Source organism: Streptosporangium sp. NPDC006007 (assembly GCF_040614315.1).
In the GTDB taxonomy this organism is placed as follows: Bacteria; Actinomycetota; Actinomycetes; order Streptosporangiales; family Streptosporangiaceae; genus Streptosporangium.
This window is the reverse complement of sequence record NZ_JBEXUG010000031.1, coordinates 1-56,815: the sequence shown is the minus strand read 5'-3', so window position 1 is coordinate 56,815 and position 56,815 is coordinate 1. Positions and strand designations below refer to the sequence as shown.

The 56,815-nt window shown below is 69.4% G+C and carries 52 protein-coding genes, 2 tRNA genes and 1 riboswitch (1 of these 55 cut by a window edge); of the genes, 29 read left to right on the top strand and 25 right to left on the bottom strand.

The features are described from left to right. The 3 genes from ABZ194_RS22355 to ABZ194_RS22345 form a co-directional block, all read left to right on the top strand. A protein-coding gene (locus tag ABZ194_RS22355) for a GGDEF domain-containing protein (protein WP_355598926.1) crosses the window boundary here: on the top strand, positions 1–450 show its 3' end. Its footprint begins 849 nt before the window's first position; 450 of the gene's 1,299 nt are visible here — the last part of the coding sequence; its start codon lies off the left edge, out of view; the stop codon is at positions 448–450. 26 nt (positions 451–476) lie between these two features. Next, positions 477–2,141 carry an energy-dependent translational throttle protein EttA gene (ettA, locus tag ABZ194_RS22350; protein WP_355598925.1) on the top strand — a complete coding sequence of 555 codons (1,665 nt, stop codon included), beginning with the start codon at positions 477–479 and terminating at the stop codon, positions 2,139–2,141. Positions 2,142–2,227: 86 nt separating this feature from the next. Next, positions 2,228–2,671 (top strand): thioesterase family protein, encoded by a 444-nt coding sequence (locus ABZ194_RS22345; protein WP_355598924.1) that lies wholly within the window; start codon positions 2,228–2,230, stop codon positions 2,669–2,671. Positions 2,672–2,927: 256 nt separating this feature from the next. Here the strand turns inward: ABZ194_RS22345 and ABZ194_RS22340 are convergent, their stop codons facing one another. The 3 genes from ABZ194_RS22340 to ABZ194_RS22330 all read right to left on the bottom strand — a co-directional run bounded on the left by ABZ194_RS22340 (position 2,928) and on the right by ABZ194_RS22330 (position 5,109). Continuing rightward, entirely contained in the window at positions 2,928–3,326 is a 399-nt protein-coding gene (locus ABZ194_RS22340) for a globin (RefSeq protein WP_355598923.1), read from the bottom strand. Positions 3,327–3,346: 20 nt separating this feature from the next. Then, positions 3,347–4,249, bottom strand: coding sequence for a mechanosensitive ion channel family protein (locus ABZ194_RS22335; RefSeq protein ID WP_355598922.1), 903 nt, complete (start codon positions 4,247–4,249; stop codon positions 3,347–3,349). A gap of 575 nt (positions 4,250–4,824) precedes the next feature. After that, positions 4,825–5,109: a hypothetical protein gene (locus tag ABZ194_RS22330; protein ID WP_355598921.1), complete on the bottom strand. Its 285-nt coding sequence runs from the start codon at positions 5,107–5,109 to the stop codon at positions 4,825–4,827. Between the two features lie 517 nt (positions 5,110–5,626). Between ABZ194_RS22330 and ABZ194_RS22325 the strand changes: the two genes are divergently transcribed. Both ABZ194_RS22325 and ABZ194_RS22320 read left to right on the top strand, forming a co-directional pair. Next, positions 5,627–7,009, top strand: a complete 1,383-nt coding sequence (locus tag ABZ194_RS22325; protein ID WP_355598920.1) for an XRE family transcriptional regulator — start codon at positions 5,627–5,629, stop codon at positions 7,007–7,009. Further along, a complete protein-coding gene (locus tag ABZ194_RS22320; protein WP_355598919.1) occupies positions 7,006–7,485 on the top strand; it encodes a GNAT family N-acetyltransferase in 480 nt (159 codons plus the stop codon). Before ABZ194_RS22325 ends, ABZ194_RS22320 begins: the two co-directional genes overlap by 4 nt. Before the next feature lie 417 nt (positions 7,486–7,902). On the opposite strand, the gene ABZ194_RS22315 is transcribed toward ABZ194_RS22320, so the two are convergent. After that, positions 7,903–8,493 carry a DUF47 family protein gene (locus tag ABZ194_RS22315; protein ID WP_355598918.1) on the bottom strand — a complete coding sequence of 197 codons (591 nt, stop codon included), beginning with the start codon at positions 8,491–8,493 and terminating at the stop codon, positions 7,903–7,905. A gap of 38 nt (positions 8,494–8,531) precedes the next feature. Next, the gene (locus tag ABZ194_RS22310) at positions 8,532–9,359 is read right to left on the bottom strand and encodes an inorganic phosphate transporter (protein ID WP_355598917.1); all 828 of its coding nucleotides are present in this window, start codon (positions 9,357–9,359) and stop codon (positions 8,532–8,534) included. A 509-nt stretch (positions 9,360–9,868) separates the two neighbouring features. Here ABZ194_RS22310 and purU point away from each other — a divergent pair. Further along, positions 9,869–10,723, top strand: coding sequence for a formyltetrahydrofolate deformylase (gene purU, locus ABZ194_RS22305; RefSeq protein ID WP_355598916.1), 855 nt, complete (start codon positions 9,869–9,871; stop codon positions 10,721–10,723). A gap of 155 nt (positions 10,724–10,878) precedes the next feature. Here purU and ABZ194_RS22300 read toward each other — a convergent pair whose 3' ends face one another. After that, entirely contained in the window at positions 10,879–12,951 is a 2,073-nt protein-coding gene (locus tag ABZ194_RS22300) for a prolyl oligopeptidase family serine peptidase (protein ID WP_355598915.1), read from the bottom strand. 319 nt (positions 12,952–13,270) lie between these two features. Between ABZ194_RS22300 and ABZ194_RS22295 the strand changes: the two genes are divergently transcribed. Continuing rightward, positions 13,271–13,780, top strand: a complete 510-nt coding sequence (locus ABZ194_RS22295) for an HNH endonuclease (RefSeq protein WP_355598940.1) — start codon at positions 13,271–13,273, stop codon at positions 13,778–13,780. 174 nt (positions 13,781–13,954) lie between these two features. Further along, positions 13,955–14,173: a zinc ribbon domain-containing protein gene (locus ABZ194_RS22290; RefSeq protein WP_355598939.1), complete on the top strand. Its 219-nt coding sequence runs from the start codon at positions 13,955–13,957 to the stop codon at positions 14,171–14,173. A 72-nt stretch (positions 14,174–14,245) separates the two neighbouring features. Here ABZ194_RS22290 and ABZ194_RS22285 read toward each other — a convergent pair whose 3' ends face one another. The 3 genes from ABZ194_RS22285 to ABZ194_RS22275 all read right to left on the bottom strand — a co-directional run bounded on the left by ABZ194_RS22285 (position 14,246) and on the right by ABZ194_RS22275 (position 17,444). Then, positions 14,246–14,731: a WYL domain-containing protein gene (locus ABZ194_RS22285; RefSeq protein WP_355598914.1), complete on the bottom strand. Its 486-nt coding sequence runs from the start codon at positions 14,729–14,731 to the stop codon at positions 14,246–14,248. Between the two features lie 123 nt (positions 14,732–14,854). After that, positions 14,855–16,693: a dihydroxy-acid dehydratase gene (gene ilvD, locus ABZ194_RS22280; RefSeq protein WP_355598913.1), complete on the bottom strand. Its 1,839-nt coding sequence runs from the start codon at positions 16,691–16,693 to the stop codon at positions 14,855–14,857. Between the two features lie 133 nt (positions 16,694–16,826). After that, positions 16,827–17,444, bottom strand: coding sequence for a nuclease-related domain-containing protein (locus ABZ194_RS22275; protein ID WP_355598912.1), 618 nt, complete (start codon positions 17,442–17,444; stop codon positions 16,827–16,829). A 359-nt stretch (positions 17,445–17,803) separates the two neighbouring features. On the opposite strand from ABZ194_RS22275, the gene ABZ194_RS22270 reads away from it, so the two are divergent. The 5 genes from ABZ194_RS22270 to ABZ194_RS22250 all read left to right on the top strand — a co-directional run bounded on the left by ABZ194_RS22270 (position 17,804) and on the right by ABZ194_RS22250 (position 21,355). Next, positions 17,804–19,225, top strand: a complete 1,422-nt coding sequence (locus ABZ194_RS22270) for an amidase (protein ID WP_355598911.1) — start codon at positions 17,804–17,806, stop codon at positions 19,223–19,225. Positions 19,226–19,264: 39 nt separating this feature from the next. Continuing rightward, positions 19,265–19,558 (top strand): hypothetical protein, encoded by a 294-nt coding sequence (locus ABZ194_RS22265; RefSeq protein WP_355598910.1) that lies wholly within the window; start codon positions 19,265–19,267, stop codon positions 19,556–19,558. Then, entirely contained in the window at positions 19,552–19,926 is a 375-nt protein-coding gene (locus ABZ194_RS22260; RefSeq protein ID WP_355598909.1) for a TPM domain-containing protein, read from the top strand. The genes ABZ194_RS22265 and ABZ194_RS22260 overlap by 7 nt, the downstream gene beginning before the upstream one ends. Before the next feature lie 20 nt (positions 19,927–19,946). Beyond that, the gene (locus ABZ194_RS22255; RefSeq protein ID WP_355598908.1) at positions 19,947–20,582 is read left to right on the top strand and encodes a hypothetical protein; all 636 of its coding nucleotides are present in this window, start codon (positions 19,947–19,949) and stop codon (positions 20,580–20,582) included. A 65-nt stretch (positions 20,583–20,647) separates the two neighbouring features. Continuing rightward, a complete protein-coding gene (locus ABZ194_RS22250; protein ID WP_355598907.1) occupies positions 20,648–21,355 on the top strand; it encodes a hypothetical protein in 708 nt (235 codons plus the stop codon). A 144-nt stretch (positions 21,356–21,499) separates the two neighbouring features. Here the strand turns inward: ABZ194_RS22250 and pepN are convergent, their stop codons facing one another. After that, complete coding sequence (gene pepN / locus ABZ194_RS22245) at positions 21,500–24,067, bottom strand: aminopeptidase N (protein ID WP_355598906.1); 2,568 nt, start codon at positions 24,065–24,067, stop codon at positions 21,500–21,502. 224 nt (positions 24,068–24,291) lie between these two features. On the opposite strand from pepN, the gene ABZ194_RS22240 reads away from it, so the two are divergent. The 3 genes from ABZ194_RS22240 to ABZ194_RS22230 all read left to right on the top strand — a co-directional run bounded on the left by ABZ194_RS22240 (position 24,292) and on the right by ABZ194_RS22230 (position 27,298). After that, positions 24,292–24,912, top strand: a complete 621-nt coding sequence (locus ABZ194_RS22240) for a disulfide bond formation protein DsbA (RefSeq protein WP_355598905.1) — start codon at positions 24,292–24,294, stop codon at positions 24,910–24,912. Between the two features lie 339 nt (positions 24,913–25,251). Further along, the gene (locus tag ABZ194_RS22235; protein WP_355598904.1) at positions 25,252–26,661 is read left to right on the top strand and encodes an aldehyde dehydrogenase family protein; all 1,410 of its coding nucleotides are present in this window, start codon (positions 25,252–25,254) and stop codon (positions 26,659–26,661) included. A gap of 178 nt (positions 26,662–26,839) precedes the next feature. Continuing rightward, on the top strand, positions 26,840–27,298 hold the full coding sequence (locus tag ABZ194_RS22230) for a hypothetical protein (RefSeq protein ID WP_355598903.1): 459 nt from the start codon (positions 26,840–26,842) through the stop codon (positions 27,296–27,298). Between the two features lie 70 nt (positions 27,299–27,368). Here the strand turns inward: ABZ194_RS22230 and def are convergent, their stop codons facing one another. Next, positions 27,369–27,857 (bottom strand): peptide deformylase, encoded by a 489-nt coding sequence (gene def / locus ABZ194_RS22225; protein ID WP_355598902.1) that lies wholly within the window; start codon positions 27,855–27,857, stop codon positions 27,369–27,371. A gap of 97 nt (positions 27,858–27,954) precedes the next feature. On the opposite strand from def, the gene ABZ194_RS22220 reads away from it, so the two are divergent. Continuing rightward, positions 27,955–28,422: a ribose-5-phosphate isomerase gene (locus ABZ194_RS22220; RefSeq protein WP_355598901.1), complete on the top strand. Its 468-nt coding sequence runs from the start codon at positions 27,955–27,957 to the stop codon at positions 28,420–28,422. 37 nt (positions 28,423–28,459) lie between these two features. Here ABZ194_RS22220 and ABZ194_RS22215 read toward each other — a convergent pair whose 3' ends face one another. Both ABZ194_RS22215 and ABZ194_RS22210 read right to left on the bottom strand, forming a co-directional pair. After that, positions 28,460–28,636, bottom strand: coding sequence for a hypothetical protein (locus ABZ194_RS22215; protein WP_355598900.1), 177 nt, complete (start codon positions 28,634–28,636; stop codon positions 28,460–28,462). A gap of 63 nt (positions 28,637–28,699) precedes the next feature. Beyond that, the gene (locus ABZ194_RS22210) at positions 28,700–29,929 is read right to left on the bottom strand and encodes a GNAT family N-acetyltransferase (protein WP_355598899.1); all 1,230 of its coding nucleotides are present in this window, start codon (positions 29,927–29,929) and stop codon (positions 28,700–28,702) included. A gap of 117 nt (positions 29,930–30,046) precedes the next feature. Here ABZ194_RS22210 and ABZ194_RS22205 point away from each other — a divergent pair, with 117 nt between their 5' ends. Beyond that, positions 30,047–31,162, top strand: a complete 1,116-nt coding sequence (locus ABZ194_RS22205) for a PP2C family protein-serine/threonine phosphatase (protein ID WP_355598898.1) — start codon at positions 30,047–30,049, stop codon at positions 31,160–31,162. Between the two features lie 113 nt (positions 31,163–31,275). Here ABZ194_RS22205 and ABZ194_RS22200 read toward each other — a convergent pair whose 3' ends face one another. Continuing rightward, complete coding sequence (locus ABZ194_RS22200) at positions 31,276–31,881, bottom strand: response regulator transcription factor (protein WP_355598897.1); 606 nt, start codon at positions 31,879–31,881, stop codon at positions 31,276–31,278. Between the two features lie 192 nt (positions 31,882–32,073). Here ABZ194_RS22200 and ABZ194_RS22195 point away from each other — a divergent pair, with 192 nt between their 5' ends. Both ABZ194_RS22195 and ABZ194_RS22190 read left to right on the top strand, forming a co-directional pair. Continuing rightward, positions 32,074–33,381, top strand: a complete 1,308-nt coding sequence (locus ABZ194_RS22195) for a site-2 protease family protein (RefSeq protein ID WP_355598896.1) — start codon at positions 32,074–32,076, stop codon at positions 33,379–33,381. 57 nt (positions 33,382–33,438) lie between these two features. Beyond that, a complete protein-coding gene (locus ABZ194_RS22190; RefSeq protein WP_355598895.1) occupies positions 33,439–33,963 on the top strand; it encodes a MarR family winged helix-turn-helix transcriptional regulator in 525 nt (174 codons plus the stop codon). Here ABZ194_RS22190 and ABZ194_RS22185 read toward each other — a convergent pair. The 6 genes from ABZ194_RS22185 to ABZ194_RS22160 form a co-directional block, all read right to left on the bottom strand. After that, positions 33,950–34,456, bottom strand: a complete 507-nt coding sequence (locus ABZ194_RS22185; protein WP_355598894.1) for a DinB family protein — start codon at positions 34,454–34,456, stop codon at positions 33,950–33,952. The two genes, ABZ194_RS22190 and ABZ194_RS22185, sit on opposite strands and share 14 nt — an antisense overlap. A 93-nt stretch (positions 34,457–34,549) precedes the next feature. Continuing rightward, positions 34,550–35,521 (bottom strand): hypothetical protein, encoded by a 972-nt coding sequence (locus ABZ194_RS22180; protein WP_355598893.1) that lies wholly within the window; start codon positions 35,519–35,521, stop codon positions 34,550–34,552. 2 nt (positions 35,522–35,523) lie between these two features. Next, a riboswitch (cyclic di-AMP (ydaO/yuaA leader) is annotated at positions 35,524–35,659 on the bottom strand. A gap of 71 nt (positions 35,660–35,730) precedes the next feature. Continuing rightward, complete coding sequence (gene galT / locus ABZ194_RS22175) at positions 35,731–36,810, bottom strand: galactose-1-phosphate uridylyltransferase (protein WP_355598892.1); 1,080 nt, start codon at positions 36,808–36,810, stop codon at positions 35,731–35,733. After that, positions 36,807–37,607, bottom strand: coding sequence for a DeoR/GlpR family DNA-binding transcription regulator (locus ABZ194_RS22170; protein ID WP_355598891.1), 801 nt, complete (start codon positions 37,605–37,607; stop codon positions 36,807–36,809). Before ABZ194_RS22170 ends, galT begins: the two co-directional genes overlap by 4 nt. An 83-nt stretch (positions 37,608–37,690) precedes the next feature. After that, the gene (locus ABZ194_RS22165) at positions 37,691–38,287 is read right to left on the bottom strand and encodes a metal-dependent phosphohydrolase (RefSeq protein ID WP_355598890.1); all 597 of its coding nucleotides are present in this window, start codon (positions 38,285–38,287) and stop codon (positions 37,691–37,693) included. Between the two features lie 492 nt (positions 38,288–38,779). Next, positions 38,780–39,349: a TIGR03086 family metal-binding protein gene (locus ABZ194_RS22160; protein ID WP_355598889.1), complete on the bottom strand. Its 570-nt coding sequence runs from the start codon at positions 39,347–39,349 to the stop codon at positions 38,780–38,782. A gap of 199 nt (positions 39,350–39,548) precedes the next feature. Here ABZ194_RS22160 and ABZ194_RS22155 point away from each other — a divergent pair, with 199 nt between their 5' ends. Continuing rightward, positions 39,549–40,802 (top strand): NAD(P)/FAD-dependent oxidoreductase, encoded by a 1,254-nt coding sequence (locus tag ABZ194_RS22155; RefSeq protein WP_355598888.1) that lies wholly within the window; start codon positions 39,549–39,551, stop codon positions 40,800–40,802. Between the two features lie 44 nt (positions 40,803–40,846). On the opposite strand, the gene ABZ194_RS22150 is transcribed toward ABZ194_RS22155, so the two are convergent. The 4 genes from ABZ194_RS22150 to ABZ194_RS22135 form a co-directional block, all read right to left on the bottom strand. Further along, complete coding sequence (locus ABZ194_RS22150; RefSeq protein ID WP_355598887.1) at positions 40,847–42,568, bottom strand: SpoIIE family protein phosphatase; 1,722 nt, start codon at positions 42,566–42,568, stop codon at positions 40,847–40,849. Continuing rightward, on the bottom strand, positions 42,565–44,184 hold the full coding sequence (locus ABZ194_RS22145) for an NAD(P)/FAD-dependent oxidoreductase (RefSeq protein WP_355598886.1): 1,620 nt from the start codon (positions 44,182–44,184) through the stop codon (positions 42,565–42,567). Before ABZ194_RS22145 ends, ABZ194_RS22150 begins: the two co-directional genes overlap by 4 nt. Before the next feature lie 149 nt (positions 44,185–44,333). Then, entirely contained in the window at positions 44,334–45,692 is a 1,359-nt protein-coding gene (locus ABZ194_RS22140; RefSeq protein WP_355598885.1) for a TrpB-like pyridoxal phosphate-dependent enzyme, read from the bottom strand. A gap of 318 nt (positions 45,693–46,010) precedes the next feature. Continuing rightward, a tRNA-Gly gene (locus ABZ194_RS22135) sits at positions 46,011–46,081 on the bottom strand. Between the two features lie 88 nt (positions 46,082–46,169). On the opposite strand from ABZ194_RS22135, the gene ABZ194_RS22130 reads away from it, so the two are divergent. Both ABZ194_RS22130 and ABZ194_RS22125 read left to right on the top strand, forming a co-directional pair. Next, positions 46,170–46,243, top strand: a tRNA-Pro gene (locus ABZ194_RS22130). A gap of 588 nt (positions 46,244–46,831) precedes the next feature. Beyond that, a complete protein-coding gene (locus ABZ194_RS22125; protein WP_355598884.1) occupies positions 46,832–46,969 on the top strand; it encodes a hypothetical protein in 138 nt (45 codons plus the stop codon). A 17-nt stretch (positions 46,970–46,986) separates the two neighbouring features. Here the strand turns inward: ABZ194_RS22125 and ABZ194_RS22120 are convergent, their stop codons facing one another. Continuing rightward, positions 46,987–47,496 (bottom strand): ATP-binding protein, encoded by a 510-nt coding sequence (locus tag ABZ194_RS22120; RefSeq protein ID WP_355598883.1) that lies wholly within the window; start codon positions 47,494–47,496, stop codon positions 46,987–46,989. Between the two features lie 243 nt (positions 47,497–47,739). Between ABZ194_RS22120 and ABZ194_RS22115 the strand changes: the two genes are divergently transcribed. From ABZ194_RS22115 to ABZ194_RS22090, 6 genes are all read left to right on the top strand, one after another. Next, a complete protein-coding gene (locus ABZ194_RS22115) occupies positions 47,740–48,606 on the top strand; it encodes a helix-turn-helix transcriptional regulator (protein WP_355598882.1) in 867 nt (288 codons plus the stop codon). A 208-nt stretch (positions 48,607–48,814) separates the two neighbouring features. Further along, positions 48,815–50,218, top strand: coding sequence for a trigger factor (gene tig, locus ABZ194_RS22110; protein WP_355598881.1), 1,404 nt, complete (start codon positions 48,815–48,817; stop codon positions 50,216–50,218). A gap of 478 nt (positions 50,219–50,696) precedes the next feature. Continuing rightward, positions 50,697–51,290, top strand: a complete 594-nt coding sequence (locus ABZ194_RS22105; RefSeq protein WP_355598938.1) for an ATP-dependent Clp protease proteolytic subunit — start codon at positions 50,697–50,699, stop codon at positions 51,288–51,290. Between the two features lie 11 nt (positions 51,291–51,301). After that, complete coding sequence (locus ABZ194_RS22100; protein WP_355598880.1) at positions 51,302–51,946, top strand: ATP-dependent Clp protease proteolytic subunit; 645 nt, start codon at positions 51,302–51,304, stop codon at positions 51,944–51,946. A gap of 193 nt (positions 51,947–52,139) precedes the next feature. Further along, positions 52,140–53,420 carry an ATP-dependent Clp protease ATP-binding subunit ClpX gene (gene clpX, locus ABZ194_RS22095; RefSeq protein ID WP_355598879.1) on the top strand — a complete coding sequence of 427 codons (1,281 nt, stop codon included), beginning with the start codon at positions 52,140–52,142 and terminating at the stop codon, positions 53,418–53,420. A 227-nt stretch (positions 53,421–53,647) separates the two neighbouring features. Beyond that, the gene (locus tag ABZ194_RS22090; RefSeq protein ID WP_355598937.1) at positions 53,648–56,218 is read left to right on the top strand and encodes a valine--tRNA ligase; all 2,571 of its coding nucleotides are present in this window, start codon (positions 53,648–53,650) and stop codon (positions 56,216–56,218) included. Positions 56,219–56,815 lie beyond the last annotated feature (597 nt).

The window sequence follows — 56,815 nt, the reverse complement described above, 5'->3', positions numbered from 1 at the left end:
GAGACCCTCGCCCTGCTGATCGTCGACATCGACCACTTCAAACGGGTCAACGACACCTACGGTCACCTGGTCGGCGACCAGGTCCTGGTCGGGGTGGCAAACACCATCCGAGGCCAGCTGCGCGACTACGACGTGGTCGGCCGCTTCGGCGGTGAGGAGTTCGTCGTCCTGCTGCCCCGGGCCGACGTGACCGAGGCGCGCAGGGTCGCCGAGCGGCTGCGCTCACGTATCGGGCGGATGGCCGTCCCGGCGGACGACAACATGATCACTGTGACGATCTCCGTGGGTGTCGCGATCATGAGCATGCACGGTGACGACCTGATCGAGTTGCTCGCTGCTGCGGACCTGGCCCTCTACCGGGCCAAGGAGCTCGGCCGCGACCGGATCTGCCTGCCCGCCACCGCCGTTCCCCCCGCCAGACGGCCCGGCCCCGAGGCCGCCCCTAGCTAAGCCCAGCAGGGCCTAAGCTAGAAGGCATGCCGGAGTACATCTACACAATGCAGCGCGTGCGCAAAGCGCATGGTGACAAGGTCGTCCTTGACGATGTGACGCTGTCGTTCCTGCCGGGCGCGAAAATCGGCGTTCTGGGTCCCAACGGCACCGGAAAGTCGACGCTGCTGAGGATGATGGCGGGTCTGGAGCAGCCGTCCAACGGCGATGCCCGGCTCATGCCCGGCTTCACCGTCGGCATGCTCCAGCAGGAGCCCCCCCTCAACGAGTCCAAGACCGTGCTGGGCAACGTCGAAGAGGGCGTCGCCGAGACCAAGGGCATGCTCGACCGATTCAACGAGATCGCCGAGCTGATGGCCACCGACTACAGCGACGAGCTGCTCAACGAGATGGGCAAGCTGCAGGACGCGCTTGACCACCGCAACGGGTGGGATCTCGACAGCCAGCTGGAGCAGGCGATGGACGCCCTCCGCTGTCCTCCGCCGGACGCCGACGTCACGCTCCTCTCCGGTGGTGAGCGGCGCCGGGTCGCGCTCTGCAAGCTGCTGCTCGAACAGCCCGACCTTCTCCTGCTCGACGAGCCCACCAACCACCTCGACGCCGAGAGCGTGCAGTGGCTGGAGTCACACCTGGAGAAATACCCCGGGACCGTTCTGGCCGTCACCCACGACCGTTACTTCCTGGACAACGTGGCCAACTGGATCCTGGAGCTGGACCGCGGCCGCTGCCACCCCTACGAGGGCAACTACTCCACCTACCTGGAGGCCAAGGCGGCCCGGCTCAAGCTTGAGGGCCAGAAGGACGCCAAGCGTAAGAAGCGCCTGGAGGAGGAGCTGGAGTGGGTCCGCTCCAACGCCAGGGCCCGCCAGACCAAGAGCCGTGCCCGTCTCCAGCGCTATGAGGAGATGGCCGCCGAGGCCGACAAGCACCGCAAGCTGGACTTCGAGGAGATCCAGATCCCGCCGGGCCCGCGTCTGGGCACCACGGTCATCCGGGCCGAGAAGCTCACCAAGGGCTTCGAGGACCGTCTCCTCATGGACGACCTCTCGTTCGACCTGCCGCGTAACGGCATCGTCGGCGTCATCGGCCCGAACGGCGTCGGCAAGACCACGCTGTTCCGGATGATCACCGGGAGCGAGGCCCCGGACGACGGGCGGATCGTCGTCGGCGACACCGTCAAGATCTCCTACGCGGACCAGAGCCGGGGCGGCATCGACCCGGCCAAGAACGTCTGGGAGGTCGTCTCCGACGGGCTCGACTACATCAAGGTCGGCCAGGTCGAGATGCCGTCGCGAGCCTACATCGCCGCCTTCGGCTTCAAGGGCCCGGACCAGCAGAAGAAGGCCGGCGTCCTGTCCGGAGGCGAGCGCAACCGGCTCAACCTGGCGCTGACCCTGAAGCAGGGCGGCAACGTGCTGCTGCTCGACGAGCCCACCAACGACCTCGACACCGAGACGCTCTCCAGCCTGGAGAACGCCCTGCTGGACTTCCCGGGCTGCGCGGTCATCACCTCGCACGACCGGTGGTTCCTCGACCGCATCGCCACTCACATCCTCGCCTGGGAGGAAGACTCGAACTGGTTCTGGTTCGAGGGCAACTTCGCCGACTACGAGAAGAACAAGGTCGAGCGGCTGGGGGCCGACGCGGCCCGCCCGCACCGGGTCACCTACCGCAAGCTCACCCGCGACTGAGCCGAGTCGTCAGCCGACCGAGTCGTCAACGGCCTCCGGCAGCCCCGCCGTACCGGCGGGCGCCGGAGGCTCGCTACCTTTCTCGTGTGTTTGGACAGAGCGTGGCCGACGCCGTGAGCAGTATCCGCAGGCACGTGTTCCCCCGGGCCGTCAGGTTCGCCGACGTCGACTCGCTGGGCCACGTCAACAACGTCAGATTCTTCGACTACCTTGAGGACGCGCGCCTGGAGATCTTCCACATCGATCCCTATCGGGAGGGGGAGACCCCCTTTCAGGGGCTCGTGGTGGCCAGGCACGAGATCGACTACCGGCGTCCCCTCACCTTCCGCGCCGATCCGGTCCGGGTGGAGTCGTGGGTGACCGAGGTCCGCCCGGTCCGGTTCACCCTCAACCACGAGATCCGTGACGACGAGGAGATCTTCGTCCAGGCTCGTTCGGTGATCGTCGCCTACGACGTGGAGAAGGCGGCCCCGCGTCGGCTGGACCGGCACGAACTCGGCTACCTGGGCCGCTACCAGGCAGACGGGTGACCGGATGGCCGGGGTGAGGGGGCTTGGCCTTCTCCGGAGCCCGGAGAGGGGCCGGCGGTCTCGGAGGGGATCTCCGATCCGCTGCCGGTGAACCTCCGCCGGTCGGCCCCACCTGACGGCAGGAGCTGCCGGATGCCGGCCAGATCGCCGACGCCGTCTCCCGAGGCGTCGGCGGGGCCGCGAACGTGGATTCCGTGGACGACGGGACGCGCGGCCAGGGTTTCCACGCGCTTCGATCGCCCTGGCCCGGCGGGTTTTACGCGCCGGGGGCGTTGACCATGCTGTGCGCCGCGTAGACGAGGTAGTCCCACAGACGCTTCTGGTGCTCCTCGGGGAGCTCCAGCGCGACCACGGCGTCGTGCATGTGCCTCAGCCACGCGTCGCGCTCGACCGGGCCGATCACGAACGGGCTGTGCCGCATCCGCAGCCGAGGGTGCCCTCGCTGCCGGCTGTAGGTGTTCGGGCCGCCCCAGTACTGGATCAGGAAGAGGGCCAGCCGGTCTTCGGCCCCGTCGAGGTCGTCCTCGGGGTAGAGCGGCCAGAGCAGCGGGTCTTCCACGACGCCCTGGTAGAAGCGGTGGACGAGACGCCGGAAGGTCTCCTCGCCGCCGACGGCGTCATGGAAGGACTGGGGTTCCTCGGGGATAGCGGACACGCCCCCAAGCCTAAGTGACGTCAGGCGGCGATCGGGATGGCGGCCCGATCCAGGGCGGACTTGACGCGGACGCGCAGCTCACGGCCGACCTCGGCCTGCCGGGAGGGGATCGTCTTGGCGCTCACCCGGAAGACGACGGCCGTGTCGGAGATCTGTTCGATGCCCCAGACCTGCGGCTCCTCGACGATGACGGAGTCACGGAAGGCGGCGTCCTTCCACAGCTCGTCCGCGACCTCCTTGAGCAGGTCGCGGACCGCCGGGATGTCGGCGGTGTAGGCGACCGGCACGTCCACCGTGGCGCGGGACCAGCCCTGGGACTCGTTGCCGACCCGGGTGATGGTGCCGTTGCGGACGTACCAGACCCGGCCGTCGGCGTCGCGCAGCCTGGTGATGCGCAGGGTGACGGCCTCGACGGTGCCGACCGTGGCGGCGGCGCCGACCGTCGCGCCGACGTCGATCACGTCGCCCACGCCGTACTGGTCCTCCAGGAGCATGAACATGCCCGCGATGAAGTCCTTGACGAGCTCCTGGGAGCCGAAACCGATCGCCACGCCCAGGATGCCGACGCTGGTCAGCAGGGGGGCGATCGGGACGGAGAGTCGTTCGAGGATGGTCAGGGCCGCCGTGCCCAGAATGATGATCGAGGCGATGTGCTTGAGTACGGAGCCCATGGTCTCGGCCCGTTGCCTGCGCCGTTCGGCCACGATGGCGTCGAGACCGTCGAGGGGCGTCGCCTCCTTGCCGCGCAGCCGCCCGGCCAGGGAGGGGCGGTCGGAGGAGGCACGCTGCACAACCCGGCCGATCAGCCGGTGGGACATGTTGCGGAGAACCAGCGCGACGACCGTGATCAGCACGACCGCGATCAGCCCGGCGATCAGCCCGGCGACGATGGGGGCCCAGGTTGCGGGCAGAACGGTCTGCACGAGCTCGCAGATTACCCCACCATTGGGCCCGCACGACCCGTTCGCCATGGCGTTGAGATCCAGCCAGTCGGGGATGACCGAAGGCAGAGGGGAGGGGAGAGGTGTGGGAGTAGGTGCGGGAACGGGCGGTAACACGGAGTGGATCCTCCCGGATCGGTTCGGCGAGTAAAGGGGTAAGCCAGGCGACCTACCTATATTGCCGACCGAACCGGCCGCCGTCACATCACGCCGGGGAAGACGGGAGCGTCCGGATCCGGGGCCGCGGGGGGCGGGTCCGGAAGCTCCGGTGACGGGCGGCTCGGACGGGGCACGCACCCGGAAGCGTGTCCCGTGCCGTTTCCAGGGGGATCCCTCCGATCACCGTCCGGAAAATCCCGGACGGTAGTCTGTTTGTCGTCTCTGTGCCGCGTTGCCGGGGGCTCCGGTGGTCTGGACATGCCGTCCCGCCTCCGGAGCCGGCGGGGTGCCCAGCGTCCAGGAGGACGCTCCGCACCGGTCACCCCGCCGGCCTTGTGACCGCGGTAGGCGCGGTGGCCCGGATGGCTGCGACCCCGTCCGGGCCACCGTTCACCCTGTTACTCCCCCACCGCGGCGAGCACGCGGGCGACCTTGGTCGCCGCCCCTGCGGGGTCGCTTACCGTGTGCATACGCTCTCCCCAAGACCACCAGTAGTACCAGTCGCGGTGGCTGGGAGCGGTCTGCGCCCGGCAGGTGACGTTCTCCGCCAGGCTGGTCGCGTTCGGGTTGATCACACGGACGAAGGCGCGGCCCGACTGGGTCCGCACCACCCGGGCGTGCAAACCTCGGGCGTCGAGCTCCGACACCAACCGCTCCAGGTGCCCGAAGTTGTCTTCCCCCAACTCGTCCCTCCTCCTGGTCTTGGCCGATCTCGTGCCGAACCGTGTTCGCTCGGTTACGCGAATCGGTGCTGGTTGGCCAAACATGACTCACCGGGCGCGATGGGTCAACGGCGGCTCATCGTGATTGGGGTATGCCTTGTCCCAAGTAGGTTGAAAGAAGCAGTCCGTTGGAGGACGATCCTTAGCCGATGGCTTAATTCGTGCGTTCCGAATAAGCCAACTGTGGTCCATTATTCTCCCTAGGCGCGGTGCGATCCTGAATCGCACCGGGCCAACGGGGAGAGGACCGGTCGGGATCGGTGTGCCAACCAGCCCAGCTGGCCACAAGAGAGGGGCCGGTATGTCCGGCAGGCAGCACAAGGAGACAGAGTTAGCGCGGCAAATCCGGGCGAGGGGCCTGGCTGCCGGGCGTAGTCCGGCCCAGATCGCCGAGGAGATCCACGACACGTGTGGTCCGCAGTTCGGGACCACGCGCATCAAGGGTCATCGTCTCGCGCACGGTGTCGCCCTCGCCGACGTGATCGAACAGATTCGGGCGCTGTTCGAGCGCGATGGCAAGCCGGCTCCGGGGATCGGGGAGACGCTGCTGTCCGCCTACGAGAGTGGGCTGAAGCGGCCGGGACCCGAGTATCTCCACTACCTGTGCTCCGCCTACCGGGTGGAACCGGCCTCCCTCGGCTACGACGGCCCCTGTATCTGTGGTCACGGCCACCGGATGCCCGGTGCGGTCCGAGGTGATCTCCAGGATGGAAGACCCGACACTTCCCCTGATCCGCGCGAGCTGCCGACCAAGTCGATCGGCGGTGACCCTTCCGCGGGCGGGAGCGAGGAGGACGAGAACGTGTTACGGAGGACGCTTTTACAGCTTCTGGCCGGCAGCGGCGTCGCGCTGGACGGACAGGTGCTCGGATCCGTGGAGAACATCCGCAGGAGGATGGACGAGACCCTGGTCTCGGCAACCGTCTCACCCGCGATGCTCGACCAGTGGGAGGAGAGTACCGTCGGCTTCGGCCGGCAGTACATGAGCACACCGCCGTTACGGCTGCTCTGTGACGTGCTGCTGGAGTTCAGCGCCGTGCGCAAGGCCATGGAGCGGCGCCAGCCGGTGGATCTGCAGGAACGGCTCTGCCGGATGGCGGCCCAGCTCGCCGGTCTCAGCGGCATGATCATGATTAATCTCGGTGACCACAGGATGGCCAGGTCCTTCTTCAGGACCGGCCGGATGGCCGCCGACGACACCGGGGACCGCGCGCTGAGAGCCTGGGTCATCGCCAGGGAGGCGCTGGTCCCGCTCTACTACGGTGATCCGCGCGAGGCGCTCAACCTCGCCAGGAAGAGCCGCGACCTGGCCGGTCAGACGCCGTGCGCGGCCCAGGCCATGGCCCCCGTCGTGGAGGCCCGGGCGCTCGCGATGATGTCGGGCGCGGGGAAGAAGGACGTGGTCGACCAGGCCAAGCGGGCACTGTCCCGGGCCAGGGCCGCGTTCTCCCAGATGACCGCCGCCGACCAGGACGACCCGACCTTCGGCTACACCGAGCGGCAACTCTACTTCCACCAGGGCGACGCGCTGGTGAAGCTGGGGCAAACCATGGAGGCCGACCTCATCTTGGAGCAGGCGCTCACCAAGTACGGCCCGGCGGACTGGCTCGACCCGACGTTCATCAAGTTCGACCGTGCCAAGTGCAAACTCCTGGAAGGCGACGTGGACGAGGCTCTGGCGATCGCCAAGGCCACCCTCGCCGGCCTGGGGGAGGGGTGTCGCCCGGACATCCTCATCCAGCGGGCCCACGAGGTGGCCAAGGCCGTGGAGGCCAAGGCTCCCGACCATCCCGAACTCAAGGTCTATCTGGAGGCACTGCGCGCCGCGCCGTCGGCTGACCCGACGCTGGGGGATGTATGAGGCTTCGGCGCTACCGCCGGTCCGACCTGGAGTCGGTCTCGGCGCTGCACCGGATCTGCCTCGGCCAGGTCGGTCTCGCGCCGGGAGACGGCGTCTACTACGAGGACGACTTCCCGAGGATCCACGAGGTCTATCTCGCCGCCCGGGGGGAGTTCCTGGTCGGCGAGGTTCCCGGAGGGCAGGTCGTCGCGATGGGCGGTCTCCGCCGGGTCGACGACCAGACCGCTGAGATGTGCCGTATGCGGGTTCACCCGGATTTCCAGAGGCGTGGCTTCGGTGACCGGATGGCCGCCGAGCTGGAGAAACGGGCGATCGAGCTGGGGTATGCCCGGCTCTGCGGGGACACCACCCTCAACCAGCCGGCCGCGATCGAGCTCTACCGCAAGTACGGCTGGCGCGAGATCCGCAGGGAAGAACGTGGCGGATGCATCGTGATTTATGGGGAAAAAGATCTGACTTCGGCATGTCTACTCTGACAAATTAGAACAAATCCAGATCTATTGGTCATCGCCATCCGGTGAAGTGCCGGAGCGCGTGTTTCTCGTGCCTGGATTCGCTCTCCCGTGCGGGCGCGCCGAAGAAGATCATTATTATCGGGCCGGCGCCAGCGGGCTCGGCGCCCGACGGGTGCCGGCAGGGTGACTTATCCCCAAGGTTGGCCTGGGTGGTGAATTCTCCCCCGCGGAGGATGAATCGCTACCCGCGCCGCCTCGCGGCGTGGATTCCTTCCTCCCGGGTAGCGATATTTCCCCCTAGGGGGATATTTCACGCCCTGGGGGAGATCATCCGGCGGATGGGCGGCCCGCCGCCGGAGGCTGACCGTTCGATGCGCCTCCGGCGGCGGTTATGCGGGGTAATGGTCTGGAGCGTGACAAGGGGGGACGGCTGGGACGTTAGCGTTTCATCGCGCCGTCGGCTATGGCGTCGGCGGCCTCGCCGATCGCCATGCCGACGATCTCCAGGCGGCGGACCAGCTCGCGTTCCTTCATGTTCTCCGTGCTGATCTCCCCGGAGAAGATGCGGGCGATCTCGTACTGGTACATGCGCCGGAGGGTCCCACCGGCCTTCTTGGCCTCCAGCGCGTCCACGGTGACCGCGGAGGGGCGGGAGACCAGGTCGCGGACCGCGGTCTCCAGGGATTCGATGCCGACGATCGCCTGGTCGAGCATGGGGGCGAAGCGCCGCTGGTCGTCGACCCGGTAGAGGTGCGACTCGCGCACGAAGTCGCGGAGGGAGTCCAGCACGTCGTCGATCGAGCGGGAGAGGCGGAACAGGTCCTCGCGGTCGATCGGCGTCACCAGGGAGCTGGACAGCTCCTCGATCAGGCGGGCCCGCTCGGTGTCGCCGCGATGCTCGATGGCGCGCATCCGCACGTGGGCGTCGGTGCGGCCGGTGTCTCCGCTGATCATGGCCATGGCCAGCCAGGCCCCCTCCTTGGTGGCCTCCAGTTGCCCGATCAGCGCCTCACCGAGCGCACTGTCCATGCGCCCGGTTATCAGGTCTCGAACCCGTCGTAATCGTTTCACGCAATCACTCCTCGTACGATGAGCGCCGCCGCCGCGGCGAGCAGTCCGCTCACCGGCAGCGTCAGCGTCCAGGCTAGAACGATCTTTGTTGCGGCATGCCAGCGCACCTTGGCGGTGCTCTCGGCGACGCCGGCCCCGATCAGGGCACCGGCGATTGTCTGTGTCATGCTCACCGGCACGCCGATCGCGGCGCAGCCGATCACCGCGGTGCCGCTGGACAACTCGGCGGTCACGCCGTGCAGCGGCCGGGAGGCGATGATCTCCCGGCTGAGGGCGCGGCCGGCCCGGGGCAGTCCGTACATGGCACCGACGCCGAACAGGGCCGCCACGATCAGGCAGACGGGGAGCGGGGCGTCCTCGAAGCCGAGCGCGATCATGAAGATGGCCAGCATCTTCTGACCGTCGTTCGCCGCGTAGGCCAGGCACTGCACGGCGAACCCGGCGCGGTGCCACTGCCGCAGCCTACGGCCCCGCGCCAGCAGCATGAGCAGGCGGCTCATCAGGATCGCCAGCAGTCCTCCCACGAACGGCGCCGCCACTCCGACCGCCAGCACGAACAGTACGGCGCGGCCTGAGACGGGCAGTCCCCAGCCGAGACCGGCGCCGGTGAGGGCGCCGACGATGGCCAGGGTCAGGCTGGTGGGCCGTCCCCGGTTGCTGAGGAAGGTGACGACGGTGAGTGCGGAAAGGACGGCGACGGTCATGACGATCCGGCCGCCGGGGACGTCCAGGTTCGTTAGTCGGGTGGTGAAGGTCGCGGCGACTTGATGGGTCACCAGGGGAACCAGCGCGACCGCGGTCATCAGGGCGGTCAGGCCGATCATCGGTCGGATACTGGGGATTTTCAGTCCGGTCGCCAGTAGGGCACCGCCGTCGTTGATCCCGGTGACGACCGAGAACAACCCGGCGAGCGATGTTAGGGCAATCAGGCTCACACCCCCTATCTCAGATGAACAAACGGTGAACAACAATGCCGGTTCGGTCACGGAATCATGGGTAAATTGGCTGCGGGTCCCCGTCCGGGCGCTTTGGGATGCGTCAGAGGGGCACTGATACGGACATGCTTACCCAAAGATCCGGTGAATGATGGGTGACAACCCCGTCTCGCCGGCATCGGCACGATCCACGGCTCACTCCCCGGCTCCGGAGGCGACCACGGCGGCCGCACGGCGCGAACGCGTGGGGGACACGTGTGGGTGAAGGCGGGTGACGCGCTGTACTCTGCCCAGGTCGGTGTGAGACGCGGTGGATCCGGCCTTTTCGGGGATGAGGGCATGAACGAGCGAGTCAGAAGGCCCGGTGCGGGCTCCGAACGGCCGGGCGAGGAGATCGTATGAGCTCCGCCACCCGGTTCGTGCTGACCCTGTCCTGCCCGGACCGCCCCGGGGTGGTGGCCGCGGTCTCCGGCCTCCTGGCCCGGAGGGGATGCAACATCGTCGAGAGCCAGCAGTTCGGCGATCCCGTCGCCGAACGGTTCTTCATGCGGGTGGAGTTCGCCTCATCGCTGCCCGGCGCCGAGCTCCGCGAGGCCTTCGCCGCGCTCGCCCCCGAATTCGGCATGGAACTCAAACTACGGGACACGGCCGTCAAACCGCGTGTGCTGGTGATGGTCAGCAAGTTCGGTCACTGCCTCAACGACCTGCTCTACCGGACACGTTCCGGTCTGCTGGACATCGAGATCGTCGGGGTGGTCGCCAACCACCCGGATCTGCGGCCGCTGACCCAGTCCTACGGCATCGACTACCACCACCTGCCGGTGACCGCCGAGACCAGGCCCCGGCAGGAGGCGGAGATCCTGGCCCTGGTCGATCACTATCAGGCCGATCTGGTGGTGCTCGCCCGTTACATGCAGGTGCTGTCGGAGGACCTGTGCGTCAAGCTGGCCGGGAACGTGATCAACATTCACCACTCGTTCCTGCCGTCGTTCAAGGGGGCCAAGCCGTACCACCAGGCCCATTCGCGGGGGGTGAAGCTGATCGGCGCCACCGCCCACTACGTGACCGCCGACCTCGACGAGGGGCCGATCATCGAGCAGGAGGTGGCCCGGGTCAACCACACCCACTCCCCGGAGGACCTGGCGGCCATCGGCCGTGACGTCGAGTGCCAGGCCCTGGCGCGGGCCGTACGGTGGCACACCGAGCAGCGCGTCCTTCTCGACGGTCACAAGACCGTCGTCTTCCCACGCTGACCACGCGTCCTCGCCGGGCCCGCGGCGGCCGTCTCCGCGGCGGCCCCGCGCCGGAACGCCCGGCTGAAGGGCCTCCGACCGGAACGCCCCGCCTGCGGAACCGCCGGTTCCGGGGCGCGTGGCCGGGGCGGGCGGCGCCCCGGCCGGGGCGGACGTCAGGAGGTCAGGCCCGTGTGGTGGGCGAGGAAGGTGAGCTGGTCGGCGGCGAGCTCGACGGTCTTGCTGATCGCCCGGGCGCCGTGGCCGACCTCGGTCTCGTTGCGGAGCAGGATCGGCCGGTCGGCCTCCTGGGCGTACTGGAGCGCGGCGCACATCTTCCAGGCGTGCAGCGGGTGGACCCGGGTGTCGGACTGGAAGACGGCGAACAGCGTCGCCGGGTAGGACACGTTCTCGCGGACGTGGTGGTAGGGCGAGTAGCCGTGCAGCCAGGCGAACTCGTCGGGCTTCTCGGCTGAGCCGTACTCGACGTTCCAGGTCGCGCCCAGGCCGAACAGCTCGTAGCGGATCATGTCCAGCAGCGGGGCCGAGCAGACCACCGCGGCGTACAGGTCGGGGCGCTGGGTGAGGGCGGCGCCGACCAGCAGGCCGCCGTTGGAGCCGCCGGAGATGGCCAGCCGGGAGGCGGTGGTGACGCCGGTGGCGATCAGATGCTCGGCCGCCGCGTGCAGGTCGTCGAAGACGTTCTGCTTGTGGGCGAGCATCCCGGCCCGGTGCCACTCCTCGCCCTGCTCGCCGCCCCCGCGCAGCTGGGCGATCGCATAGCTGCCGCCCGACTCCACCCAGGTCAGGATGGACGCCGAGTAGCCGGGGGTCATCGAGAGGCCGAAGCCGCCGTAACCGTACAGGATCGTGGGGCGCGGCCCCTCGGCGCCGGGGGAGGAGATCACCAGCATGTGGACCTCGGTGCCGTCGGCCGAGCGGTAGGTCATCTGCTCGGTGTCGACGGCGGGCACCTCGACGGCTCCCGGAGAGGCGGCCCAGAGGGTCGTCTCACCGGTGCGGGCGTCGTAGCGCTGGATGGTCGGCGGGGTGGTGTTGTCGGTGTAGCCGAACCACGCCTCGTGGCCGCCCTCGGGGCGTTCGGAGATGCCGCCGATCGTGCCCAGGCCGGGGGTGGGCACCTGCCCGATCCGCTCGCCGGTGCTCAGGTCGTGGACGGAGATCTCACTGATCGCGTGACGGGTCCAGCCGACGAGCATGACCGGCCGGTCCAGGTCGTCGAGGATGGCGAAGTCCGTCAGCACGGCCTCGGGGTCCTGCGGGATCAGGTCGCGCCAGTGTTCGAACTGGGGGGTGGCCGGGTCGGTCACGCAGATCCGGGCGCGGGGGGCGTCGCGGTCGGTGAAGACGTAGAGCAGCCCGTCACGCCCGAAGTGCAGCGCGGTCTGGGCGTCGACTTCCTCCTGGACGACGACCAGCTCCGGCGACTCGGGGGAGGAGGCCGAAAGGTCGGCCACCCACAGGTCGTTGCGCGGCGCCGTGCCCCGGGAGGCGGAGATCTGCAGCCGGCGCCCGTCGCGGGAGACCGCGACCCCGTAGTAGTTGGTCTTCTCCATCCCGGCCCCGAAGATCAGCACGTCCTCGATGGTGGAGGTGCCGACCCGGTGCAGGTGGACCCGGCGGTGGAACTGCCCCTCACCCTCGGGCACCTCGGTGGCGGGCAGTCTGCGCACGTAGTAGAACGCCTCCCCGCCGGGGAGCCAGGCGATGGGGGAGTAGCGGCACCGGTCGATCGGCCCTTCGATCCGGTCGCCGGAGGCGATGTCCATCAGATAGAGGCTCGACTCCTCGTCGCCGCCCACCGAGACCTGGTAGGCGAGCAGCCTGCCCTCCTTGTCGGGCTGCCAGGAGTCGAGGGTGGTGAGCCCGGTCGGGTCCAGCGCCATCGGGTCCAGTAGCGCGCGCTCGGTGCCGTCGGGGTCGACGGTGTAGAGCACCGCGTGCTCCTGCTCCGGAGTGCGCCGCATGAACAGCCGTCGCTCCCCCCGCCAGACCGGTGCGCCGATCGAGCCGGACCTGAGCAGCTCGGCGATCCGCGCCTTGAACCGGTCGCGCTCCGGAAGCGCCCCCATCTCGGTGGCGAACAGCTTCTCCTGCGCGGCCAGCCACTCCTCGGTCGCCGGGTCGTCGGGGGCTTCCAGCCATCTGTAGGGGTCGGCGACGCTGACACCGTGGAGCTCCTCGACGAGGTCGTCACGGCCGGCGGGCGGGTATGGCTGTCGAGTCATGGCACGAACCCTATGACCTGGTGACGGCGGTACGGAACCATTGCGCGAGTGGCGTACTCGATCTTCGAATGGAGGAGTTAAAAACTGGTAATGCGGGCATAAAACGTACCGGGCGTCCCTCCAGTCGTTTAGTGGGTGGCGGGAACGACGATGCAGAAGCCAAACTTGGTGGAGGACGGTGCCGTGGTGACCATCCGCTGGGCCGTCCGGCGGAGGTCCTCGTGACGGAAGCATCCGGGCCCCAGGAGGGGCCGCCAACCGGGGTACGCCACGGCGTGCCCCCTCAGATGACGCGTCATGCGGCGGGGAAGGCATGCTGATGCGCCAGGTCCTGCTGCTCAACGCCACCTACGAGCCCCTGACCACGCTCTCCCTGCACCGCGCGGTCGTGCTGGTGCTCAGGGAGAAGGCGGACGTCGTGCACCGCGACGGCCGGGGGGCCGTATTCCGCTCGGCGAGCCGCACGCTCGACGTCCCGTCGGTGATCAGGCTTCGCCGGTACGTCCGCATCCCCTACCGGTCCCGGATCCCGCTGACGCGCACCGCGCTGATGCGCCGGGACGACTACCGGTGCGCCTACTGCGGCCAGCGGGCCGAGACCATCGACCACGTGATCCCCCGTTCGAGGGGTGGCCCCCACACGTGGGAGAACTGCGTGGCCTCCTGCACGCCGTGTAACCACCGCAAGGCGGACCGGATGCTGGAGGAGCTGGGATGGACGCTGGACGTCGCTCCCGTGGTTCCGCGGGGAGTCCACTGGAGGCTGATCGGCGCGCACAACATCGGAGACCCCCAGTGGGCGCCCTATCTCGCGGAGAGCGCCGCCTGAGGGGCGCCCGGACGTCTTTCCGAGCGGAGCCCGACGCCGCTCGGCGGCACGCGATGCGGGCACGGTGCGGGCGGGGCGGACGAGGTGCCGTTCCTCACCGGCCCGTCCGACCTCACCTCCAACTCCGTCTACCAGGTGATCGGCCACCACGTTCGGCTGAGTAATGTGTATGGCATGCCGCGCTATGACTTCCGCTGCCGTGCCTGCGGGTCCACTTTTGAGCTCTCCCGTCCGATGGCGCAGTCCGGTGATCCCGCGCCCTGCCCGCAGGGGCACGACGACACCGTGAAGCTGCTGTCCACCGTCGCCGTGACGGGCGGGTCCGGCGCCGGAGCGCCGGGCCCTGCCGCCGGTGGCGGTGGCGGATGCTGTGGTGGCGGCTGCTGCGGCTAGTCTCTCGCGGGACCCCCGACCCCCCCCGATCCGCCGCCCGCGGCGGTCGCCCGGACGACCGCGGCGGGCGCCCTATGCGGCGCGCCTGCCCTGGAAGGGCAGGAAGTTGTCGGCCCGATGCGGGCGGGCGGGGACGAAGGTGGGCTCGGCGGCCACGATCCGGTCGAACCGGAAAGCCCGGATCGCGCCCCGCAGACGGCACATTCCCACGAGATACCAGTAGTCGCGGTGGACCATGCAGGTCACCGGATCGACGTCGCGGACGGTGACCCGGCCGGAGGCGTCCTGGTAGTGCAGGCGGATCACCAGACCTGACGTGATGGCGCCGGCGATGGTCCTGGCCCGGTCGGCGATCGGGCCGGGCATCGGCTCGGTCAAGGTCGTGAGCGTGGTGGCGATGATCTCGTCGTCGAGCTCCATGTGCTCGAAGGCGTGGCGCAGGCCGCTGCGGGCGGTGGTGGCCTGCGGGCCCGACCCCAGATGGGCCAGGGACAGGGCGAGGGCGGCGATCTCGGCGGTCGTCAAAGGGCTGGCGGAAGGCTTGATGACGTTGGCCATATCCCTATGGTATCGACGGCCACCGACATTTTTCGAACGCCCTGTCGGACACAGCACGCTTCCCTGCCGGGTGCGGCGGGCCGTACCCGGCAGGGAAGCCGGTGGGCGGAGCGGGGGAGACCGTCAGCGGGAGAGCTGGGACAGATCCCGCGAGGCGCCCGTGGAGGCCGAGGTGGTCAGCGCGGCGTAGGCCTGGAGCGCGGCGCTCACCTGGCGCTCCCGGTCGCGCGGCCGGTAGCCGCCCAGATCGGCCAGGAGCCGCTCACGTCGCGCGGTGAGCTCCGCCTGGGGGACCTTCAGCTCGATCGAACGGCCCGGGATGTCGATCTCGACGGTGTCGCCCTCCTCGACCAGGGCGATGGTGCCGCCCTCGGCGGCCTCGGGGGAGGCGTGGCCGATGGACAGCCCGCTGGTGCCGCCGGAGAAACGGCCGTCGGTGACCAGGGCGCAGACCTTGCCCAGGCCCTTGCCCTTCAGGAACGAGGTCGGGTAGAGCATCTCCTGCATGCCGGGCCCGCCCTTCGGCCCCTCGTAGCGGATCACCACGACGTCTCCGGCCTTGACCCTGTTGTTCAGGATGCCCTCGACCGCCTGCTCCTGTGACTCGAAGACCACGGCGGGGCCGGAGAACCTCCAGATGGACTCGTCGACCCCGGCGGTCTTGACGATGCAGCCCTCCGTGGCGATGTTGCCGTAGAGGACGGCCAGGCCGCCGTCGCGGGTGTAGGCGTGCTCGGAGTCGCGCACGCAGCCCTCGGACCGGTCGAGGTCCAGAGAGTCCCAGCGGGCCTCCTGGGAGTAGGGCTTGACGGTGCGGACGTTGCCGGGGGCCGCGTGCCAGAGCTCCAGCGCCTCGGGCAGCACGCCGGCCGAGCACGGGTCCCAGGCGTCGACGTAGTCGCCGATCGTTCCACCGTTGACGGTGTAGGCGTCACGGTGGATCAGGCCGGCCCGGCTGAGCTCGCCGAGGATGGCCGGGATGCCGCCCGCGCGGTGGACGTCCTCCACGTGGTACTTCGCGGTGGCCGGGGCGACCTTGCACAGGCACGGCACCCGCAGCGAGATCTCGTTGATCTCCTTGAGCCCGAAGTCCACCTGGGCCTCGCGGGCCGCGGCGAGGATGTGCAGGATCGTGTTGGTCGACCCGCCCATCGCCACGTCCAGCGCCATGGCGTTCTCGAACGCCTCCTTGGTGGCGATGGCGCGGGGCAGGACGGTCTCGTCGTCCTCCTCGTAGTAGCGGCGGGTGATCTCCACCAGCTGCCGCCCGGCGTCCTGGAACAGCTTCTTGCGCGCCTTGTGCGTGGCGAGGATCGTGCCGTTGCCCGGCAGCGCCAGGCCGATGGCCTCGGCGAGGCAGTTCATCGAGTTGGCGGTGAACATCCCGCTGCACGAACCGCAGGTCGGGCAGGCGTTCTCCTCCATCTCCAGCAGCTCGGCGTCGGAGACGCCGTCGTCGGCGGCGGCGATCATCGGGTCGATCAGGTCGAGCTTGCGGCCCGGCGTCTTGCCGGCCTCCATCGGGCCGCCGGAGACGAAGACCGTGGGGATGTTGAGCCGGAACGCGGCGAGCAGCATGCCAGGAGTGATCTTGTCGCAGTTGGAGACGCAGATCAGCGCGTCGGCGCAGTGCGCGTTCACCATGTACTCGACCGCGTCCGCGATCAGCTCGCGGCTGGGCAGCGAGTAGAGCATGCCACCGTGGCCCATCGCGATGCCGTCGTCCACCGCGATCGTGTTGAACTCGCGCGGGATCGCCCCCGCCTCGCGGATCGCCCCGGCGACCACGTCGCCGACCTCGCGGAGATGGACGTGTCCGGGGACGAACTGGGTGAAGCTGTTGGCCACGGCGATGATCGGCTTGCCGAAGTCGCCGGCGCCCACGCCCGTCGCCCGGAGCAGGGCCCGGGCTCCGGCCATGTTTCTGCCGTGAGTGACCGTACGAGACCTGAGGGCGGGCATGAGGCTGCTCCCATCGTCGAAACCGTGTCCTCAAATGGTACGGCCAACGACCGGTGCGTAAGACGTCCGTCCACATCGCGAGAGGGCGGGCCGGGCCCCGCGCGGCCCGGCCCGCCACGGGCCGGGCCGGGGGTCAGGACTCGGGATAGCGCGCGGGCAGAACCCGCTCGGCGGCGTCGTAGATCTCGTCGATTTCGACGTCGGTGAGTGACCGTTCCCGCTTGGTGATCCATTTACGGACACGACCGCCGTCGAAGACGTCGACGTCGCGGACCGTGAGGACCTTCCACGGAATCGCCGGGCCGTAGATCGCCAGAGACGGGATGATCGTGACCTCGCGGCTGAGCGCCTCGCCGATCAGCTGGGCGGCCTGGGAGGCCTCCCAGCGAGCCTCGTCGAGGCGGGGCTTCTGGTTGAACGGGCCGTGGAACAGCTTGCGGTGCGACTGGACGCGGACGGGCAGGCGCTTGTCCCATTTCTCGGAGTCGACGGCGTACACGCCGGTGGGACCGACCACCAGGTGGTCGATCTGCGCCTCGCTCCCCGGGATCGCGCGGGCGTGCAGGGTGCGGTAACCACCCCGCTCCAGCCTCTTGAGCTGGGCCTCGGTGCGCCGCTCCGCGACCGAGGCGCGCCGCCAGGCGGGCACGGTCGAGTGGGCGCGGGCTCGCAGCACCGTGTCGACGATCGCGCCCAGCACCGCGGCGGTGACCCCGAGCCGCCAGCTGGCGAACAGGATGGTCGCTACCACTCCCACGACGACCGCGACCAGGGCGCGCCGTCGCAGATGACCGTACCTGGGGTCGTCGAGCAGGCCGCGAAGGGAGGCGCGCTCGACGGGTGCGTACGTAGACGCGGGTGCGGCGGGTCGAGACGTCGGCCTGTCCTCGGCCGGTCGGTCGCTGACCCAAATTGGTGACGTAGTGTTACCGTCTTCTGGTGCCTGACCGGAATCCACGTCACTCACCGTAGCTGACGTCCGTGAGGGTGCCTAGTATTGCGTTTCTCATACTTTTGTGACCGCCGTCATCTGCTTGACAACCCGTCAAAGCGGGTATCCATTCTTTTTCTCTCTGGATAACCCGGCCGTCTGCGCCTACTGTGCGGGACGTGGCTCACATACACGATCTTAGCGCCCTGGAGCAGGCCACGGCCGTGCGTCGCGGGGAGATCTCGCCCGTCGAGATCACCGAGCACTACCTCGACCGCATCGCACGACTGGACCCCCAGGTCGGCGCCTACGTGACCGTGACCCCCGAAACGGCCCTTGAGCAGGCGCACAAGGCCGAGGCCCGGGTGCTGGCGGGGGAGGACCCCTCGCCGCTGCTCGGGGTGCCGATCCCGATCAAGGATCTCAACCTCGTCAAGGGCGTCCCGATCCACTTCGGCTCCGCCGTCTACGGCGACTTCGTGGCCCCGGTGGACGACAGCGTCGTCGAGCGGCTCAGGGACGCCGGGACGATCATGCTCGGCAAGACGGCGACGCCCGAGTTCGGTCTGCCGTGCTACACCGAGACCTCGGTCTCCCCGCCCACCCGCACGCCGTGGGACCTCTCCCGCTCGGCCGGCGGATCCAGCGGCGGCGCCGCGGCCGCGGTCGCCGCAGGCCTGGCCCCCGCCGCGCAGGGCAGCGACGGCGCCGGGTCGATCCGGATCCCCGCCTCGGTCTGCGGGCTGTACGGCATCAAGCCGACCCGGGGCCGGATCAGCTCCGCCCCGATCATCCCCGACCTGGCCGGCCTGTCGACCATCGGCCCGATCAGCAGGACCGTGGCCGACGCCGCGGCCCTGCTCGACGTGATGGCCCACAACAACCCCGGCGACCTCTACCACGCGCCGCCTCCCGGCCTCGGGTCGTTCACGGCCTACGTGGGGCGTGACCCCGGCCGTCTGCGCATCGCCCGCCACGCCGAGCCGCCCGTCCCCGGCGCAGAGGTGGCCCCCGAGGTTCTCGCGGCCTACGAGCACGCCTCGGCGGAGCTGGTGGCGCTCGGGCACGAGGTGGTGGACATCCCCTCGCCGTTCACGCCCGACCTGGTGCCGTGGTTCGTGACGCTCTGGTACGCGTTCTCCTGCATGCACCCGGTGGAGCCGGCCAAGCAGGACCGGCTGCGGCCGCTGACCGCCTGGCTGCGGGAGCGGGGCTTCGCCACCCCGGCCCCCGACTTCCTCCAGGCCCAGTCGGCGCTGCAACTCGCCACCCGGATCGGGCTGCTGGTCACCGACCGGTACGACGCGGTGCTCACCCCGACCGTGACCCTGCCACCCCGGCCGGTGGGCTGGTTCGAGGACGTGGCGGACCCCGGGGAGACCTTCGAGCGGATGAAGCGGTTCGCCGCCTTCCCCGCCCTCTGCAACATCAGCGGCCAGCCCGCGGTCAACCTCCCGTTGCACTGGACGCCCGAGGGGCTGCCGATCGGTGTCATGCTGGCCGGGCGGTTCGGTGACGAGGGCACGCTGATCTCCGTCTCGGCGCAGGTGGAGGCGGCACGCGGCGGATTCTGGGGGGAGCGCAGGCCGGTCCTGTGGTAGGTCTCGACGAGGCTTCGGATCCGGGCTTACGTTGGAGGTGTGGACGCGATCCAGGTCTTCGGGTTCCTGATCGGGACTTCCGCCGGTCTGTTTCTGCTCATCGTCGCCCTGGTGACGCTGCCCGCCCGGGTGCGCGCGGGCGCCGTCCGGAGCCCCTCGGCGGGCGCGGTGTGGTTCGGCGGCCCGCACCGCAGCGAGCGGTGCGCGAGCGGCGGCGGGCTGGTGCTGGTGGACCGGCCGGTTCATTCGCTGACACCGCAGGTGGACTGGGCGGCCCTGGCGGAGATCTCCGAGCCGGGGCGGCACCTCGGCGGGGGGTCGGCGAGATGGTGACGGTGACGCCGGTCCTCACCTCGACGCAGGCCCAGGACATCCGTGAGGCGCTGTACACCGCCGAGCGCCGCAGCGGCCTGCGCTTCGCCGCCTACCTCGGCCCGGCGGTCGGCCCGCGCCGTCACTTCTCCGAACGGCTGCACGCCGCCCTGGGGCGGGAGGCCGACACGGCCGTACTGGTCTTCGTGGACCTCGGGGAGAGGGGGCTGGAGATCGTCACGGGCTCCCGGGCCAGGCTCAGGCTCACCGACGGGGAGTGCCGCCTGGCGGCCGTGTCGATGGCGGCCGTGCTCGTCACGGGGGATCTGGCGGGCGGGATCGTCACCGGGGTGTGGATCCTGGCGGACCTGGCTTCCCGCAGGAGATGAGCTTCTCGCATAATCAGGGCGTGCTGAAGATCGTGCTGGGTACGCCGTCGGCCGACGTCTCGCGGGAGGGCAGGGTGCGGCAGGAGCCGGATGAGGTTCTCTCCCATATTCAGGCCGTCCTGGCGGAGGTGCGCGATGACAACGGCAGAGCGAACCGCAGGGCGGCCGTCCTGCTGGCGGTGGCCGTCCTCGGCGGGCTGGCCGCGAGCGGGTGGAGGCCGCAGGGGCTTCCCAGTCAGGTGGAGTGGCTCTGGTGGACCGGGGTCTTCTTCTGCGCGATGGGCGGCCTGGCCCTCGTGGGCGCGCTGCACCCCCTCACCGCGCGGCTCGCCGGGCGGACCGTGGAACGCCGCCGCTCCTACGCCGGCCGCCTGCACGCCTGGGGCCCGAACGCGGTGAACCCCCCCGAGGGCAGGCCCGCCCCCGGCAGGTCGCGCGGCGCGTTCTCCGAGGAGGCGCTGGCCGAGTTGAGGACCCGCATGAGGGGTCAGGACACCCGGGTCCGGGCCGACATGCTCGTGCTGCGGGTCAGGAGGCTCAGCTCCGTCGCCCACGCCAAGAACCGCTACATCCGCAGGGGAGTGCTCCTGCTGTCCGTCGCCGTCGCGTGCCTCCTGCTCTCGGTGACCGTCGGACAGGCCATCCTGAGCGCCTGAGCGCCCGGGCTCTCCCTTTTCGTTTTTCTCTGCGAATGGTCACGGCTTGCGCAAGGATCGTCGCCGTGAGTATCTGTAAGCTTTCAGGGATCCTCATCCAGAGGGGGGAGCAGGTGCTGGAGCTCGCCCCCGGCGAGCACGTCACCTTCGGTCACGGGCCGGCGGATCTGGTGCTGTCCGACCCCACGGTCTCGTGGCCGGCCGGGCGGATCGACGCGGTGGACGACTACTGGATGATCTCCAATCTGAGCCGATCGGCGACCTACCTGGTCGACAACCCCGAGGGCGGCGGCGAGTTCGTCAAGGTGCCACCCGGCCGTATGCGCGCCCCGATCCCCTTCGAACTGGCCCGGGTACGGCTCCCCGCCGACGAGACGTCGTTCATGGTGTTCGCCCCCGAGCACGTGCTGCTCCATCCCGACGCGTCCCGGGAGTGGGGGAAGACCGTGCCGGCCTTCCCGCTGGACGTCACCGCGAAATACTTCCTGATCCTGGTCGCCCTCTGCGAACCCCGGCTGCGTGATCCGCTCTCCAGCGTGATCCCGACCGTTCCGGAGATCATCATCCGTCTCGCCGACCTCGGTCTCGGCCGTGCGGCGGTCAATCTGCACATCGACTATCTGGCCCGGGTGAAGCTCCGGGTGAGGGCACCGGAACGCCCGGGGAAGTCCGACTGGCAGCGCGCGGCGCTCGTCTCCGTGGCGCTCGGGCAGAACCTGGTGCGGTCCGGGCACCTGGCGCTGCTGGAGACGCGGAGCCGCCTTCCACTGTGACCGGGGAGCGGCCGGCGCGACGGCGAGGCCGGCGCGGGAGCACACGGTGACGGCGCGGCGCGGAGGCCGCGGTGACGGCGCGCCCGGCGCGGCGTGGGGCCGGGTGGGGCCGGGCCGTGTGCCGCCCGGCCCCACCCGGTGAGGTCAGGACGGCGAGGCGTCCTTGGCCTGGGCGCGCAGGGCGCGGCTGATGCCGTCGGCGCCCTCCAGCAGCAGACGCCTGAGCGCCTGCGGAGGCCGGCTCTCGGAGATCAGGTCCTGGGTCCTGGCGACGGTCTCCGGGGAGATCGCCAGGGCCGGGTAGCAGCCGTTGGCGAAGTTCTGGGCGCTGTCGGAGGTCCAGGACTTCCAGATCCGTCCGATCTCCTCGAAGTACTTCGCGGCGTACGGCTCCAGCAGCTCGGGGTGGCGAGGGTCCATGAAGCCGTTGATCGTCGAGCGGAGCAGGGCGCCGCTCAGCCTGCCCTCGGTGATGGCGGTCCACGCGGTGGACTTGCCCTCGGCCGTCGGGAGCGTGGCGCGGGCGAGCGCGGCGGAGCGCTCACCGGTGGCGGTGGCGTCGCGCAGCAGTTCCTCGGCGATCCCCTCCTCGCCGAGGACGCCGCCGGAGACCAGGGCCTGGATCAGCGTCCAGCGCAGGTCGGCGTCCACGGTCAGGCCGTCGAGCACGGCCGAGCCGTCCAGCAGGCCCTTCAGGAACGCGAGGTCCCCGGCCGAGAAGGCCATGGTGGAGAGGGCGTTGACGTAGGCGAGCTGGTGGTCGGAGCCGGGCTCGGCCGCGGCGATGAGGGAGCGCAGCGAGGAGCAGAGCAGGGCCAGGCCCTCGCCGCGCCAGGCGGGGTCGGCGTACTGCTGGACGGCCTGGCGCGCCTGGCGGAGTACGGTCTGCACGACGGTGATGTCCTTGACCGACGAGATGCCGGAGGTCACCAGGGCGACGTAGTCGCGGGTGGACATCTCGGCGTCCCGGGTCATGTCCCAGGCCGCCGACCACGACAGCGCGCGCGGCAGGGACTCGGTGAACTTCGCGATGCCGCCGTCCACCAGTGTCTGCAGCGAGCGCTCGTCGAGCCGGATCTTGGCGTAGGTCAGGTCGTCGTCGTTGATCAGGACCAGGTCCGGCTGGGCCTCGCCGGTCAGCTCGGGCACCGCGGTGCGCGCGCCGACCACGTCGAGTTCGACTCGCCGGGTGCGGACCAGGGCGCCGTCCCGCAGGGAGTAGAGGCCGACGGCGACGCGGTGCGAGCGCAGGGTCGGATAGTCGGCCGGGGCCTCCTGCAGCACCTCGAACTCTCCGAAGCGCCCCTCGGAGTCGGTGGTGAACGACGGGCGCAGCGTGTTGACCCAGGAGGTCTCCAGCCACTCCTTGGACCAGGAGGACAGGTCCCGGCCCGAGGTCCGTTCCAGCGCGCCGAGCAGGTCCCCCAGCGTGGTGTTGCCCCACGCGTGCTCGTCGAAGTAGTCGCGTACGCCGGCCAGGAAGTTGTCCAGCCCCACATAGGCGACGAGCTGCTTGAGCACCGAGGCGCCCTTGGCGTAGGTGATGCCGTCGAAGTTGACCTCGACCGCGTGCATGTCGACGATGTCGGCGGCGATCGGGTGCGTCGAGGGCAGCTGGTCCTGCCGGTAGGCCCAGGACTTCTCCACGTTCGCGAACGTCGTCCACGCGCCCTGGCCCCAGCGGGTGGCCTCGGCCTGGCAGAGCACCGAGGCGTAGGTGGCGAACGACTCGTTCAGCCACAGGTCGTCCCACCAGCGCATGGTGACCAGGTCGCCGAACCACATGTGCGCCATCTCGTGCAGGATCGTCTCGGCGCGGCGCTCGATGATCGCGTCGGTGACCCGGGAGCGGAAGACGTAGTCCTCCAGGAAGGTCACGCAGCCGGCGTTCTCCATCGCGCCCGCGTTGAACTCGGGCACGAACAGCTGGTCGTACTTCCCGAACGGGTAGCGGATGCCGAAGATCCGGTGGAAGAAGTCGAAGCCCTGCCGGGTGACCTCGAAGAGGTTGTCGGCGTCGAGGTGCTCGGCGAGCGAGGCCCGGCAGTACAGCCCGAGCGGGATGCCGTCGTGCTCGGAGGTCACCTTGTGGTACGGCCCGGCGCACAGGGCGGTGATGTAGGTGGACATCACCGGGGTCGGGGGGAAACGCCAGCGCCTGGCGGCCTGGAGCGCGCCGTGCCGCCCCCGGTACTCCTGGAGGTCCCTGGCCTCCTCGGGCGCCGCGTTGGAGATGACCTCCCAGTGTGACGGCGCGAGCACGGTCAGCTCGAAGGTGGCCTTCAGGTCGGGCTGGTCGAAACAGGCGTACATCCGATGGGCGTCCGCCGTCTCGAACTGGCTGTACAGGTAGACGTTCTTGTCAACGGGGTCGACAAAGCGGTGCAGGCCCTCACCGGTGCGCATGTAGGAGCAGTCGGCGTCCACGCGCAGCATGTTGGACTCCGCCAGGTTAGGCAGGGGCAGCCGCCCGGTCTCGGGGTCGTAGCCGCTCACGTCCAGCTCGACGCCGTTCAGGACGGCCTTGCGCACCTTGGCGCCCGCCAGGTCGATGAACGTCTCCGCGCCCACCCGGTCACTGGTGAAGCGGACCGTGGTGACACTCTCGAAACGCTCCTCCCCCTCGGTCAGGTCGAGCTCCACCGCATACGACTGCACGCTGATCAGCCGTGCGCGCTCCCGCGCCTCGTCACGGGTCAGATTGCCTGCCACCACTGCTCCCTCGTCACCAATTCCCTCCGCTCTGTTGCGAAGGAGTGCCTGAATCCTGCCACGTGAAGCCCCGGGGCGTCGCCCCCGAAGAGCGGGGAGTCGACTGCCGATCACACGTGAGGACAAAAGCGCCGGTCAAGGTAATAAACCGTCCCAGGAATAGGAAACTCGGGATCCAGGGTTATCGCCATGTGAGACAACCTCACGATCAGAAAGCCTGAGAGATGACTGAGCGCACCCCGGTCGACTTCTGGTTCGACCCCTTCTGCCCGTACGCGTGGATGACCTCTCGCTGGCTGCTGGAGGTGGAGAAGGTGCGCCCCATCGAGCCGCGGTGGCACATCATGAGCCTGAACGTGCTCAACGAGGACAAGGACGTCCCCGAGAAGTACCGTGAGTTGATCGCCAGGGCCATCGGCCCGGTCCGTGTGGTCGCCGCCGTGCAGGAGAAGTACGACTCCGAGACGGTCGGCCGGCTCTACACCGAGCTTGGCGTCCGCTTCCACGACCGAGGTGGGCTCAAGGCGCTGGACGGGCTCCGCGGAATCGTGGAGGAGGCGCTGGAGGCCGCCGGGCTCGATCGCGCGTTCGCCGACGCGATGGACTCCGAGGAGTTCGACGAGACGCTGCGCGCCTCGCACGACGACGGCATCGGACGGGTCGGCCAGGAGGTCGGCACCCCGGTCATCGCGGTCGAGGGCGTCGCCTTCTTCGGCCCTGTGGTCTCGCCCGCGCCCAAGGGCGAGGAGGCGGCCAGACTCTGGGACGGCGTCCGCCTGGTGGCCGACATCGACGGGTTCTTCGAGCTGAAGCGCTCCCGCACCCGGGGCCCGATCTTCGGCTGACGCTCCCGGCGGTGCCGAGCACCTCCCGGCGGGGTCCGGCCCGCCGGGAGGCCACGGTGCCCTCAGGCGGATCAGCCGGTCCCGGCCGGGGGTCTCCACCCGCGCTCATCGGGCCCGGAACGGCCGGACGGGCCGTCCGAGGCGCCGGTTTACCGGGAAATTTCGGTGGTTCATCGTTGCCGGGGGATCCTCCCCCCGTAGTCTCGTCGCACAGGGCGGCCGAGTGCTCGCCGCGGTGAGGAACCGCGTCCGGCCGTGCCCGTGATCTTCACGCGGTGTGGTGGGCCTGTGACCTGCGGGGCCTCGCCTTATGACGATCAGCGCGCAAGGATGAGACTCATGCGTCACCTTTATCTGAACGGTGCCTGGCGGGCGTCGGCGTCCGGTGAGAGCGTCGGCGTCGTCAACCCCGCGACCGAGGAGACGATCGACAGGGTGCCCGCGGGGTCGCCCGCCGACGTCGAGGTCGCCGTGGCCGCGGCGCGTGCGGCGCTGCCCTCGTGGTCGGACACGGCGCCCGCGGAACGGGGCGGGATCCTCGCCGCCGCGGCGGGGCTGATCCGGGACCGCGCCGACCAGCTGGCCAGGATCATCACCACCGACGTGGGCGTGCCGTACGACATGGCGATGAAGGTGCAGACGCTGATGCCGGCCGGGGTGCTGGCCTCCTACGCCCAGCTGGCCGAGACCTATGACTTCGACGGCGGCCGGATCGGCAACTCCCGGATCATCCGGGAGCCGGCCGGCGTCGTCGCGGCCATCACGCCGTGGAACTACCCGCTCCACCAGATCGTGTGCAAGGTGGCCCCGGCGCTCGCCGCCGGCTGCACGGTGGTGCTCAAGCCCAGCGAGGTGGCCCCGCTGGCGGCCTACGCGCTGGCGGGGATCCTCGATGAGGTCGGGCTGCCTCCGGGGGTGTTCAACCTGGTCAGCGGGTACGGCCCGGTGGTGGGTGAGGCGCTGGTCACCCACCCGGACGTGGACATGGTGTCGTTCACCGGCTCCACCAGGGCCGGGCGGCGGGTCGCCGCGCTCGCGGCCGAAACGGTCAAACGGGTGGCTCTGGAGCTCGGGGGCAAGTCGGCGAGCCTGATCCTGCCGGACGCCGACCTGGCCGCGGCGGTCAAGGCGACCGTGGCCAACGCCTTCCTCAACTCCGGGCAGACCTGCTCCGCCTGGACCCGCATGATCGTCCACCGGGACCGGTACGACGAGGCCGTCGGCCTCGCCGTCCAGGCCACGGGGAGGTACACCGTCGGCGACCCCTTCGACGAGCTCACCCGGATCGGCCCGCTGGTCTCCGCGGCGCAGCGCGACCGGGTCGTCCGCTACATCAACCGGGGTCAGGAGGAGGGGGCCCGGCTGGTCGCCGGAGGCACCGACAACCCCATGGACCGGGGCTTCTACGTGGAGCCGACGGTCTTCGCCGGGGTGGAGCCCGGGATGATCATCGAACAGGAGGAGATCTTCGGCCCGGTTCTGACGATCATCCCCTACATCCGGGGCGAGGACGAGGCCGTCGCCATCGCCAACGGCACCCCGTACGGCCTCGCCGGCGCGGTGTGGGCGGGAGACGAGGAACACGCGGTCTCGGTGGCGCTGCGGCTGCGCACCGGGCAGGTGGACGTCAACGGCGGCGGGTTCAACCCGCAGGCCCCCTTCGGGGGCTACAAGCAGTCGGGGCTGGGCCGTGAGCTGGGCCGGTTCGGCCTGGAGGAGTATCTGGAGGTCAAGTCGGTCCAGCTGTAGGCCGCCGCCCGTCCGACAGCCCCGCCCGCCCTGTCCCCGCGCTCCCGCGCCTCCGCGAGCCTCCTCCGCGGACGCGCCCCGGCCGGATCGGGACATCGGCCGGATCGAGTCGTGGTCTCGGGATGTTCTGGGTAAACCCGTCCTAAGGGAAGCTTCCCCTCCTTCCGAAGGGCGTCGCATGGAACGGGGCACCACGCGGCTCAGCGCGTTCGATCTGGTGATCGCCGCAGGAGGCCTGCTGCTGGTGTTGCTGGCCGTACAGAACCTCGGGCCCGCGCTGGCCGCACTCCGGGGGGAGGGCGCCTGGGGCACCTTCACCGCCCGTCGGGTCGAGTGCGTCGAACATCCGGGTCACCAGCAGTGCACCTGGCTGGGCGAGTTCCGGAGCGGCCGGACGGTCCGTGAGGAGATCGGGTTCTACGGAGGCGACCGCGACACGTTCACCCCCGGTCAGACCGTGCGGGCGTTCGACACCGGCCGTCAGGGCCATGTCTACGGTCCCGGCGGCTCCAACGAGTGGATCGTGGTCGTGCTGCTCATGGCCGCCGGTCTCGGCCTGATGGCCAGGCCGCTGCTCCGCCGGCGGCGGGGTGTCCCACGTCCCGGCAGCCCGGCGGCCACCCCCGGGGGCGGGTGAGTGCCCGGGGGCGGGTGCGGGTGAGCGTCGCGGAGGGCGACCGCGGAGCCGAGTCCGGGCCGGCCGCCGATCAGGGGGCCTGGAGCAGCACCCGCCGGGCGGCGTCCTTGGCGAGCCGGTCGACGTAGAGCATGCCGTCGAGGTGGTCGGTCTCATGCTGGAAGCAGCGCGCGAGCAGGCCGCGGGCCTTGACCTGGACCGGGCGGCCCAGCCGGTCGAAGCCGCGGACGGTGACCCCGGCCGCGCGGGGGGTGCTGGCGTAGAGCGGGGTGCCGGTGCCACGCCCGGGAACCGACAGGCACCCCTCCTCGTCGAGGATCTCCGCGTCGTCGTCGACCGTCAGCACCGGGTTGACCACGTGCCCCTTGCGGTTACTGCAGTCGTAGACGAAGACCCGCCTCGACACGCCGATCTGCGGCCCGGCCAGACCGACGCCCTGCGCCGCGTACATCGCGTCGAACATCTCGTCGATCAGGCGGCGCAGATCGCGATCGAAGTCGGCGATCGGCTCGGCGGGCGTGCGCAGGACCGGATCCCCGACCACTCGGATGTCACGCATGTGGACTCTCTCTTGTAAGGGTTACCATGGCTATCCGGTCGTTACTTTAGCCGGGGTGGGGGTCAAACCGCCCACGCATACCTGCGAAACTGGGCGGGTGCGCGTCTACATCGGTGCCGACCATGCCGGCTATGAGCTTAAGAACCGCGTCGTCTCCTGGCTCAAGGAGCACGGCCACGAGGTCACGGACTGTGGCCCGTTCGTCTACGACGCCGAGGACGACTACCCGCCGTTCGTGCTGCGGGCGGCCGAGGGTGTCACGGACGACCCCGGCAGCCTGGGGGTCGTCATCGGCGGCTCGGGCAACGGCGAGCAGATCGCGGCCAACAAGGTGCGCGGCATCCGCGCGGCCCTGGCCTGGAGCGACGAAACCGCCAAGCTCGCCCGCGAGCACAACAACGCCAACGTGGTGAGCATCGGCTCGCGGATGCACACCGAGGACGAGGCGATCCGTTTCGTCGAGCTCTTCCTGGCCACGCCCTACTCGGGGGCCGAGCGGCACAACCGCCGGATAGCGCAGCTCACCTCGTACGAGACGATCGGCCAGCTCCCGCCGCTGCCGTAGACCCCGGCCTGCCGGAGGGTTTCCGGCACCCGGGCCGCTACCCGCGGCGGGGCGCCTCCTTGCGGGGTGTCTCCTTACGCGGAGCCTCCTTAGGCGGCGCCTCGTCGCGTAGCGGCCTCCGGTCCGCGCTCTCCCGCTGCTCCCGTGTGGGCCGGGAGACGTCGCGGGCCCGCATCGCGGTGACCGCGTTGATCTGCAAACTCTGCAGTGCCATGCCGTCACCATAACCCGCACGGCCCGGGGCGCGTGATGTCCCACGTTCCGGGCCGGTCCCCGATCAGAAGACCAGACCCGCCCAGGGCGCGGGTTCCCAGGACATCGCGGTGGACAGCTCCCGGACGGCCCCCGCCCGCGTCTCGTGCACCATCCCCGCCGCCAGCAGGGCCGTGAGCGGCCGGCCCCCCAGGTAGGCCGCGCCCAGCGCGGTGACCGGCAGCCTCAGGTCCGCCGGATCGCCGCTGGGCACGCACCGGGCGCCGGAGGCGCCGGCCGACAGCCGCCAGCGGCGTGCGTTCCACGGGCAGAGCGGATCCTCGACCTCGATCACCACGTCCGCCGGTGCGGAGTAGCGTCGTGCGGCCAGGGCCCGCTCGACGTCGACCAGGCGGATCCAGAGCTCGTCCAGCCAGCCCGCGTTCAATCGGCGAGGCTCGGCGAGCAGGTGGATCAGCGGGTCGTCGACCGGCCGCTGTTCCGCCCTGACCCGGGCGACCAGATCGCGATCCAGCACGTGCCGCCAGAGCAGCGCGTAGGCGGCCGGGTCCAGGCCGAACAGTTCCTCAAGCCGCAGCTCGCCGTCCGGAAGGTCGTGGGGGGTGAAGTTCATCGTGATCCGGAAGAGCGCGTAGCCGCGGGGGCCCCGGCCGTCCTCGACGACCACGGCGCGCAGCGGTCCCGCACCCCCCTGGTCGGCCTCGTGGTCCGACAGCAGGGTGTTCCAGCGCGCGGGCGTCCGGGCGTAGAGTCCCGGGCGGCTGTCCAGCAGGCTCTCGAAGGTCTTCTCGAAGGCGGGCCTGCCCTCGGCGGGGGTGACGACACGCAGCCGCAGCGCCGGATCGGCCGGGGCGTTCTTGACGAAGGCCGAGCTGTGCGTGGGGATGTCGAAGAAGAGGTTGTCGGCGGCCCTGCCGTACCCGAAACGCCGGTAGATCGCCGCTTCGGAGGCGTAGAGGGCGGCGACCGCCTCGCCCCGCTCGCGGACGTCGTGGAGCTGGCGGGCCATGAGCGCGGACAGAACGCCCCGGCGGCGGTGGGAGGGCAGCACCCCGACCGAGGTGACGCCGGCGACCGGGATCGGTCCACCGGGCACCGTCATGGTGAAGCTGCACACGGCGGTGACGCCCACGAGCAGGTCGCCCTCGAACGCGCCGAGCGAGCGGTCGAACTCGGTGAGATTCTTGAACAGCTCCAACCGGTGCGGGGAAGGGGCGTTGCCGAACGCCTCCCCGCCCACGCCGGTCCAGGCGGGCCAGTCGGTCTCGGTCATCGGCCGCAGGCTAAGGGTCATTTCTCCTACGGTAGATGGGACAAAACGTTCCGGCCATTCAATATCCGCCCTTAATGATCAAGGTCTTGGTCAAGTGGGCTGTCCAAACGGGGGATACCCGATACAGTCGAGCGCATCATGAGTTCCCGTCCGGTGCCGCTGATCCCTCCTGCGCTCCGTGCGTTCCTGGTGCGGGTCCCACTTCTGGTGCCCATTGTGCGCTTCCTACGCCGCGGGCCGCTGGCCCGCGACCGCAACCTGCTCATCACGCTGATCGTGCTCACCCTGGTGCTCGGAGGGCTGGGCGCCCGGGTCTCCATGGAGTGGTTCTCCCCAGCGCTCATGATCCCGATCACCCTCGTCGCCGGACTCCAGCTCCGGCTGCGCAGCCTGGCCAAACTACTCTGCGCGGTCGCGGTCGCCCTGGTGTACGTGGGCGTCGTGCGCGGGGTCGGGCACATCGGTCCCGGCCTGCTGACCACCTTCGTGTTCACCGGCGTGCTGGCCGCGCTGATGGCCCGCACCCGGGGCAAGCTCGGCGTGCAGGGCCTGCGCGGTGACGTCATGCTGCTTGAGCTGCGCGACCGGCTCAAGAACCAGAGCGATCTGCCCCGGCTGCCCAAGGACTGGGACTCGCGTGTGGTGCTCAAACAGGCCGGCGGGTCCTCCTTCGGCGGCGACTTCCTGGTCTCGCTGCGCGAGGGCGACATGGTGGAGCTCGCCCTGGTCGACGTGTCGGGCAAGGGGGTCGACGCGGGCACCAGGGCGCTGATGCTGTCGGGCACCTTCGGCGGCCTGCTCGGCTCGGTCTCCGACTTCCTGACCGCCTGTAACGCCTACCTGCACCGTCAGCGCGAGGCTGAGGGCTTCGTTACGGCCGTCCACATACGGCTCAATCTCGCCACGGGCGAATACCTGATCACCTCGGCGGGCCATCCGCCGGTGGTCAAGTTCGACTCGGGCACCGGCACCTGGCGGGTCTCCCCTGCCAAGGGCGTGGTGCTGGGCGTCGTGCCCGATCTGCACTGCGAGCCCGATCGGGGAACGCTCCGCAAAGGCGACGCGCTCATGCTCTACACCGACGGGCTGATAGAGCAGCCCGGCCGCGACATCGACGCCGGCCTCGACCGGCTGCTGGGCGAGGCCGAGCGACTGCTGCCCTCCGGGTTCCGCGACGGTGCCCGCAACCTCGTCGCCTCCATGTCGTCGGGGCACAACGACGACTGCGCGCTGGTCCTCATCTGGCGTCTCTGACCTGCCCTCTCATCGAAGGAACGCCGCGCCCCCCGCGGTTGGCAGATGCTCTCGCCAGGGCCGTGGCCGACGCCGCGGCGGGTGTGGCAACCCGCCGGAGCGCCGGCCGCCGGTCACAGCCAGCCGGAGTCGCTGGCGATGCGCACGGCATCCAGGCGGCTGCGGGCGTGGGTCTTGCACATGATCCGCGACAGGTGATTGCGGACCGTTCCCACCGACAGGAACAGCTGATCGGCGATCTCGCTGGACCGCGCTCCCCGGGCGGCCAGCCGGAGCACGTCCATCTCCCGGCGGGTCAGCGGGTTCTCGGCCGACTCAAGGGCGGCCAGCGCGAGATCGGCGTCCACCGCCCTGCGCCCGGCCGCGACCCGGCGGACGCCGTCGGCCAGCTGCTCCGGCCGCGCGTCCAGGCTCATGAAGCCGAGCGCGTGTACGGTGAACGCCCGGCGGACCTGGCCGGGGTTCGGCCGGCGGGCCAGCAGGAGCACCCGGCAGCCGGGGGCGTTCTCGTGCAGGCGCAGGGCCACGGTGAACCCATCCAGGCCCGGCAGGTCCAGGTCGACGACCGCCGCATCGGGATGGTGTTCCAGAACGGCGGGGACGACGTCCTCGCCGTTGTCCACGTCGGCGACGACCTTCAGGTCGGTCTCGCACTCCAGCGAGGCCACCAGGCCTCGCCGGACCATGGGCTGGCGCTCGGCAACCAGGATCCCGATCAAGTTTTTCCCCTCGCCCCTTTTCTCGCAGGGTGATCGAACAGTCGCTTACTGTAAAAGAAGTCTCTCTATTTGGTAAAGACTTCGCAAGTGATCGGATCCGGACCGCTCGCCGCCCCGGAGCCTGGGCCCGGGATTATTCGGCTAATCTCTTATGGGCGTTGTCGATAGTTCCGTGACCGGGGGTATGGACCTGTGAGCTTGCTCTTCGTGATCGGGATCGTCGTCTTCCTCTTCGGGCTGATGGCGTCGATCGCGCTGCACGAGATAGGTCACCTGCTGCCGGCGAAGTTTTTCGGCGTCAAGGTCACCCAGTACATGGTCGGATTCGGCCCGACGATGTGGTCCCGGCGCAGGGGCGAGACCGAGTACGGCGTGAAGTGGATCCCGCTCGGCGGTTACATCCGGATGATCGGCATGCTGCCTCCCAGGGCCACCGACGACCCCGGCAAGGTGCGCTCGGTCTCCACCGGGCCGTGGCAGGCCCTGATCGAGAACGCCCGCGACGTGGCCCTTGAGGAGGTCCAGCCGGGCGACGAGAACCGCGTCTTCTACCGCAAGCCGTGGTGGCAGAAGGTCATCGTCATGGCCGGCGGTCCGGCGATGAACTTCGTGCTGGCCTTCGTCCTGTTCGCCGTCGTGCTCATGGGCTTCGGCGTCGCGGTGCAGAAGACGCAGGTCGCCTCGGTGCCCGCCTGTGTGAAGACCGCGGCCGAATACGCCGAGAACCCCGACTGCACCGCGGCTGACAGGCCCAGCCCCGCCGCCGCGGCCGGATTGAAGCCGGGTGACGTCATCCTGTCGGTGGGCGGCAGGCCCACCGCGAGCTGGGACGCCGCGACGCGGGCCATCCGTGGCCACGGCGCGGGCCCGGTCGAGGTCGGGATCCAGCGGGCCGGTCGGCAGATGACCCTCACCGCCACCCTCATCGCCCAGGACCGGGAGTCGCTGGACCAGCCCGGCAAGATCGACAAGGGGGTCGGCTACCTGGGCGTCAGTCCCACCACGGTCATCGAGCAGCAGGGCTTCGGCGCCGTGACCACCCACATGTGGGATCTCACCTCGGCGACCGCCGGCGCGCTGCTGCGCTTCCCCGAGAAGATGGTCGGCGTCTGGAACGCCGCCTTCTCCGGCGAGGAGCGCGACAAGAACGGCCCGATCGGTGTCATCGGCGCGGGCCGCATCGGCGGGGAGATCGCGGCTTCCGCGGTCCCGCTGGAGAACAAGATCGTCATCTTCATCAACCTGCTGGCGGGGTTCAACCTGGCGATCGGCCTGTTCAACCTGATTCCGCTGCTCCCGCTGGACGGCGGCCATATCGCGGGTGGCCTCTGGGAGGGTCTCAAGCGGGCCTTCGCCCGGGTGACCCGCCGCCCCACCCCCGGGCACGTCGACATCGCCAAGGCGCTTCCGCTGACCTACGCGATCGCCTTCGTAATGGTCATCATGGCCGGCCTGCTGATGTACGCCGACCTCGTCAACCCGGTCCGTCTGTCCGGCTGAGGCCTCGTGGGTACGGCGCGTAGCCGGCGCGTACCGGTACGCCGATAGGGTTGCGCCGTGAAGGACGGGACTCCGGGGGCCATGATCGATGTCGCCCTGTTCCGGCTGCGCCGGATCTGGGCGCGGCCCTTGCGCACGCGCAGGCTCGGAGATCCGCAGCGGCCGGTGCACATGTCGAACGTGATGGTCGTGCGCGCCGTGTACAGGCTGTACGGGGAGATGTCCGAGGTGACCGTGGGCGCCGTCGCCGAGCAGTTGGACGTCGACCCCTCCACCGCCAGCAGGCTGGTCAACGACGCGATCGGCGCGGGGTTCGTGGAGCGCGAGGAGTCCGAGGTGGACGCCCGGAGGGCCAGGCTGCTGCTGAGCCCGAGAGGGCTCCGGGTGCTCCAGGTGGTCGTCCGCTCCCGGCGGACCTACCTGGACGAGTTGATCGCCGACTGGGACGAGGCGGACCGCGGGCTCTTCGCCGACCTGCTCACCCGCTTCGCGGAGGCGGCCGCGGCCCGCCCACCCGACCTGGCGGCTCTCGACCGGCTGATCACCGAGGCGATCGCCGAGGAGAACACTAGTCTCCCGTGACCCCGTCGATCCGCTCGCGAATGATGTCGGCGTGGCCGTTGTGCCGGGCGTACTCCTCGATCATGTGGACCAGGATCCACCGCAGCGAGACGTCCGCACCCCTGCGTTGCCGTCTGCCCAAGGCCTCCAGGGGCAGCTCCGCGTAGAGCCCGCGGACGCCGTCGATCTCGGCGTGCCAGCGGGCGATGGCCTCCTCGGCGGAGCAGGAGCCCAGCAGGTCGAAGTCCCCATCGCGATCCTGCTCGGTGCAGTAGATCGACGGCCTGTCCTCGCCGCCGAGGATGTTGTGGAACCAGTGCTGTTCCACCTCGGTCATGTGACGGACCAGGCCCAGCAGGGAGAGTGTGGACGGCGCGCAGGGGCGGAGGGCGAGCTGCCGCTCCGACAGCCCGGCGCACTTGACGGCCAGGGTCTCCCGGTGGAAGTCCAGCCAGGAGCGCAGCATGCCGACCTCGTCGGCGACATAGGGAGGAGCAACGCGATTGTCGGTCATGATCCCCCATCCTTCCCGCGCGCACGGCCACTGTCACACCCTTTTTCTCGATCCACACCCCCCGGAAACGCTCCCGGTCCGGGCTCCACGGCGCTAGTACATCGAGATGTGGGGGTGGTCGTAGTGGTTGGCGGTGACCCCGCCCCGGTTGGACATGGCGCGCCAGCCGGAGCCCATGTTGATGCGCTGGCGCCAGATCACGTACTTGACGCCGAGCCGATCCTTGTTCTTGACCGCCCAGGCGGAGATCTCGTCGCCGAGCCTGGTGTTCTCCGCCGAGGGCATCGAGCCGCCGGTGCTCATCATGAAGTCGCAGGCGCGGCCCAGGGGGTGCTCGCCGTTGCCGCCGGTGCGGTAGCAGCCGACCTCGTGGGGGAGTTTGAAGCGTTCTTTGATGGCTTCGAGCATGATCCGGGTGCGGTCGGTGATGTTGTCGCCGCCGGTGGGGAGCTGGGGGACCCAGCTGCCGTCGGCGCGGCGGCCGGAACCCATCGGGACGAGCTGGTCGAGTTTCCGCTCGATGTCACGGATCACCCTCTCGGCGCCCTGGCGCTCGGTCTCCACGACCTTGGCCTCCACGCCGATCTGCTCGGTGAGCCGGGCCGCCTTCTCGGCGGCCTGTTTCTTGAGGTCCCGGCTCTGGGCGAAGTCCCGCAGGTAGGCGCTCCGCTGGGCGATGAGCTGTTCCATGACGACGGCGCCCTCCATGTCGGGGGCGAACAGCAGGGCGGGCAGGTCGGCGGCGCTGCTCTGATAGCGGAGCTGGGCGATGGAGTCGACCTGTTCGCTCGCCTTGGCGTAGGTCTCCTCGGCCTTGCGCAGATCGATCTGGGCGGACTCCTCGGCCAGCCGGGCCTTTCGCAGAGACTCCCGTTTGGCCGCGTAGGACTCGATGAGCTTGTCGACCTTCTTGTTCAGCCGGGCGAGTTCGGCGCGGAGCTCGGGTTCGGCAGGCTTGGGGGCGGCGCTGCCCGCGGACGCGCTGCCCAGGGTGAACGCGATGGCCGAGAGCACGGAGGCGGTCAGGGCCGCATGACGACGGGACGTGGGGGGCGAGGCCGCCACGGTTCTCCTCTCCTCACGCCTACCGGGTTAGCTGACGGGTTCGGGCTGGAGGAAGCCCTTCCACCGAAGTGGTTCACCCCAAAACGCGTGGGTCCCCGGCTCCCGGGCGAGGCGCCCCGGATTAGGCATATCGGATGTTATGTCCGATGTGTGAGGATAGTAGTGGTAAACAGATGGTCATGCGACCCCAAACCGAGACCAATCAGTGATCATTCCGTGACGGTGGATCGGAGGAGTAGCGCCGCCTCCTCGGGTAGGACGTCGTTCACGAAAGCCCCCATGGCCGACTCCGAACCCGCGAGATACTTCAGCTTGTTCGGTGCCCGGCGGATGCTGAACAGCTCCAGGTGCGCGTAGGACAGCTCCCGGCCGACGTTCACCGGTGCCTGGTGCCAGGCCGCGACGTACGGCATGGGCATGCCGAAGAGCCCGTCCAGCCGGCGCAGCACCTCTGTGTAGAGCGGCCCGAACGCCGAGCGCTCGGCCTCGTTGAGCCCGCCCAGGTCGGGAACCCGGCGATGCGGGTAGAGGTGGACCTCCACGGGCCACCGGGCCGCGGCCGGTACGAAGGCCGTCCAGTGTTCGTTCGCGGCGACCACCCGGACCTCGGCCTCCCGCTCGGCGGCCAGCACGTCGGCGAAGAGGTTGCCGCCGGTCCGCTCCCGGTGACGCTCGGCCGCGCCCAGGGAGAGCCTGGTGCGCGGGGTCACATAGGGGTAGGCGTAGATCTGGCCGTGCGGGTGGGCCAGGGTGATGCCGATCTCGGCCCCCCGGTTCTCGAAGCAGAACACCTGCTCCACGCCCGGAATCGCGGACAGCTCGGCGGTGCGGTCGATCCACGCCTCCATCACCAGGTCGATCCGGCCGGGGGAGAGCCGGGAGAAGGAGGAGTCGTGGTCGGAGGTGAAGCAGACCACCTCGCACCGGCCGATCCCCGGCCGGGCCTCGCTCATGCCGCCGATGTCCCGGTGCGGGCCCGGCTGCGCGGAGAAGGATGGGAAGCGGTTTTCGAAGACCACCACGTCGTAGGAGGCCGAGGGGATCTCCGTGGGGTGACCGGGGGTGGACGGGCAGAGCGGGCACTCGCTCGCCGGCGGGAGGAAGGTGCGCCCCTGGCGGTGCCCGGCCACCGCCACCCACTCCTCGGTGAGCGGGTCGTAGCGCAGTTCGGAGGCGGCGGGCCGGGGCGGCAGGTCTCGCCGGTCGATCGCGCTCCGATCGGCGTCGTCGTGCCGGTCGAAGTAGACGAGCTCGCGGCCGTCGGCCAGATGGGTGATCGTGCGCTTCATCGGCTCAGGGCCTCGCTTTCCTGTCGGGGTTCGGCTATGACCAGCTCGCCCACCCGCGCGGTGAGCTCCTCACGGGCCTCGTCCGCCAGGCCCGAGTCGGTGATCACGAGGTGGGCCTGGGCCAGCTCGGCGATCGTGCTGATCCCGACCGTGTCCCACTTGGTGTGATCGGCGGGCACCACCAGGCGGTGTGCGGAGGCGACCAGTTCCCGGTTGGTCTCCGCCTCAAGCAGGTTCGGGGTGGTGAACCCGGCGCGTGCGCTCATCCCGTGCACGCCGAGGAACAGGGTGTCCACGTGGAGTCCGCGGACGGCCGCCACGGCGACCGGCCCGACCAGCGCGTCGGAGGGGGTGCGGACGCCGCCGGTCAGCACGACGGTGCGGTCGGCGCGGGGAGAGCGGTGGAAGACGTCGGAGATCCGGATCGAGTTGGTGATCACGGTCAGCTCCGGCACGTCCACCAGGAAGTGGGCGAGTGTCCAGGTCGTGGTCCCGGCGGAGAGCGCGATGGCGGTGCCGGGCCGGACGAGCTCGGCCGCCTGCCGGGCGATCGCCTCCTTCTCCGGCTGCTGGCGCACCGACTTGGCGGCGAACCCGGGCTCCTCGGTCGAGCCCGGCCCGGCGTTGGTGGCCCCGCCGTGAACCTTCTCCACCAGTCCGCGCCCGGCCAGCACCTCAAGATCCCTGCGGATCGTCATGTCGGACACGCCGAGCTCGCGGACGAGGTCGGCGACCCTGACGCCGCCCCTGCTGCGCACCCGCTCCAGAATCGCCTGCTGCCGCTGCTGGGCAAGCATTGATCCACCCCTTAATCAAACATATTCCCCCAAATTACCACAGTAGGTCCAGGGGTGCCTGTTGAATCCTGGTGATTAGCCGGTTACAGCAGGGTGAGTTCGACCTGGATGTTCGCCCTCGCCGACGCCTCCACATCGGTGATGTGGAAGATCGCCGGAAGGTCGAGCAGCGCGCGCAGCACGGCGGCCCGGCCCCTCCGGAACGCCTCGTCCGGGACGAAGGAGTACTCCTCGCGCACCGCCGCCGCATACGCCGCGTACACCTCGGGCGGGGAGGCCAGGATCGCCAGGTCGGCGTCGCACAGCACGGCCCCGTCCACGTCGCCGGGCGCCGGGTCGTGGGTGCGGGTCAGCCGGACCAGCCGGGCCACCGTGGCCACCGCCTCGGCGGCCAGTCCCAGCTCGGGCAGCGCGCGCTCGGCCAGCCGGGCACTGCGCTCCTCGTTGTCGCCACGTCGCGGGTCGTAGACGGCGTCGTGGAACCAGGCCGCGAACCGTACGAGATCCGGGTGCGCGGCGTTTCCGGCCAGCGCGTCAACCTGGGCCAGTACGGCCCGCAGGTGGGTGGCCGTGTGATACCTGCGGTGCGGCTCGCCGTACCGGATGATCAGACCCCGGCCGAGGTGGTCGGCCCCGGGGCCTGTCAGGGAGCGCCAGAGGTCCATCAGCTTCGCGTCCATGCGACGGAGCCTAAAACCACGGCCACCGGCCGCACGGGCGACCCAGGAGATCTTCCAGGGGAACCGGCGGGCGGCTCCGGCCGGTCCGGAGCCGCCCGCCGGTCGAGCGGGTCGTCGGGCGGGCCGGCGCGAAAACGCCCCCCGGCCGTGTAGATCATCGGATGGGCCGGGGGAACACGGCACCCGGCCGTACGGATCATTGCTCAGATCTTGCCCGGTGGGTCTTGTACGGCAGGCGCTCAGGGAGGAACGTGGAGCCGGACCCGCTCTCCGCGAGGGTCCGGTGAGAGGGGTGGCCGGTATGGGCAGGCGGGCGCGTAAGAGCAAGGCGCGTAAGAAGCGCAGGGCCAACCACGGTAAGCGGCCGACTGGGCGTTGAGCTCCCGGGTGCCGGACGGGAGGCGGCGGGCGGCCCGCGCCTCCGTCGTGTGAGCGGCGCACCTGGGGTGGACGACGGCGTCTCGGGCCGGGGCCGCCCTGTCCGGCGGAGCCTCAGCCGCGACGGCCCCAGGAGGCGAGCAACCGGGTCTGGGCGTCGGTGTCGGAGGACACCCGTCGCCGCTCCCCCGTCACCCCGGCCTGACGGTAATCGTTCTCCGTGCCGGCGAACCACGCCGCGCAGGCCCCGACAAGTTCGGGGTCGAGCCGTTCGTCGGCGCCGATCGCGCGGGCGAGGTCCCAGGTGTGGATGAGGGCGTCGGCGAACAACTCGGTGACGTACTCCCCGCCGGGCACATCCCCGAACGACAGGCGCACCATGCGGGTCAGCGCGCCGTTCTCACCCGCCGCCTGGACGGCGGCCACGGCCGAGGTGTCGAACGCCTTCAGGGGGTCGTCGCCGAGGAGGTCGCCGTCGAAGGCGTCGCCGACGTCCGCGGTGGTCCGCCCGGCGAGCAACTCCGGGACCCACAGGTTCTCCCCGACCACGTGGTTGACCAGGGAGCGCACGTCCCAGTCCACGCAGGGCGTCGGGGTATGCCACTGCTCGGGGGCGATCTTGTGAACGAGAGCGCCGAAGTCGTCCAGCGCGCGGCGGTATGCCTCGCGTATGTCGATGGTCATGATGCCCTCCTCATGTCCTCATCTCGACCGTAACCCCTGGGCGCCCGCCAGTCATCGCGCTCGGCGGAGGGAGGCCGGACGCAAGGGGTGTCCGAGCTGGGGGAGGACCGGGGGAGAGACGGGGGTCCGAACGGAGGGGTTCGGGGAAGAGACGCCCGGGAAAGGGCGCTCGGGAGTCCAACCGGTCGATAGTGGAGGTATGACGGACTCCAGAGTGGCGATCATCGGTGCCGGCATCGGCGGACTCTGCCTGGCGCAGGGGCTGCACGGGGCCGGTGTGGACGTGGCGGTCTACGAACGTGACCGCACCCCGGCCGACCGGCTCCAGGGATATCGCGTGCACCTCGACCCCGGCGGTGCCCGCGCCCTCCACGCCTGCCTGCCGGAACCGCTCTGGGAGGCGTTCCTGGCGACCGTCGGCCGGAGCGGGCAGGACTTCGGCTTCCTCACCGAGAAGATGGGACGGCTGCTCCTGCTGGAGATCCCGCGGGCGCCCGACCCGCTCGGCAACCACCACTCGGTCAGCCGGATCACACTCCGCCAGGTGCTGCTCTCCGGCCTCTCGGACGTGGTCCGGTTCGACAGGACCTACGAGCGCTACACCCGCGACCCCGACGGCACCGTCACCCTGCACTTCGCCGACGGGTCGGCCGAGACCGCCGACATCGTGGTGGCCGCGGACGGCGGCAACTCACGGGTCAGGCGCCAGTATCTCCCGCACGCCCCGCGGATCGACACCGGCATTCTCACGATCGCCGGGAAGTTCCCGCTCAACGACGACACACGCCCGCTGGTCGCCTCCCGGCTGTGGCGGGGGCCCAACATGATCATCCCGCCGAGGGGGTGTTCCATGTTCACCGCGCCCCAGGACTCCGGCGGCACGGTCCTGCCCTCCGGGATCGGGCGCACCGAGCAGGAGGGGGCACTGCTCGACAACACCGGCGGCTACGTCATGTGGGTCTTCGGCGCGGCGAGCGGGCGCATGCCCGAGGGGCTCTCCGGCATGACCGGCGAACGGCTCCGGGACACCGTGGCCCGGATGATCGCGACCTGGCACCCCGACCTGCGGCGGCTGGTCACCGCCTCCGCCCCCGAGACGGTCTCCCTGCTGCCGATCCGCAGCTCGGTCCCGATCGACCCCTGGCCCGCCACGAACATCACCCTGCTCGGCGACGCCATCCACAGCATGACCCCGATGCGCGGCATCGGGGCCAACATCGCCCTCCGCGACGCCCACCTGCTCTCCCGGGCGCTGACCCGCGGCGGGGACCCCGTCGAGGCCATCGCGGACTACGAGGCGCGGATGCGTGAGTACGGCTTCGCCGCCGTGCGCAGGTCCCTCACGGCGGCCAGACGGTTCGTGGACGAGAGCCCGCTGGCCAGAGCCGGTTTCAAGACGCTCCTCCGCGCGGCCCGGCACGTCCCGGCGCTGAGACGGAGAGCCGTCTCCTGACCTCCGCGTCTCTCACCCTCCCACCCTCCCACCCTCGCCGACCGTCACGGCAACCGCTGCTCCACCCAGACGACCTTGCCCTTCGGCGTCGGGCGCGAGCCCCATCGGTGGGCGAGCCAGTTGACGAGATAGAGCCCGCGGCCGCTGTCGGCGTCGCCGCCGACCTCGCGCATGGTCGGCAGCACGGCGGAGCGGTCGGCCACCTCGCACACCAGCGTGGGGCCGCGGAGCAGACGCAGCTTCACCGGGCCCGAGCCGTGCTCGATGGCGTTGGCGACCAGCTCGCCGACCAGGAGTTCGGCGGTGTCGGCGATCGCCTCCAGCCGCCACTCGGTGAGCGTGGCGCGGACGAAACGGCGGGCCCGCACGGCGGAACGGCGGTCCGAGGGCAGCCGGAGCTCGACGACGTCGTCCTCGTCGAGCTCGCGCACCCTGGCCAGCAGGAGCGCGATGTCGTCACGCTCGTGGCCGGGCCGCTGCGCGCCGATCGTGAGATCGCAGAGCTCCTCCAGGTCCTGGTGCCGGCCGGTGAGCAGCTCACGGACCATGCCGATGCCCTCGTCGATGTCCCGGTCGCGGCTCTCCACCAGGCCGTCGGTGTAGAAGGCGAGGACCGAGTCGTGCGGAAGGGTCAGCTCGCGCATCTCGAACGGGTCGTTTCCGATGCCCAGGGGCACCCCGGCCGGCAGTTCGAGCAGCTCGGTCTCGCCGTCGGGCCGTACCAGGATCGGCGGCACATGGCCCGCGCACGCCAGCGCGCAGGCCCGCGTGACCGGGTCGTAGGTGGCGTACACGCAGGTCGCGATCTGGGTGGTGTCCAGGTCCTGGCTCATCCGGTTGAGCCGGAACAGCACCTCGTCGGGGCGGAGGTCGAGGCTGGCCAGGGTGCGGGCGGCCGTGCGGAGCTGGCCCATCGTGGCGGCGGCCCTGATGCCGTGCCCCATCACGTCGCCCACCACGAGGGCGACCCGGCAGCCGGGCAGCGGGATCACGTCGTACCAGTCGCCGCCCACCCCCACCAGGTCGCTCGCGGGCAGGTAGCGGGAGGCGATCGTCAGGCCCAGCGGCTGGTAGAGGTCGGCGGGCAGCAGGCTGCTCTGCAGGGTCAGCGCGGTACGCCGCTCCCGGCCGTAGAGTCTGGCGTTGTCGAGGCAGACCGCGGTCCTGGCCGCCAGCTCCTCGGCGAGGTTCACGTCCTGCTCGTCGAAGGGCAGGCTGCTCGGTCTCCGGGTGAAGATCACAAAACCCAGCACCCGGCCGCGCGCCTTCAGCGGGACCACCAGGAACGAGCTGTCCTCCAGCACCTTGGCGACCGAGTCGCGCCTCCAGAACCGCCCTATCTCCTCCGAGGTCCGGCGGCCCAGGCGCGGGTAGAGGATCGGGTTGCCGGTGGCCATGCACCTGGCGTAGGGCGTCCAGGCCGCGTAGACGGCGATCTCGTCCACCGGGAAGGCCCTGGCGTACTCGTTGGGCCTGGTGCTGGACACGCCGACCGCGATCCGCCGCACCATCGCCGAGCCGTCGTTGCTGCGCTGCGGGAACTCCCCTTCGGTGACCAGCCGGTCCTGTACCAAGATGCCCGCCGCGTCGGCGAAGCGCGGCACCGCGACATCCATCAGTTCCCTGCCGGTCTCGAACATGTCCAGCGTGCTGCCGATCCGCTTGCTCGCCGCGTTGAGCAGCGAGAGCTGTTCGTGCATGGTGGCCGGACTGCTCATCCGAGGCGTCGCCACCCCTGGGTCCTTGGCGACGAAACGGCGGTTCACTCGCTCCACCGGGGAGCCGGAACCGGGGTCCACCAGGAGGTGAGCCCGAGATCCTCAACGATGGCGTTGGCGCCGTTGTAGCCGGGGGCGGCGGAGACCGAGCCGCCGGGGTGGCTGCTCGCGCCGCAGAGGTAGAGGCCGGTGATCGGGGTGCGGTACTGGCCGAGCTCGGGGACCGGCCGGTTGCCTCCCAGCTGGGAGGGCTCGTAGGCGCCGACGTGGTGGCTGCCGCGGACCATGTTGATGCAGTGCCGTTCTATGTCGAGAGGGGAGAAGACCCGCTTGCCGAGCACGGTGTCCTCGGTGAGGTTGGGGGCGTACTCCGACCACTCGCCGAGTAACCGGTCTCCCACCTCCTCGCGCCATCGATCCCAGTTCTCCGGATCTCCGCCGAGATCGTAGGGGGCCCACGGCCACCAGAACGCCACGTGCCCGCCGGCCGGCGCGTAGGACGGGTCGAACAGCGAGGGACACGCGCCGTTGCCCGCCAGCCGCTCGGGTAACCGTCCCCGGTGGATCTGGTCGAACGTACGGCTCAGCTGCTCGCTGTCGTCGGCGCCGAGCACGACCAGGAAGGCGCGGTTCACATCGGGCTCGAACTCGGCCGCCGTGTAGCGGGGCGCCTCCCTCAGCGCGAGGTGCAGGGTGACGAGGCTGTGCCCGGCCCACCGGTAGCCCTCGACCTTGGCCGCGAGTTCGGCGCCGAAGTTCTCCGGGCCCGCCAGCCGTACCGTCTGGGGGGCGTCCACCGCGCTGACGACGAACCGCCGCGCGCCGATGACCTCGCCCGTGGCCAGCTCGACCCCGGTGGCCCGGCCGTCGCCGACCAGGATCCGCTGGACGTGCGCGCCGGTGATCACGGTGCCGCCGTGCTCCTCGATGACACCGCGTAACGCGTTCGCCACGTTCGCGGCGCCGCCCACCGGCACGCCCAGCCTGGCGATGCGCGAGAGCAGGCGTGGCAGGAAACCGCCGGTACCGGGCACGTTCTCGATCGAGATCGCGTGCAGGAACGACTTGAACAGCACTCTGACCTGCTCGCTTTCGAAGTTTCTGTCTACTGCCTCGTAGATCGAGAGCGGTATGTAACTCAGCAGGTCACGCCCGAGATCGCCCTGGAGCCGTTCGGCCAGCACCGGCGGGGGCAGCGGTCTGGAGTACAGGAAACCGTTCATCAGGTCCCTGGCCGCCTCCGCGTAGCGCCCGTACAGCTCCAGCCACCGATCCGCGTCGGCGCGGGAGAACCGGGCGAAGGACTCGGCGGTGCGCGCCGGATCGGTGTGAACCGTGACCGCGCGGCCGTCCCGGAAGATCGTGGAGTGCTGGACCTGGGGGTGGACGTACCGCAGGCCGTACCGCTGGAGCTCCAGGTCGGCCGGGACCGGCCCCTCCTGCAGGAAGTGGTAGTTGCTGTGGGTGTTGTGCCGGAATCCGGGGAGGGTCAGCTCCTGGGTGGCGCAGCCGCCGCCCACCTCGTCGTTGCGTTCGACGACCGCGACCGACAGTCCCGTCCTGGCGAGATAGGCGGCGCACGTGAGCCCGTTATGGCCGCCGCCGATGATGACGCCGTCGAACCCCGTCACGTTCTCCTCCGGTGCAATTTGACTGTCGTTCATGGAGAATCGTAAAGAACGATCTATATTGGAGATCCGGGTTTGGCATAGATTTCTCGCATATTTCTCCCCAGGGTAAAATCGGCGCCCCGCCCCGAGCCACGAGATCGCTTCCGCTCCGGCCGTGACCCGGGACGGCGGAGACGGGACGCCTACAGGCGCGGCAGCCCGGCCAGCGCCGCGTCGATCCGGTCCCGGGGCAGCGCGAAGTCCTCCATCCGCCCGGACAGGTAGCGGTCGTAGGCGTTCAGATCGAAGTGCCCATGCCCGCACAGCGCGGTCAGCAGAACCTTCGGTTCACCGGTCTCCCCGCACCGCAGGGCCTCGGCGATGATCTCGGCCAGCGCGTGCGTCGGCTCGGGGGCCGGAACGATCCCCTCGGTCCTGGCGAAACGCAGCCCCGCCTCGAAACACTCGGTCTGTCCCTTGGCCACCGCCTCGAACATGCTCAGCTCGTACAGGTGCGACAGCAGCGGGGACATGCCGTGATAGCGCAGGCCGCCCGCGTGGATCGGGTCGGGCACGAAGTCGTGGCCGAGCGTGTGCATCTTCAGCAGCGGGGTGAAACCGGCGGCGTCGCCGAAGTCGTAGGCGTAGGTGCCCCGGGTGAGCGACGGGCAGGCCGCCGGCTCCACCGCCCGGATCACCGGATCCATCCGCCCGGCCAGCTTCTCCCGCATGAACGGGAAGGTCAGTCCGGCGAAATTGGAGCCGCCGCCCGCGCACCCCACGATCACGTCCGGGACCTCGCCGAACGCGGCCATCTGTTCGAGCGCCTCCTCGCCGATCACGGTCTGGTGCAGCAGCACGTGGTTCAGCACGCTGCCGAGCGCGTAACGGGTGTCCGGGGCCGACGCGGCCACCTCGACCGCCTCGCTGATCGCGATGCCGAGGCTGCCCGGTGAGCCGGGGTGCTCGGCCAGCACCCTCCGGCCCGCCTCGGTCAGCGGGGACGGACTCGCGTGCACGGTCCCGCCGTACACGCGCATCAGGCTCGCCCGGTGCGGTTTCTGATCGTAGGAGGCGCGGACCATCCAGATCTCGCACTCGATGTCGTACTGCGCGCACGCGAACGCCAGCGCCGAGCCCCACTGCCCGGCCCCGGTCTCCGTGGTCAGCCGTCGGACGCCCTGCCGCGCGTTGTAGTAGGCCTGCGGGACGGCGGTGTTGGGCTTGTGTGAGCCCGAGGGGGAACCACCCTCGTACTTGTAGTAGATCCTCGCCGGGGTTCCGAGCGCCCGCTCCAGCCTGCGGGCGCGGATCAGCGGGGTCGGCCGCCAGAGCCTGTAGACGTCGCGGACGTCCGCGGGGATCGCGACGGAGCGGTCGGCGGAGACCTCCTGCTCGATCAGCTCCGCCGGGAACAGCGGCGCGAGATCGTCCGGTCCGACCGGTCGCAGCGTGCCCGGATGGAGTGGCGGCGGCGGGGGGACGGGCAGGTCGGCCACGATGTTGTACCAGTTGCGCGGGATACGGGACTCGTCGAGCAGAACGCGGGTGGCTTCGTTCATGCCTGCCTCCATGGGACGGTTTCACCAAGTGTCGGCCCCGTCGCCGTCGGTGGTCCATCCCTCGGCCGGAGTGGGAGGGGCTGTCCGGGGGTTTGGAGGTGTCTCCTGGTCATCGGTGTCCGGGAGGCGGGGATGTGCGCTCAGACCACAGCCGAGGAGGATCGCCTCAGGCGGCGGCACATTCCCGAGCGGAGCACGCCGCCGGGCACGGCGCGGGCACGGCGCGGGCACGGTACGGGCACAAAAGATCGTGAAGCTCTGGCACACAGCAGAAGGCCAGGTCCTCCCGTATGGGCTGACCTGGCCTTTCGTCATCTGAGCGGACGACGGGAATCGAACCCGCGTAGCCAGTTTGGAAGACTGGGGCTCTACCATTGAGCTACGTCCGCACGAGCCGGTCTCAGTCTGGTCTAGACTTCATCCGTTCGTCAGGGCGTAATCGTACCGGAGTTCCGGAGCGTGCGCGCACCAGGCCGACGGGGTGTGGCGCAGCTTGGTAGCGCACCTGCTTTGGGAGCAGGGGGCCGCAGGTTCAAATCCTGTCACCCCGACACGAAGTGCGAGGCAGAGGCCGTTTCCGACCTTCGGAGGCGGCCGCTGACCATGGAGACGGCACGGGTGTCCCGATGTTCGGGGTCTCCGCCGGATGGCCGTCGCCGGCTCCCGGTGTCGAGGCCGCGGACCCGGCCGCCCCCCGGCGGCCCGCGCGCTCCGGGCGGAGGTGTCGCCTGGTGAATCGGGGCCGATATCGTGGTGTCGCCGAATTCAACCGGTCCCGTTTCGATAACAAAGGGCTTTGGTGAATACGGAGTTCGGGTGAGGGCCTTCCGGTGGGGAAACGAGCCCGCTCGCCGACGTGGGATGATGTGACCTGGGTCACGAGGGGCTGACAGGGGAAGTGGGGCGCTTTCTGACCGCCGCCGTGAGAATCGACGATTTCAACTGGAGCATGCCGCCTGAGCTGGTCGGATTTTCCTTCCGGTGGGTCCCCGGATCAGGCGAGGCCTTCTTCTGGGATACGGGGTCCACAGGTGTGAATCCTGTCACCCAGGCATGAAATACCAGGTAGAAGCCGTGTCTGAGTTTCGGGTGTGGTTTTACCCGTTTTCCGGGGGCGGGGAAAAGAGGGCCGGGTTGTGATGGACGGCGCGGCGCCCTTCCCGATCTCCTCGCGGGGCGGTGGCCCGGCCGTACGGCGCGGCTCGGGGGAGACCGCGGCGAGGGCCGCCAAGGGCGAGGGAGAGGTCGGGCAGGTGCGGAGGGAACGGGGGCCGTAGGTGTGCGCCCGGGAGGGTCAGGGGGTTCCGCTGAAGAGGGCCCAGACGGCTTTGCCGCCGCGGTTGAGGTGGTCCCAGCCCCAGCATTCGCTGTAGGTCTCCACGATGTGGAGGCCCCGCCCGTTCTCGGAGATGAAGTCCGGCTTCTTGGGGGTGGGGATCTCGTCGCTGGGGTCGGTCACCGCGAGAAGAACATGAGGAGACAGGCGCAGCAGGACCAGGGTGATCGGATTGGTCTCGATCTGGCTGGGCGGGCACAGCGCGTAGCGGACCGCGTTCGTGACCAGCTCCGAAACCACTAGCGCCGCGTCATCGCCCAGCTCCGGCAGACCCCAGCCGCTCAGCGTCGACCGGGTCACATCCCTGGCGGTCTTCACGGAGTCCGCCTGGCGGGGCAGGGGGCACGCGGTGGCCGCGGAATGATCGGCTGCGAGAAGTTCGTCGAAGCCGATTTCGCGAGTCGTCCGCAGGTAGCCGGCAGCCGATTGCGGCTCCTCCACCATCCTGCCGGTACCTCCCGCTGTCATCGTGAGTCTCCGTGCCAGTTGTGAGTTTTCAGAGCTTGTGCACCATAAGCCCAATATGCACTAGGCCATCATGGGTCACCGGAACGTCGGCTGCAAGACCCAAATGCACGTGCAGTTGCAATGTGCAGCCGCATGAGCGGTTGTGACGGGACATTGGCGAATCGGACACTGGGGTGAGACCTTGTCATGATGGCCGGAAGTGGTGACACTGTGTGCGCTGGCCCAAGTACAGAGGGAGGCGAAGTGGCGCAGATTCAACCGGGATCAGGTCCCACAGCTCTGCGTATCCTTTTGGGCTCCCAACTGCGTCGGCTCCGCGAGGCCAAAGGGCTGTCGCGGGAGGAGGCGGGTCACCTGATCAGGGGGTCCGAGTCCAAGATCAGCAGGATGGAGCTCGGACGGGTCGGCCTGCGGGAACGCGACGTCACGGACCTGCTCACCTTCTACGGAGTGAACGAGGAGCAGGCGCGTTCGGCGGTCATGGACCTCCTCCTGCGGGCGAACGAGCCAGGCTGGTGGCACCGGTTCAACGACCTGCTGCCCTCGTGGTTCCAGACCTACGTCGGACTGGAGGAGGCGGCGTCCCGCATCCGCACCTACGAGGTGCAGTTCGTGCCGGGCCTGCTTCAGACCAGGGAGTACGCCCGCTCGGTCATTACCGCGGGAAGCGCCGGGATCGCTCCAGAGGAGATCGCCCGCCGAGTGGACCTGCGGATGCAGCGTCAGCAGGTGCTCGAACGCGCCGACGGGCCGTTCTTCTGGGCGGTCATCGACGAGGCCGCGTTACGGCGCCCCATCGGGGGTCTGGAGGCGATGCGGGCCCAGCTGGAGCACCTGCTTGACCTCATGCGCCGCCCCAACGTCACAATTCAGATCATGCCCTTCAGCTTCGGCGGTCACAGCGCGGAGGGCGGTGCCTTCAGCGTGCTGCGCTTCCAGGATGAGGAGCTTCCCGACGTGGTCTACGTCGAGCAGCTCGCCAGCGCGCTCTACCTGGACAAACGCGAAGAAGTGGACCGCTACAGCGAGGTCATGGAACGGCTGTGCGCGGTCAGCACCACCCCGGGGGAGACAAGCGACATCCTGCGGCGAATCATCAAGGAGAACTGAACAAGCGCCGGTCGCTCCAAGGTACGGGTCTGCCCTAGACTGGCCAGCGGCGCTGGACACCCGCCACAGTGGAGCATGCCCTCATCTCGCATGTCTCGACGGCTGTGCCCGGTGCCGCTCATGTGGGCGCGGCGCGCGAGCTTGCCGCGGTGGCCGTACGACTTGACGCGCCCGCGATCACTCGAAGCTTGATCAAGGAGACCACCCCGTGAAGACCGCTGTCGAGGAGCTCAGCCCGACCCGGGTCAAGCTCACTGTCGAGGTGCCGTTCGAGGAGCTCGGCGAGAGCCTGCAGGCGGCGTACAAGAAGGTCGCGCAGCAGGTGCGTGTCCCCGGCTTCCGCCCTGGCAAGGTTCCGGCCCGGATCATCGAGCAGCGCTTCGGCCGCGCGGTGGTGCTGGAGGAGACCCTCAACGACGCGGTGCCCAAGCTGTACGGCCAGGCCGTCGACGAGAGCGACATCTTCCCGGTCAGCCAGCCGGACATCGAGGTCACCAAGGTCGAGGACGGCGAGCAGGTCGAGTTCACCGCCGAGGTGGACGTCCGCCCGAACTTCGACGTCCCCGACTACCAGGGCCTTGAGGTCACCGTCCCGGCCGCCCAGGTGTCTGAAGAGGACGTCGACGCCCAGCTGGACGGTCTGCGCCAGCGCTTCGCGACCCTGACCGGCGTCGAGCGTCCCGCCGCCAACGGCGACTACGTCGTCATGGACCTGGCCGCCGCCATCGACGGCGTGAACATCGAGGAGCAGCAGGCCAACGACGTCTCCTACGAGGTCGGCGCCGGCTCGGTGCTGCAGGGGCTGGACGACGCGCTGGTCGGCATGTCGGCCGGTGACGTCAAGGAGATCACCACCGGCCTGGTCGGCGGCGAGAACGCCGGCGAGGACGCCCTGGTCACCATCACCATCAAGAACGTCAAGGAGAAGGTCCTCCCCGAGCTCGACGACGAGTTCGCCCAGCTGGCCAGCGAGTTCGACACGCTTGACGAGCTCAAGGAGAGCATCCGCGAGCAGGCTCGCCGCAACAAGCTGGTCGAGCAGGTCGTCCAGGCCCGGGAGAACGCCCTGGACGCCCTCCTCGGCAAGATTGACATCCCGATCCCGGAGAGTGCGTTCAAGGCGGAGGTCGACAACCGCAAGCACAACCTTGAGCACCAGATCGCCGAGAGCGGCCTGAGCAAGGAGGCGTACTTCCGCCTCTACCAGACCACCGAGGAAGAGCGCTACGCCGAGTTCGACGAGAGCGCGGCCAAGGCGATCAAGACCGGCTTCGTGCTTGACAAGATCGTCAAGGCGGAGGAGATCGGTGTCAGCGAGCAGGAGCTGACCAACTTCGTGGTGCGCCGCGCCATGCAGATGAACGTCGCCCCGAACGCGCTCGCCCAGCACCTCGCCGACAACGACCAGCTCACGCTGGCCATGGTGGAGATCGTCAGGGACAAGGCCAAGAGCGTCCTGGGCGACGCGGCCAAGGTGACCGACGAGGCCGGCCAGGAAGTGGACCTCAAGGCCATCTACACCGAGATCAACGGCGAGGCGCCCGTCGAGGACGCCGCCGTGGAGTCTGGTGAGGAGTCCGCCGAGGAGTCGGCCCCGGAGGCCGCGAAGTAGGTCTCGCCGTACCGCACACGACGCCCCCACCGTGCCCGGCGCGGTGGGGGCGTTCCGCTTTCCGGCCGTAGCGTTCTCGCCCGACCCTCCACAGGGCCGCAGCGGGTCTTGGGCGGACGCTCCGGCCGGGGTTCCGCCGGGGGTCCGCTCCGGCCCTGTGGAGTCCTCGTGGCCGTCCGGGCACGCGGGTGTGGCGCCGTGCCCGGCCCGCCCCTGTGCGGCGGGGCCGTGCCCGGATCTGACCGAGGACCGACACGCCGGGCGAACCCGGGCGGGAACCGGACTCCGGAGACCGGGCGGAGGAGCCCGGGGCGCGGTGACGAGCATGCGCCGTCAGCGAACAGCACGTGGAGGGGGCATGTGCGGTAGGCGGCGCGCGTTAAGGTCACAAGCAAAGCCAATCGATTACGACGCATCGGAAGGTGACGCTGTGACCAGCCCGCCGACCTACCAGCCGACCGGTTCCGGACCCGAGTCGATGAGCCAGCCGAACGGCTCGTTCAGGCTCGAAGACCAGCTCTACCAGCGGCTGCTGCGTGAGCGCATCATCGTGCTGGGCACTCAGGTCAACGACGAGATCGCCAACCGAATCTGCGCCGAGCTGCTCCTGCTCGCCGCGGACGACTCCAACCGGGACATCTGGCTTTACATCAACTCGCCAGGCGGGTCCGTGACGGCCGGCATGGCGATTTACGACATGATGGAATACGTGCCCAACGATGTGTGCACGGTCGCGATGGGGTTGGCCGCCTCCATGGGGCAGTTCCTCCTGTGTGCCGGTGCGCCGGGCAAGCGTTACGCCCTGCCGCACGCCCGCATCATGATGCACCAGCCGTCCGGAGGCATCGGCGGTACCGCCGCCGACATCGCCATCCAGGCGGAGCAGATGCTCTACGTCAAGAAGACTCTTGCCGAGCGCATCGCCTTCCACACCGGCCAGAACCTGGATCAGATCGAGACCGATTCCGACCGGGATCGCTGGTTCACGGCCGAGGAGGCCAAGGACTACGGTTTCATCGATCAGGTCGTGCGCAGCGCTCGGCAGGTGCCCTCCGCGGGCGCCGTCTCCTGAAGGGGAAAAAGGTGAGTGAGTTGATCCGGCCGGGAGACATCAACGGCCGTTACGTTCTTCCCTCCTTCGTCGAGCGCACATCGTATGGCGTGAAGGAGATGAACCCGTACAACAAGCTGTTCGAGGATCGCATCATCTTCCTCGGCGTGCAGATCGACGACGCCTCGGCCAACGACGTCATGGCGCAGTTGCTGACGCTGGAGTCGCTCGATCCCGACCGCGACATCAGCATCTACATCAACTCGCCCGGCGGGTCGTTCACCGCCATGACGGCGATCTACGACACGATGCAGTTCGTCCGGCCGGAGATCCAGACGGTCTGTCTTGGCCAGGCGGCCTCGGCCGCGGCGATTCTGCTGGCCGGCGGCACGCCGGGCAAGCGGTTCGCCCTGCCGAACGCTCGCATGCTGATCCACCAGCCCTCCACCGAGGGCGGCGGCCAGGGAAGCGACATCGAGATCCAGGCGCGTGAGATCCTGCGGATGCGCGCGCTGCTGGAGACGATTCTGGCCAGGCACACCGGCAAGTCGCCCGCCGAGATCCGCAAGGACATCGAGCGTGACAAGATCCTTGAGGCCGAGGAGGCCAAGGCGTACGGGCTGGTGGACGACATCATCCCGTCCCGCAAGAAGCTGGCCAAGGCCATAGCCTCCTAACGTGGCGTATCGCACCGGAACGGTGCCCAATTGGGCACGTTCCGGTGCGACTCGCCGCTAGAGGGCTCACTGAGGGCTCAGAAGACGGTAACGTCGAAACCTGAGCGGGATGACTTTTCGCACCGGGTATCGGACCGGTCGGGAGAAACGGACCGCGGCAGCCAAGGCGGTCCCACGCAAAGGAGTATCTGGGGTGGCACGCATCGGCGACGGGGGAGACCTGCTGAAGTGCTCTTTCTGTGGAAAGAGCCAGAAGCAAGTCAAGAAGCTCATCGCCGGACCTGGCGTATACATCTGCGATGAGTGCATCGATCTCTGCAACGAGATCATCGAGGAGGAGCTCAGCGAGTCCTCCGAGCTCAAGTGGGACAGCCTGCCCAAGCCGAGGGAGATCTACGAGTTCCTCGATGCCTACGTCATCGGTCAGGACCAGGCGAAGAAGGCGCTCTCGGTGGCGGTCTACAACCACTACAAGCGGGTGCAGTCCGGCGAGCGCGGGCGTGACGACGGCATCGAGCTGTCCAAGTCCAACATCCTGCTCCTGGGCCCGACCGGCTCCGGCAAGACACTGCTCGCCCAGACGTTGGCGAAGATGCTGAACGTGCCGTTCGCCATCGCCGACGCCACCGCCCTGACTGAGGCGGGCTATGTGGGCGAGGACGTCGAGAACATACTGCTTAAGCTGATCCAGGCCGCTGACTACGATGTCAAGAAGGCCGAGACCGGCATCATCTACATCGACGAGGTCGACAAGATCGCTCGCAAGAGCGAGAACCCGTCGATCACCAGGGACGTCTCCGGCGAGGGTGTGCAACAGGCCCTGCTGAAGATACTGGAGGGCACCACGGCGAGCGTGCCGCCCCAGGGCGGACGTAAGCACCCCCACCAGGAGTTCATCCAGATCGACACCACCAACGTGCTGTTCATCTGCGGTGGTGCCTTCGCCGGCCTCGAAAAGATCATCGAGTCCCGGGTCGGCCGGAAGGGCATCGGCTTCAACGCCATCATCCGCTCCAAGGACGACATCGACTCCGCCGACATCTTCGGCGACGTCATGCCCGAGGACCTGCTGAAGTTCGGCATGATCCCCGAGTTCGTCGGCCGCCTGCCGATCATCACCAGCGTGCACAACCTCGACCGCGACGCGCTCATCCAGATCCTCACCGAGCCGCGCAACGCCCTGGTGAAGCAGTACCGCCGGCTGTTCGAGCTGGACAACGTCGAGCTGGAGTTCACCGACGACGCCCTGGAGGCCATCGCCGACCAGGCGATCCTGCGCGGTACCGGCGCCCGGGGCCTGCGCGCGATCCTGGAGGAGGTCCTGCTCTCGGTGATGTACGAAGTGCCCTCCCGTCAGGATGTGGCACGGGTCGTCATCACCCGCGAGTCGGTGCTGGAGCACGTCAATCCGACGCTCGTACCGCGTGACCAGCTCAACAAGCAGCAGCGTCCGCCGCGCGAGAAGTCCGCGTAGCGAATCGATCCGTACGGCGACGCCCCCGCGGGATCCCGCGGGGGCGTCGCCGTCTCCGGAGCCTGTCCCGAGGCTCGGGTGGCCCGGCACACCGGGCCCGCCGGCGGAAAGCCGGCGAGACGGAGAGGAAATGCCTCGACAAGTCGGGAGGTGCACCGGCACCTTGGAAGACTCGGGAGTCGGGAACATCGACTGCCAGGACATCCCTAGAATTGGACACCGTGACGATGCCAGAGCTGCCAACCCAGTACGCGCCCGCCGACGTGGAGACCCGGAGCTACGAGCGCTGGGTGTCGGAGGGATACTTCCACGCCGACCCGAGCAGCGAGCGTGAGCCGTACAGCATCGTCCTGCCCCCGCCGAACGTAACCGGTGTCCTGCACATCGGCCATGCCCTCGACCACTCCATCCAGGACGCGCTGACCCGCCGCGCCCGCATGCGCGGCCAGGAGACGCTCTGGCTGCCGGGCATGGACCACGCGGGCATCGCCACCCAGAACGTCGTCGAACGTGCGATCGCCAGAGACGGTCTCTCCCGGCACGACCTCGGCCGCGAAGCCTTCGCCGAGCGCGTGTGGCAGTGGAAGGAGGAGTCCGGCGGCCGGATCCTCGACCAGATGAGGAAGCTCGGCGACGGTGTCGACTGGTCGCGCGAGCGCTTCACCATGGACCCCGGGCTCTCCCGGGCCGTTCAGACGATCTTCAAGAGGCTCTTCGACGACGGGCTCATCTACCGCGCCGAGCGCATCATCAACTGGTGCCCGCGCTGCCTGACCGCACTGTCCGACATCGAGGTCGAGCACAGCGAGGACGAGGGCGAGCTCGTCTCGATCCGGTACGGCTCGGGTGAGGACGAGATCGTCGTCGCCACGACCCGGGCCGAGACCATGCTCGGTGACACCGCCGTGGCCGTGCACCCCGCCGACGAGCGCTACGCGCATCTGATCGGCAGGGAGGTGGAGCTCCCGCTCACCGGCCGCCGCATCCCGGTCGTGGCCGACGAGCACGTCGATCCCGCCTTCGGCACCGGCGCGGTCAAGGTCACCCCGGCGCACGACCCGAACGACTTCGAGATCGGCCGCCGCCACTCCCTGCCCTCTCTCAGCGTCATGGACGAGCGCGGTGTGATCACCGCGCACGGCCCGTTTCAGGGACTCGACCGTTTCGAGGCGAGGCCCGCGGTGGTGGCCGCGTTGCGTCAGGAGGGGCGGATCGTCGCGGAGAAGCGGCCCTATCTCCACTCGGTCGGTCACTGCTCGCGCTGCAAGACCGTGGTCGAGCCCCGGCTCTCGCTCCAGTGGTTCGTCAACGTCTCGCCCCTGGCGAAGGCCGCCGGAGACGCGGTCCGCGACGGCCGGACGAGGATTCACCCGCCGGAGCTGGCCAAGCGTTACTTCGACTGGGTCGACGACATGCACGACTGGTGCATCTCGCGGCAGCTGTGGTGGGGTCACCGGATCCCGGTCTGGTACGGCCCGGCGGGCGAGGTCGTCTGCGTCGGCCCCGACGACGAGCCTCCCGCCGGTTACGTTCAGGACCCCGACGTCCTCGACACCTGGTTCTCCTCCGGCCTGTGGCCGTTCTCGACCTTGGGCTGGCCGGAGGAGACGCCGGAGCTGGCCAAGTTCTATCCGACCTCCGTCCTGGTCACCGGCTACGACATCCTGTTCTTCTGGGTGGCCCGGATGATGATGTTCGGCATCTACGCGATGGACGGCCGGCCCCCGTTCCAGACCGTGGCGCTGCACGGCATGGTCCGCGACCAGTACGGCAAGAAGATGTCCAAGTCGTTCGGCAACGTGGTGGACCCGCTCGACTGGATCGAGCGCTTCGGCGCCGACGCCACCCGCTTCACGCTTCTGCGCGGTGCCAACCCCGGCTCCGATGTGGCGATCAGCGAGGAGTGGGCCGGAGGCTCCCGGAACTTCTGCAACAAGATCTGGAACGCCACCCGCTTCGCGCTGATGAACGGCGCCGCGGTCGGTGAGCTGCCGGTGGCGGAGCTGACCGCGGCCGACCGGTGGATCCTCTCCCGCCTTCAGGAGGTCGTCACGTCGGTGGACGCGGCCTTCGAGGAGTTCGAGTTCGCCAAGATCTCCGATCTCCTCTACCACTTCGCGTGGGACGAGGTCTGCGACTGGTACGTGGAGCTGGCCAAGATCCAGATCGCTTCGGGGCAGGAGCACACCCGCCTCGTGCTGGGCCACGTCCTGGATGCGCTGCTCCGGTTGCTCCACCCGTTGGTGCCGTTCGTCACCGAGGAACTCTGGCGGGCCCTCACCGGAGGGGCGTCGATCGTGGTCGCTCCCTGGCCGACGGCCCAGGAATCGTTCCGTGACACCTCGGCGGAGGAGGAGGTCCTGGCTCTCCAGGGACTGGTCACCGAGGTCCGCAGGTTCCGCTCCGACCAGGGGCTCAAGCCCGGCCAGCGGGTCGCCGCGCGACTGTCACTCGCCGGTACGATCCTCGCCCCGCACGAGGGGGCGATCCGATCGCTGCTCCGGCTCGATCAGCCGGCGGAGTCGTTCGCCGCCACCGCCCGCCTCGATGTGGGCGGGACCGTCGTGGAGATCGACACCGCGGGGACGATCGATGTGGCCGCCGAGCGCAAGCGTCTGGAGAAGGACCTTGCCGTCGCGCGGAAGGAGGCCGCCCAGGTGGCGGCCAAGCTCGGCAACGAGCAGTTCATGTCGAAGGCGCCCGACGACGTGGTGGTCAAGGTGCGGGCCCGTGCAGCCCAGGCCGAGCAGGACATCGCCCGGCTGACCGCTCAGCTCGCCGCGCTACCGGCCGGCTAGGTGTTCGAGCCCCAGGCTTGATCACGGGCCCGGAGTCCAGGGACTCCGGGCCCGTGTGTTTGGGGGCAGCTGACCCAGGGAAGACCTAGTTGTTACCGGCAAGTGGGTCATGACAGCCCGAGCGGGCTGCTAGAGTTCTTTAAGCGGGACGAGATCCCGCACTCCCCTCCAAAAGATCACTGAAGGTTTGGGTCAGTCCGCGCGACTGGACAGGGCCTGGATGTCAGAGTAAGTTGGAAGGGTTGCTCCGGAGACGGGGTGATGGGAATTCTAGTGGGTTTGCCGGGTTTGGGTGTGCTGTTGCGGATGTGACGGTTTGACGCGAATCTGGCGCTCCTGGTAGGATGATGATACGGAAGTGTGCGCCCCGGGCGCCGTTCCACTCTTGCGGGTGGGGGCGGAGGGTCCGGTGAACGTGTCCGTTTCTTGAGAACTCAACAGTGTGTTAAAAGCCAGTGCATGATGCACAACCCCGCCCCTGTCCGCGCCGTTTGTGGTGTGGGGGGGAGGGATTCCTTTGGTTGACGCACCCGGTCCTGTGTGGACGGGTGTTTTCAGCCGGGGTGAACTTTTTCAGACATTGTTTGGAGAGTTTGA

Coding starts and splice junctions, on each gene's coding strand:
- ettA (WP_355598925.1), top strand. CDS start 477: ATGCCGGAGTACATCTACACAATGCAGCGCGTGCGCAAAGCGCATGGT.
- ABZ194_RS22320 (WP_355598919.1), top strand. CDS start 7,006: ATGAGGCTTCGGCGCTACCGCCGGTCCGACCTGGAGTCGGTCTCGGCG.
- ABZ194_RS22315 (WP_355598918.1), bottom strand. CDS start 8,493: ATGGACAGTGCGCTCGGTGAGGCGCTGATCGGGCAACTGGAGGCCACC.
- ABZ194_RS22310 (WP_355598917.1), bottom strand. CDS start 9,359: ATGATCGGCCTGACCGCCCTGATGACCGCGGTCGCGCTGGTTCCCCTG.
- purU (WP_355598916.1), top strand. CDS start 9,869: ATGAGCTCCGCCACCCGGTTCGTGCTGACCCTGTCCTGCCCGGACCGC.
- ABZ194_RS22300 (WP_355598915.1), bottom strand. CDS start 12,951: ATGACTCGACAGCCATACCCGCCCGCCGGCCGTGACGACCTCGTCGAG.
- ABZ194_RS22295 (WP_355598940.1), top strand. CDS start 13,271: ATGCGCCAGGTCCTGCTGCTCAACGCCACCTACGAGCCCCTGACCACG.
- ABZ194_RS22290 (WP_355598939.1), top strand. CDS start 13,955: ATGCCGCGCTATGACTTCCGCTGCCGTGCCTGCGGGTCCACTTTTGAG.
- ABZ194_RS22285 (WP_355598914.1), bottom strand. CDS start 14,731: ATGGCCAACGTCATCAAGCCTTCCGCCAGCCCTTTGACGACCGCCGAG.
- ilvD (WP_355598913.1), bottom strand. CDS start 16,693: ATGCCCGCCCTCAGGTCTCGTACGGTCACTCACGGCAGAAACATGGCC.
- ABZ194_RS22260 (WP_355598909.1), top strand. CDS start 19,552: ATGGTGACGGTGACGCCGGTCCTCACCTCGACGCAGGCCCAGGACATC.
- ABZ194_RS22240 (WP_355598905.1), top strand. CDS start 24,292: ATGACTGAGCGCACCCCGGTCGACTTCTGGTTCGACCCCTTCTGCCCG.
- ABZ194_RS22235 (WP_355598904.1), top strand. CDS start 25,252: ATGCGTCACCTTTATCTGAACGGTGCCTGGCGGGCGTCGGCGTCCGGT.
- ABZ194_RS22230 (WP_355598903.1), top strand. CDS start 26,840: ATGGAACGGGGCACCACGCGGCTCAGCGCGTTCGATCTGGTGATCGCC.
- def (WP_355598902.1), bottom strand. CDS start 27,857: ATGCGTGACATCCGAGTGGTCGGGGATCCGGTCCTGCGCACGCCCGCC.
- ABZ194_RS22215 (WP_355598900.1), bottom strand. CDS start 28,636: ATGGCACTGCAGAGTTTGCAGATCAACGCGGTCACCGCGATGCGGGCC.
- ABZ194_RS22210 (WP_355598899.1), bottom strand. CDS start 29,929: ATGACCCTTAGCCTGCGGCCGATGACCGAGACCGACTGGCCCGCCTGG.
- ABZ194_RS22205 (WP_355598898.1), top strand. CDS start 30,047: ATGAGTTCCCGTCCGGTGCCGCTGATCCCTCCTGCGCTCCGTGCGTTC.
- ABZ194_RS22185 (WP_355598894.1), bottom strand. CDS start 34,456: ATGACCGACAATCGCGTTGCTCCTCCCTATGTCGCCGACGAGGTCGGC.
- galT (WP_355598892.1), bottom strand. CDS start 36,810: ATGAAGCGCACGATCACCCATCTGGCCGACGGCCGCGAGCTCGTCTAC.
- ABZ194_RS22170 (WP_355598891.1), bottom strand. CDS start 37,607: ATGCTTGCCCAGCAGCGGCAGCAGGCGATTCTGGAGCGGGTGCGCAGC.
- ABZ194_RS22165 (WP_355598890.1), bottom strand. CDS start 38,287: ATGGACGCGAAGCTGATGGACCTCTGGCGCTCCCTGACAGGCCCCGGG.
- ABZ194_RS22160 (WP_355598889.1), bottom strand. CDS start 39,349: ATGACCATCGACATACGCGAGGCATACCGCCGCGCGCTGGACGACTTC.
- ABZ194_RS22155 (WP_355598888.1), top strand. CDS start 39,549: ATGACGGACTCCAGAGTGGCGATCATCGGTGCCGGCATCGGCGGACTC.
- ABZ194_RS22145 (WP_355598886.1), bottom strand. CDS start 44,184: ATGAACGACAGTCAAATTGCACCGGAGGAGAACGTGACGGGGTTCGAC.
- ABZ194_RS22140 (WP_355598885.1), bottom strand. CDS start 45,692: ATGAACGAAGCCACCCGCGTTCTGCTCGACGAGTCCCGTATCCCGCGC.
- ABZ194_RS22125 (WP_355598884.1), top strand. CDS start 46,832: ATGGACGGCGCGGCGCCCTTCCCGATCTCCTCGCGGGGCGGTGGCCCG.
- ABZ194_RS22120 (WP_355598883.1), bottom strand. CDS start 47,496: ATGACAGCGGGAGGTACCGGCAGGATGGTGGAGGAGCCGCAATCGGCT.
- ABZ194_RS22105 (WP_355598938.1), top strand. CDS start 50,697: ATGAGCCAGCCGAACGGCTCGTTCAGGCTCGAAGACCAGCTCTACCAG.
- ABZ194_RS22090 (WP_355598937.1), top strand. CDS start 53,648: ATGCCAGAGCTGCCAACCCAGTACGCGCCCGCCGACGTGGAGACCCGG.